We start from the raw sequence: 57671 nt of genomic DNA on the forward strand, positions 1-57671 counted from the left end.
CTGCCTGACCATGGAAAGCCCGGTCTGGCCGCAAACCCATTCCCGCGCACCGTGGCAATAAGGAGCCCGCAATGGCAGAAATTATCCGTAGTAAAAAGCCGCTGGCCGTCAGTCCGGTAAAAAGCGGCCAGCCGCTGGGCGCGATTCTGGCGAGCATGGGCTTTGAACAGAGCATTCCGCTGGTTCATGGCGCTCAGGGGTGCAGCGCCTTCGCGAAGGTTTTTTTTATCCAGCATTTTCATGATCCGATCCCGCTGCAATCGACGGCAATGGACCCAACCTCCACCATTATGGGCGCCGATGAGAACATCTTTACCGCGCTGAATGTGTTGTGCTCGCGCAACAACCCGAAAGCGATTGTTCTGCTGAGCACCGGCCTTTCTGAGGCGCAGGGTAGCGATATTTCGCGCGTGGTGCGCCAGTTCCGCGATGAATTCCCGCGCCATAAAGGGGTGGCGCTGCTGACCGTTAACACGCCGGATTTTTACGGCAGCCTGGAAAACGGCTACAGCGCGGTGCTGGAGAGCATGGTTGAACAGTGGGTGCCGGAAAAACCGCAGCCGGGCGTGCGGAATCGCCGCGTGAACCTGCTGCTCAGCCATTTGCTGACGCCGGGCGACGTCGAGCTGCTGCGCAGTTATGTCGAGGCATTTGGCCTGCAACCGGTGATTGTACCGGATCTCTCCCAGTCGCTGGACGGCCATCTCGCCAGCGGGGATTTCTCGCCGATTACCCAAGGCGGCAGCAGCCTGCGGCTGATTGAACAGATGGGACAGAGCCTCGGCACCTTCGCCATTGGCGTTTCCCTCTCCCGCGCCGCACAGTTACTGGCGCAGCGCAGCCATGCTGAGGTCGTGACGTTGCCGCACCTGATGACCATGAGCCAGTGCGATACGTTTATTCATCAACTGAAACGCCTCTCCGGGCGCGATGTTCCGGCGTGGATCGAGCGCCAGCGCGGGCAATTGCAGGATGCGATGATCGATTGCCATATGTGGTTGCAGGGCGCGCCTGTCGCGCTGGCCGCCGAGGGCGATCTGCTCGCCGCCTGGTGCGATTTCGCCCGTGATATGGGCATGGTTCCCGGCCCGGTGGTGGCGCCAGTGAGCCAGAAAGGGTTGCAGGATCTGCCGGTCGAAAAAGTGATCATCGGCGATCTGGAGGATATGCAGGATCTGCTGTGCGAAACGCCTGCATCGCTGCTGGTGTCCAATTCTCACGCCGTTGATTTGGCCAGCCAGTTCAACATTCCGCTGGTGCGCGCCGGTTTCCCCCTGTTTGACCGTCTGGGCGAATTTCGCCGCGTGCGCCAGGGTTACGCCGGGATGCGCGACACCTTGTTTGAGCTGGCGAATGCGCTGCGCGATCGCCACCATCATCTTGCCGCTTATCACTCGCCGCTGCGCCAGCGTTTTTACGAACCCGCATCTTCGGGAGGTGACTATGCAACATGTTAGCCGACAATTCAGCACCATTTGCGACAGTGAATGGTCGATGAGAGTGGCCTTTGCCAGTTCCGATTACCACCATGTCGATCAGCATTTCGGCGCCACGCCGCGGCTGGTGGTGTACGGTGTCAAAGAGGATGACGTCACCCTGCTGCGGGTGGTGGATTTCTCGGTACTGCCCGGCCATCAGCAGGAGAAACTGACCAGCCGGATTAACGCGCTGGAGGATTGCGTGACGCTCTACTGCGTGGCGATCGGCGAGGCGGTTTTTCGCCAGCTTTTACAGGTCGGCGTGCGCGCGGTGCGCGTTCCGGCAGATACAACGATTGTCGGGCTGTTGCAGGAAATCCAACACTACTGGTACGACAAAGAGCAGCGAAGAAGCGCGCGCAGCCGTAATACCGATCGCTTCGCAGGGCTGCTGCTGGAAGATGAGTGGCAGGAAGAGGATGAGCGCTGATGCCTTTTCTGTGTCAGCTCTGTGACAAAGCCAACATAAAACTGCGACATAGTTCGCGGTTTTATGTCAGGCGTCAAAATCATCTCATTGAAATATAACGACTTAATCTTCTGGTACTGCTTTTGCTTCAACGATATTACCCGCTGTTGATTGACGCGGTGTAATGCGCTCCGGCGCGTTCCGTCATACATACTGGGAGCCAAAAGCATGTGGAATTACTCCGAGAAAGTGAAAGATCATTTTTTTAATCCCCGTAACGCCCGGGTGGTGGAAAACGCCAACGCCGTGGGTGATGTGGGATCGTTAAGCTGTGGCGATGCGTTACGGCTGATGCTGCGAGTGGATCCGCAAGATGAAACCATTCTTGAGGCCGGGTTTCAGACCTTTGGCTGCGGCAGCGCAATTGCCTCTTCTTCCGCCTTAACGGAACTGATTATCGGCCGCACACTGGCGCAGGCCGAACAGGTCACCAACCAACAAATTGCCGATTATCTTGACGGTTTACCGCCGCAAAAAATGCACTGCTCGGTCATGGGCCAGGAAGCGCTGCGCGCTGCCATCGCCAACTACCGCGGCGAAACGCTGGAAGATGACCACGAAGAAGGCGCATTGATTTGTAAGTGCTTTGGCGTGGATGAAGGACAGATTCGCCGCGCGGTGCTGAGCAACGGGCTGACCACGCTGGAAGAGGTGATCAACTACACCAAAGCAGGCGGCGGCTGTACTTCGTGTCATGAAAAAATCGAACTGGCGCTGGCGGATATTCTCGCGCAGCACCCGCAGGTCGCCGCGCCGGTTGCGACAACCAAAGATCCGCACTGGCAGGAAGTGGTTGATGCCATCACTGAACTGCGCCCGCATATTCAGGCCGATGGCGGCGATATGGCGCTGCTCAGCGTGGCAAATCATAAAGTCACGGTCAGCCTCTCCGGCAGTTGTAGCGGCTGCATGATGACCGACATGACGCTCGCCTGGTTACAGCAAAAACTGATGGAACGCACCGGCTGTTATATGGAAGTCGTGGCCGCTGAAGCCGCAGCGTATTAACAGAGGGGAAAAACATGAAACAGGTTTATCTGGATAACAACGCCACCACGCGAATCGATCCAATGGTGCTGGAAGCGATGATGCCCTTTCTGACCGAGCATTATGGCAACCCCTCTTCGATTCATGATTTCGGCACGCCTTCCCGTGCGGCCCTTGAGCGCGCGCACCAGCAGGTTGCTGCCCTGCTTGGCGCCGATCATGCCAGCGAGATTATTTTCACCTCCTGCGCGACCGAAGCCACGTCAACCGCGCTGCACGCCTGCGTGGAACTGATGCCGGAGCGCCGGGAAATCATCACCACCGCGGTCGAGCACCCGGCCACGCTCGCCGTTTGCGAACACCTGGAGCGCCAGGGTTACCTGATCCACCGCATTGGTGTGAATAGCGACGGCGCGCTGGATATGGAGCAGTACCGCCAGGCGCTCAGCTCCCGGGTGGCGGTGGTCAGCGTGATGTGGGCGAACAACGAAACCGGCGTACTGTTTCCGGTGATTGAAATGGCAGCCATGGCGCAGGAACACGGCGCGCTGTTCCACTGCGATGCGGTACAGGTAGTCGGTAAAATTCCGTTGGATATTGGCCGCACGCAGATCGATATGCTCTCCTGCTCGGCGCACAAACTGCACGGACCGAAAGGTGTCGGCTGCCTCTATCTGCGGCGCGGAACGCGTTTTCGTCCGCTGTTGCGCGGAGGCCATCAGGAGCGCGGACGCCGCGCAGGGACGGAAAACATCGCCGGGATTGTCGGCATGGGCACAGCCTGCGAACTGGCGCAGATCCATCTGCCCGGTGCCGCCTCGCTGGCGCAACTGCGCGATCGACTGCAGGAAGGGCTTATCGCGCAGGTGCCTTCCGTGATGGTGATGGGCGGCAACCAGCCGCGCGTACCCGGCACCACCAATCTGGCGTTTGAGTTTATCGAAGGGGAAGCCATTTTATTGCTGCTGAACCAGGCGGGAATTGCGGCGTCGAGCGGCAGCGCCTGTACCTCCGGTTCGCTGGAGCCTTCGCATGTCATGCGAGCGATGAACATTCCTTACACCGCCGCGCACGGCAGTATTCGTTTCTCGCTGTCACGCTACACGCGTGAAAAAGAGATCGACTACGTGATCGACACCCTGCCAACGATTATTGCCCGCCTGCGGATGCTCTCGCCCTACTGGCAGGAGGGAAAACCCGGGGCGGCTGAATCGGCATTTGCGCCGTTATACGGCTAAGGCGGCGAGCATGAATGTGCTTATCAACGACACCACCCTGCGCGACGGCGAACAGAGCCCGGGCGTCGCGTTTCTCGCCAGCGAGAAAATCGCCATCGCCGAGGCGCTGTTTGCGGCGGGCATTACCGCGCTTGAAGTCGGCACGCCAGCGATGGGCGACGAGGAGCGCCAGCGCATTTTGCAGGTGCGCCGGCATTTGCCCGCGGCAACGCTGATGTCCTGGTGTCGGATGAACCGCGACGAGATCCACCAGAGCGCGGATCTCGGTATGGACTGGGTGGATATCTCCCTGCCCGCTTCGGATAAGCTGCGCCAGTACAAGCTTCGCGAACCGCTGCCGCAGTTGCTCGATAAACTGGGCTCGCTGATTGCACAAGCGCGGACGCTGGGCATGCAGGTCTGTGTCGGCTGTGAGGATGCCTCACGCGCCAGCGATCAGACGCTGAACCAGATTGCCGATATCGCCCGCGAGGCGGGCGCGAAACGGCTGCGTTTCGCTGACACTCTCGGCCTGCTCGATCCCTTTACCACCACCACCCGCATTCAGGCGCTTGGCGAATACTGGCCGGGCGAAATCGAAATGCACGCCCACAACGATCTGGGGCTGGCGACCGCCAATACGCTGGCGGCGGTACGCGCCGGAGCCACCAGCGTCAACACAACCGTGCTGGGGCTGGGCGAACGCGCAGGCAATGCCGCGCTGGAAACCGTTGCGCTGAGCCTGAGCCGCTGTCTGCAACGGGATTGCGGCGTTGATTTTACGCGCCTGCCGTCCCTGTGTCAGACCGTGGCCGACGCGACACAGCGGGCGATTGACCCGCAGCAACCGCTGGTCGGTGCGCAGGTGTTCACCCATGAATCCGGCGTTCATGTCGCCGCGCTGCTGCGCGATCGCGAAAGCTATCAGGCGATTGATCCGGCGCTAATGGGGCGCGAGTACCGGCTGGTGCTGGGCAAACACTCCGGTCGCCAGGCGGTGGATGGCGTCTTCGCCCGCATGGGGTATCACCTCGATACCCTACAAATCGATCTGCTGCTGCCGGCGATCCGCCGCTTTGCCGAGCGCTGGAAACGCACGCCGAAAGAGGATGAGCTGGTGGCAATTTACGATGCGCTGTGCGGGGAATCCGCACACTTTGCGAGGGGCTGACGATGGAGTGGTTTTATCAAATCCCCGGCGTGGATGAGCTCGATACCGCCGAGTCTTTTTTTGAATTCTTCAGCGTGCCGTATGATCCGCTGGTGCTGCGCCACTGCTGTCTGCCGGTGCTGCGGGAGTTTCACCAGCGGCTGCGGCAAAACGTACCGCTGCGCAATATGCTTGAAGAGGCGCCCCGCGCCCCGTGGCTGCTGGCGCGCCGGTTGCTGACGGAGAGCTATCAGCACTACCTTCCGGAGCGTACCCCATGAGACAAAAATTCGATTTTGGCGAAGAGGTGCGCGTTACTCGCGCCATTCGCAATGACGGCACCATGCGCGGCTTTGCGCGCGGCGACCTGCTGGTTCGTCGCGGCAGTACCGGTTTTGTCCGTGAATGGGGCACATTTTTGATGGATCAGATTATCTATCAGGTACATTTTCTCGATGATGATTTGGTGGTTGGCTGCCGCGAGCAGGAGCTACTGCCGCTTTCTGTGCCGTGGCACGCCGGGCAGTTTCAGTATGGCGATCGGGTTGCCTGCCGCCACGCGCTGTCGGTAAATGGCGAAGTGGTGGTCGCCGCCGGAGAGCATGGCCGTATTGAAGGAACAGACCAGGGCGAAGGCGGAGAGAGTTACACCGTCACGTTTTCCGGACGCTGGTTCCAGGTGCCCGCCAGCGCCATGATCCTGCTGGAGGCTGACGCATGACGCCGTGGCAACGCTTCGCCCGACGGCGGCTGGCGATAACGCGCTGGCAGTGCGAACCGGAACACATTCCTGCCGATCAACAAAGCGCGTTTGACGATGCCTTCACCCGCCAGTGTCAACTGGAACAGGCGGTGGTGGAAGTTGCCGCCAGTGCCCCCCTGCCGGATAGCGTGCTGCAGAGTGTCGCAACCTCGCTGGCAAGCTGGCTGGATGGCGGGCATTTTTCTGCTGACGAACGGCAGACGGTGGTCCGGCATCATGCCCGCATGGAGTGGCAGTTCGCCGAGATTGCCGGGCGCGCCCCGCTGCCGGACGATTTACAGGTGCTGGCCTGGTATCAGCAACATCAGGCGCAGTTTATGCGCCCGCCGCAGCGGCTGACATCTCACCTGTTGCTGACGGTCGATAACGACGATGCCGCAGTGCAGCGCCAGATCCGCCGTTTTCATCAGGACATTAGCGTCTCGCGCCAGCACTTTGCCCGGCTGGCACAGCGCCACTCCCACTGCCCCAGCGCGCTGGAAGGCGGACGTCTTGGCTGGATAAGCCAGGGGTTGCTCTATCCCGAACTCGACGCTGCGCTGTTTGCGCTGGCAGAAAATGGCCTCAGCGCGCCTATCGAAACCCGCCTCGGCTGGCATCTGTTATGGTGCGAAGCGATCCGCGACGCCGCGCCAATGCCGCAGGAGGAAGCGCTGGAAAAAGCACGAAGCTATTTGGTTCGTCAAAACCAGCAGCAGTACCAGCGCCAGTGGCTGGCAGCGTTAACCCGCAGCGTGATGGCGGATTAATTTCACCTTTAGTACAACAATGCCGGATGGCGGCTGTGCCTTATTCCGGTCAATAATTGCGCCAACAGGGTTCCAGGCCTGATAAACGTAAGTGTCATCAGGCATTTGGCCGGGTAAACACAGTGTTACCCGGCCATATCACTTACAAAAACACCGGCTTAAGCGTTTCCAGCCAGGCATCCAGGCGCTCGTCGGTCAGGTCATACTGATTGTCCTGATCGATCACTAAGCCGACAAATTTATCCGCTTCCAGCGCCGACGAGGCATTGAATTCATAGCCTTCATTCGGCCAGTGGCCGACAATCTGCGCACCGCTGTTTTTCAGCGCGTCATACAGCGGGCGCAGGCCGCTGACAAAGTTATCCGGGTAGCCCACCTGGTCGCCAAGACCAAACAGCGCGACGGTTTTGCCGCTCAGGCTGTTGCTATCAAGCTGGGCGACAAACTCTCCCCATGACGCCTCCTCACAGCCCGCATCCAGCCCTGGCAGTTGCCCGTCGCCGAGCGTCGGCGTCCCCAGCAGCAGTACCGGATAAGAAAGAAACCTGTCGAGATCGGTACGGTTGATATTCACCGGCGCATCGGCCGCCGCACCCAGTTTTTGGTGGATCATTTTGGCAATCTTGCGGGTTTTGCCCGTATCGGTACCGAAAAAAATTCCAATGTTAGCCATAGCGTGCTCCTGTGAGAAAAAGTATGAATCCGCCCTGAACAGGCGGCTATCACCGGAGATATTGCGAAGGCTGTGCCAGTTTTTTGCCGTGCAATAACTGCACCGTATTGGTCAGTTATGCACCAGGGCGGCGCTTCTTTATCCGCCCGATTATACGGCGCCGCGCACAGCCAGAGGGCAAAAGGCTAAAAATCGGCGGCAAACAGGGATCTGGATCAATCTTACGGCGAGTAATGCGGGCCAAAGGCGCACCCTTTGCATGGTTAATGAGCGTCCGTTTATGTTCGGACGAAAGTCGACAGGTGGCACAAATTGTCATAACTGCGACATTCCCATGTTGACCACAGGAGTTTGTGATGACCCTGAATATGATGATGGACGCCGCCGCGCCCGCCGAGATCGCCGGGGCGCTCTCACAACAGCATCCCGGGTTGTTTTTCACCATGGTTGAACAGGCGCCCGTCGCGATTTCACTGACCGATGCCGATGCCCACATTCTCTACGCCAACCCCGCGTTTTGCCGCCAGTCGGGGTATGAACTGGAAGAGTTGTTGCAGCAAAACCCGCGCCTGCTTGCCAGTAAGCAGACGCCGCGTGAAATCTACCAGGATATGTGGCACACCCTGCTGCAACACCGTCCGTGGCGCGGGCAGCTGATCAACCGTCGCCGCGACGGCAGCCTGTTTCTGGTGGAGATCGACATTACCCCACTGTTTAATGCGTTCGGCAAACTCGAACATTACCTGGCCATGCAGCGCGACATCAGTACCAGCTACGCGCTGGAACAACGGCTGCGCAATCATATGACGCTGACCGAAGCCGTCTTGAATAACATTCCGGCGGCGGTTGTGGTGGTGGATGAACGCGATCAGGTGGTGATGGATAACCTCGCCTACAAAACCTTTTGCGCCGATTGCGGCGGTAAAGAACTGCTCACCGAACTCAATTTTTCCGCCCATAAGGCGGAGCTGGCGCAGGGCCTGGTGCTGCCGGTAGCGCTGCGCGGCACCGTGCGCTGGTTGTCCGTTACCTGCTGGGCGCTGCCGGGCGTCAGTGAAGAAGCAGGCCGCTACTTTATTGATAGCGCCGTGCCGCGCACGCTGGTGGTGATCACCGACAATACCCAGCAGCAGCAACAACAGGAACAGGGGCGTCTTGATCGTCTGAAGCAGCAGATAACCAGCGGTAAATTGCTGGCGGCGATCCGCGAATCGCTGGACGCCGCGCTGGTGCAACTCAATTGCCCAATTAATATGCTGGCCGCCGCACGTCGCTTAAATGGCGACGATCACAGCAATCTGGCGCTGGATGCCGCCTGGCGTGAAGGTGAAGAAGCGATGGCGCGGCTGCAACGCTGCCGTCCGTCGCTGGAGCTGGAAAGCCCGGGAGTCTGGCCGCTCCAGCCGTTCCTTGACGATCTACGCGCCCTGTATCACACCCGCTATAACCAGGGCGAAAACCTGCAAATTGAGCTGGAATCCCCCGATCTGGTGGGCTTTGGCCAACGAACACAACTGCTTGCCTGCCTGAGCCTGTGGCTCGACAGAACCCTGGATATTGCCGCGGAGCTACGTGATTTCACGGTACAGACTCAGCTTTACGCCCGCGAAGAGAGCGGCTGGCTGTCGTTCTATTTAAACGACAATGTGCCGCTGATTCAGGTGCGCTATACCCATTCCCCCGATGCGCTCAATGCGCCCGGTAAAGGCATGGAGCTGCGGCTGATCCAGACGCTGGTCGCCCACCATCGCGGCGCAATAGAACTGACCTCCCGCCCTCAGGGAGGCACCTGCCTGACCCTGCGTTTCCCGTTATTTCACTCACTGACCGGAGGCTCACTATGACTCAGCGAACCGAGTCGGGTACAACCGTCTGGCGCTTTGACCTCTCCCAGCAGTTCACCGCCATGCAGCGTATCAGCGTGGTGTTAAGCCGGGCGACGGAGGTCGGGCAGACGCTACAGGAAGTGCTGTGCGTGCTGCACAACGATGCCTTTATGCAGCACGGGATGATCTGTCTGTACGACAGCCAGCAAGCGATCCTTACCATTGAAGCCTTGCAGGAGGCCGATCAGCAGTTAATTCCCGGCAGTTCGCAGATTCGCTACCGTCCAGGCGAAGGGCTGGTGGGCACGGTGCTGTCACAGGGACAATCGCTGGTGCTGCCCTGTGTCTCCGACGATCAGCGTTTTCTCGATCGCCTGGGATTGTATGATTACAGCCTGCCGTTTATCGCCGTGCCACTGATGGGGCCAAACTCGCAGCCTATCGGCGTGCTGGCCGCCCAGCCGATGGCCCGCTACGAGGAGCGGCTACCCGCCTGCACGCGTTTTCTGGAAACCGTCGCCAATCTGGTGGCGCAAACCGTTCGCCTGATGACGCCGCCCAGCGTCGCGCCCTCACCCCGTGCTGCTGCCGCGCAGATTGCCAGCCAGCGCGGATGCGCATCGTCGCGAGCGTTTGGCTTTGAAAACATGGTCGGTAAAAGCGCGGCTATGCGTCAGACGCTGGAAATTATTCGCCAGGTATCACGCTGGGACACCACGGTGCTGGTGCGTGGCGAAAGCGGAACCGGTAAGGAGCTGATAGCCAATGCTATCCACCACAATTCACCGCGCGCCGCCGCGCCGTTTGTCAAATTCAACTGCGCAGCGCTGCCCGATACGCTGCTGGAGAGTGAACTCTTCGGCCATGAAAAAGGCGCATTTACCGGCGCAGTGCGCCAGCGTAAAGGCCGCTTCGAACTGGCGGATGGCGGTACGCTGTTTCTTGATGAGATCGGCGAAAGTAGCGCCTCGTTTCAGGCGAAATTGCTGCGTATCTTGCAGGAAGGCGAAATGGAACGCGTCGGCGGAGACGAAACGCTGCTGGTGAATGTACGGATCATTGCCGCCACTAACCGTAATCTGGAAGAGGAAGTGCGGCTGGGGAATTTTCGCGAAGATCTCTACTATCGCCTCAATGTGATGCCCATCTCCCTGCCCCCGCTCCGCGAGCGCCAGGAGGATATTGCCGAGCTGGCGCATTTTCTGGTGCGCAAAATCGCGCAAAACCAGAACCGCACGCTGCGCATCAGCGATGGAGCGATCCGTTTGTTGATGAGCTATAGCTGGCCTGGAAACGTGCGTGAACTGGAAAACTGCCTTGAGCGCTCGGCAGTCATGTCGGAAAGCGGGCTAATCGATCGCGACGTGATTTTGTTTCACCACCGGGAAAATCTGCCAAAACCGCCGCAGCCCAGTGCGCCGCGCGAAGAGAGCTGGCTCGATCAGAACCTTGATGAGCGACAAAGATTGATTGCCGCGCTGGAGAAAGCCGGTTGGGTACAGGCAAAAGCCGCGCGCCTGCTGGGAATGACCCCGCGCCAGGTCGCCTATCGTATTCAGACCATGGACATTACCATGCCGAGAATGTAGCGCAGGTTTTTGTGACATTCGGCACATTGTCAGCCAAACGCCACAAACTCGACAAACAAACGACGACACGGTGAATTTAAAACATTAATTTTCAGTAAGTTACATTAACAACAAGCGGTACAGGTTTTGCAGCAGGAGGTTATGACCACACAAACAAGGTACGCCCATGACTTCCTGCTTATCCGCCGCTGGTGGTTCACGCTGTCACTCCGGGCAGCGCGAACCTTTATCTGATGTCGTTGCCGGTAAGGTGGCGTCGCACCCCTGCTACTCGCAAAACGGTCATCACCGCTATGCCCGTATGCATCTGCCGGTCGCGCCTGCCTGTAACCTGCAATGTAACTACTGCAACCGCAAATTTGATTGCAGTAATGAATCGCGCCCCGGTGTCTCGTCATCCCTGCTGACGCCGGAACAGGCGGTAGCCAAAGTACGCCATGTAGCCGCCGCGATCCCTCAATTGTCCGTGGTTGGTATCGCCGGGCCTGGCGACCCGCTGGCCAACATTCAACGCACATTCACCACTCTGGAAATGGTGCGCGAACAGCTCCCCGACCTGAAACTTTGCCTCTCAACCAACGGGCTGATGCTACCGGATGCGGTAGAGAGACTGGTAAATGTTGGCGTTGACCATGTCACGGTGACGATCAATACGCTGGATGCCGATATCGCGGCGCAAATCTACGCCTGGCTGTGGCTGGACGGTGAACGTTACAGCGGGCGTGAAGCCGGTGAGATCCTGATTGCCCGCCAGCTTGAAGGCGTGCGTCGCCTGACGGCGAAAGGCGTGCTGGTGAAGATCAACTCGGTATTGATCCCTGGCATCAACGATGGCGTCCTGAGCGATGTCAGCCGCGAACTGCGCGCCAGCGGAGCCTTTATTCATAATATTATGCCGCTGATTGCCCGCCCGGAGCACGGTACGGTGTTCGGCCTGAACGGGCAGCCGGAACCAGATGCGCAGATGATAGCCCAGGTGCGCGAGCGTTGCGGCGAGCTGATGCCGCAGATGACGCACTGCCAGCAGTGCCGCGCTGATGCGATTGGCATGCTCGGTGAAGATCGCAGCCAGCAGTTTGCCCTGACGCCGGTTGAAGAGTCTCCGCAGCCGTGGTTGCCAACGCTTTACCGCCGGGCGCAGTTGCATGCCAGCATTGCCACGCGCGGTGAATCGGAAGAGCCGGATGCCTGCCTGGTGGCGGTCGCCTCCACGCGTGGCGATGCGATTGATTGCCACTTTGGTCATGCCGATCGCTTTCGCATTTACAGCCTGTCGGCAGCGGGCGCGGTGCTGGTCAATGAGCGCTTTACGCCGAAATTTTGTCAGGGAAGCGACAACTGCGAACCGCAGGACAGCGACGCGCGGATGGCCGCAGTTCTCGATCTGCTGGCCGATGTGAAAGCAGTATTTTGCGCCCGTATCGGCTACGCACCGTGGCAAAAACTGGAAGCGCGCGGCATTCAACCCTGCGTCGATCACGCCTGGCAACCGGTTAACGAGGCGCTGACCGGCTGGTGGCAGCAGTGGCGGAAAAATGCGCAGTCCGATCCTGCGTCACGGGGGGTGGCATGATGCCTGTTCACGATTGGCTGCGGCGTTTGCTGTGGCTCTATGCACACGGAGAAGGCTGTTATCCGCTGATGATGGGCTTGCGGGCGACCGAATGGGATGCCCTGCAGGCGCAGTTCGATCCTCCCACGCAGCCGATGCCTGCCGATTGTTTGCTGCGGCAAAAGCTGATGAGCGAGCTGAATGCCACCCGCAGCGACGAACAGCAACAACTGGCGCAGTGGCTGGCGGGCTATATGGCGCCAGGCGCGGCGCCGATGCACAACATTATCGCCAGTGTTTCGCTGGCGTTTAACCACCTGTGGCAGGATCTGGGGCTAAGCTCGCGTCAGGAATTGCGCGAATTAATGAGTGACTGTTTTCCTCTGCTGGTAGAAATGAACAGCGAAAATATGCGCTGGAAAAAGTTTTTTTATCGTCAGCGCTGCCTGCATTCTGCTGGCGAGCTTATTTGTCGTTCCCCAAGTTGCGACGCCTGCTGCGAACGCGCATTCTGTTTTGCCCCTTCCTGAAAATATTTCACGCGGCCCGCTAACCTTAAGTGAAACGGGCCACTGCTGCCGTGCATTTCTTATTTGTTGCCCTATATTTTTTAACATTGAAGGTGAAATATCCCGCAACAATCACAGGGATCATGTAGCCGTGATGTTACTGTTACTTATATAGTGCATAACGAAGATAAGAAGTACGCAGGCGCGCGAGGTGGCAAATGTACTCTTTTGTAGCCAGACAGGCGATTTTTGATAACCAATTGAATACTGTTGGTTACGAACTGCTCTTCAGGGACAGTATGGATAACCGATTCCCGGATGTTTCCGCCGAGCAGGCCACTACCCAGTTGATTGAAGAGCAATTTCTTAGCGCTCCGGTGGGGCGTAAAAACGACAACAGCACCGTATATGTCAATTTCCCCTATCAGTTACTGGTTCAGGGGCTGGCGGAAACCCTGCCAAAGAACCGCGTGGTGATTGAAATACTCGAAGATGCCGACCCGGATCGCTCATTGCTGGAAGTGGTAAAACGTATGCACACCCTGGGCTTTCGCATCGCGCTGGATGACTTCATTCCCGGTAACGAATGGGATGCCTTTATTCCGTATATCGACGTGATTAAATTTGATATAAGGAGAAGCCCGCGCGAGGAAATCGGTCACTATATTCGCACTAACCGCGAATCGTTGCGTCATGCCGTATTACTGGCAGAGAAAGTTGAAACCTATGATGAGTTTGAATCCTATAAAAAATTGGGCTTTCATCTTTTTCAGGGTTATTTTTTCAGCAAGCCGGTGGTCACCAAACGGAATAAACTGGTACAGAACCAGGCATTTGCCCTGAAATTAATGCAGGAAGTGAACGTTGAATCGCCAAATCTTAATAAAATTGAAGAGCTGTTAAAACGCGATGTCACGTTGTCGTTTAAAATTATGCGCTATGCGCAAAATATCCTTTATAACACCCGTGGCGTGAGCGGTTTTCGTAGTCAGTCGCTGCGCGATATTGTTGTTTATCTTGGCATTAATGAAATGCGCCGCTTTGTATTGATGGCCTGTCTGACCTCCTTCGACAACGTGACCAATACGGAGATTTATTATCTGAGTCTGATTCGCGCTAAATTCTGCGAACTGGTTGCAGAACGGACTTCCGCCGCCAGTCTCAGCAATGATGCCTTTATGGTCGGTCTGTTTTCATTGCTGGATGTGATCCTCGGCCTGCCGCTCGAAGAGTTAATGGGGCAAATCGCCGTGTCACCGGAGGTTGCAACCGCGCTGGAAAATGAGAGCGGTAGGCTCTATCCGTTTGTGCAGCTCGCGCGTCTTTTCGAGCTGAGAAGATGGGAAGAAGCCAGCGATATCAGCCACGAAATCGGCCTGCCCAATTCCGCCGTCGCAGAGTTAATGAACCAGGCGACAAAATGGGCAGATGAACTGCCATTAAGCCTGTCACATTAATTTTTACCCCCCATTTTTCAGTGTGCGGAAAATAATCTCTTTCTGCACGATTAGCGCATGTAAAACATTATTTCAATCCTCACAAATACAAATCATTTACATTATTAACAGCCAAAATGGTTTTATCCTAAATTACGCGTTGCGATGTGGGCTTTTGCACAATTACCTCAGTAAATTGTGATATTGATCAGATAAATAAATCAATAAAATCTTAAAAGCTGCCGTTATTAATACTATCTTCCTTTACACAGCGTTGAATTATGAAAAAATTATCACAAGCCACCGTATTGACTAAATTGCTTATCGGTTTCTCCATCCTCATTGTCATGATGTTACTGTTGGGCATTGTGTCCATTTATCAGCTCAATATGAGCAAAGATCACATTGATCAGTTCCGCAAAAATCGCATGCCGGGCGTGCGCTATACCCTTGAAATGCGCGGCGTCTTAGCCGAAATGCGCTTACAGCAGGTGCAGTACATCGCTTCGACAACACCGGAATCGCTGGAGCAGCACCGCGGCGAATTACTGCAAAACCAGGAGACGTTCCTGCGCGCGCAGCAGGCGTACGCCAATATCTCCGCGCACGATCCACAAGAGATGCGCGCCCTCTTCGCCACGGTGGTCGATAACTTCAAAAACTTTATCGATGTGAACGCCAAAGTTATCGAAGAGATGAAAAACGGCAACGCCGCAGAAGCCGCCAAAATCAGCGGCGCGGTGTCATCGAAATACCGCACACAGTTAATGAAAGACCTGGCTACGCTGGTGGATATGGAAGTCGCGCTGGGCAATGATGCCGGTGAAGCCTCGCAGGCGGCCTATAAACAGGCGATCTATATGCTGAGCGGTTTGCTGCTGCTGGCGCTGATTGCAACCGGCGTGATTGCCCTGTTTATCTCGCGTAACCTGGCGCGCCAGCTTGGCGGCGAACCGGCTTATGCAGTGTCAATCATGAAAGAAATTGCCGCAGGAAATCTGGGTACGCAGGTCAAACTGCGCGACAACGATACCCAGAGCCTGCTGGCGACCATCAACTTTATGAATGCCCGACTGGCCGGGATCATTAACGGCATAATCGACGGCAGTGAATCCATTTCCCACGCCGCCAGCGAAATCTCCGAAGGCAACAACGATCTGTCGCAGCGTACCGAAGAACAAGCCGCTTCGCTGGTACAAACGTCGTCGAATATGCAGCAAATCACGGAGAACGTGAAGAGTAACGCGGAAAACGCCCGTAAAGCGAGCGACCTGGCGCGTCAGACCTCGCAGACCGCCGTCAAAGGCGGTAAAGAAGTGGATGACATGCTGAAACGCATGCATGAAATTTCGGCCAGTTCGCAGAAAATTGTCGACATTATTTCCGTGATTGAAGGGATCGCCTTCCAGACTAACATTCTGGCGCTGAACGCCGCCGTTGAAGCCGCCCGCGCCGGAGAACAGGGTAAAGGCTTTGCCGTGGTTGCCGGTGAAGTACGCAACCTGGCGCAGAAAAGCGCCGAGTCCGCAAAAGAGATCAAGCAACTGATCGAAGGAACGGTGGAGAAAATCACCGACGGTTCGCGCTACGCCGACACAGCCAGCCGGGCGATGGAAGAGATTGTCACCTCGGTGAACAAGGTGACGGATATCGTTGCGGAGATTTCAGCCGCTTCAACCGAACAGCATCAGGGTATTAAAGAGATCAGCGTCGCCATCGACCAGATGGATCAGGTAACTCAGCAGAACGCCACGCTGGTGGAACAGGCAGCCGTTGCCGCGCAGTCGATGACCGAGCAGAGCGAAGGCCTGCGCGATTCAGTGCGTTATTTCCAGTTGGCACGCTAAAACCGCTTGCAGGCCCGCCCGCCGGGCCTGCTATTCGCTGATGATCGCTTTAGGTTCCATAAACGCCGACAGCCCCCACACTCCCATCTCCCGCCCGATTCCTGAGTGTTTAAAGCCGCCAAACGGCGCGCGCGGCTCATGCGCCAGCGTATTGACCTGCACACGGCCCGCATGGATTTGCGCTGCCACGCGCTGCGCCCGTTCGCGGTCTTCACCCAGTACCAGCGCGCTTAAACCGTATTCCGTATCATTAGCGATAGCCACGGCATCAGCCTCATCCTGGTAGCTCATCACCGTCAGCACCGGCCCGAAAATCTCTTCCCGCGCAATGCGCATTTCGTTTCGCACATCGGCAAACAGCGTTGGCCGGACAAACCACCCTTGCCCGCAGTTTTCCGGCCGCCCTTCACCACCCGCCAGCAACCGTGCGCCCTCCTGCAATCCAAGACGAATATAAGATTGCACGCGCTGCCACTGCTTTTCACTGACCATCGGCCCGACGGTGGTCGCCGGATCGCGCGGATCGCCAACGTTCACCGCCGCCATTGCCTTCGCCAGCGCGGCTTCGCACTCGGCTTTGCGTGATTGCGGAACCAGAATTCGCGTTCCGGCGATACAGGCCTGGCCACTGTTCATCAACCCGGCCTGGATCGCCAGCGGCACGGCGGTCGCTAAGTTGGCGTCATCAAGAATAATCGTCGGCGATTTACCGCCCAACTCCAGCGTTACGCGCTTAAAACTCTCCGCAGCGTTGCGCAGAATCGCTTTTCCTGTCGCGGTAGAGCCAGTAAATGAGATTTTCGCCACATCTGGATGACGGCTAATCACCTCGCCGACCACGTCGCCCCGCCCGGTGACAATATTAAATACGCCCGGCGGCAGTGCGGCCTGATGCAACGCATTGATCACTACCTGCGTTTGCAACGCGCTCATCTCACTGGGTTTGATAACCGCCGTACAGCCCGCAGCCAGCGCGGCGGCCAGTTTGCCACAGATAAATCCGGCGTTGCTGTTCCACGGCGTGATAAGCCCGGCCACACCCAGCGGCGTCATCGCCACCTGCGCCAGGCCAATCTGCGAGCGAAACGTAAAGGCTTTTAACGCAGAAATCGCCTCATCAACCACCGCGACCGGGTAGCGGGCCATCCAGACGGCGCGGGTTTCCGGCGCGCCATATTCCATGACGATCGCCTGCAACAACGCCTGTTTGCTGCCAGCCAGCGCATCGCGCATTCGCGTCAGTGCCGCCACGCGTTCGGCCACGGTAGTCGCAGACCAGCCAGCAAACGCCGCTTTTGCCGCCGCTATCGCCCGCTGCGTATCCTCTTCATTGGCCAGACGCACCTGACCAATCACTTCGCCCGTCGCCGGGTTAAAAAGGTCGAATCGCTCGGTACCCTGCGGCGTGACCCATTCACCGTTAATCGAAATCTGTTCTACCTGGTGCATTTGAACCTCCTTCAGGACAGTTGGCTCAGTGTGGCACAGCTTTATCTCGCAGATAATCCACGCTATCCTGCATGGGTTGTTTCGAAATTCGGGATAATCTATGCATCGTTCAGGATTGATTGAGCTGGAGGTGGTGATGGCGGTGATGCGCCTCGGCAGTTTTCGCGCGGCGGCACAGGCGCTGAGTATGTCGCCAACGGCGGTAAGTAACGCTATTGCTGGTCTGGAAAGCCGCCTTAATGTGCGGCTGTTTCATCGCACCACCCGCAGTGTGGCGTTGACCGAAGCCGGAGAGCGCTTTGTGGCACGGGTTGGCCCGGCGCTGCGTGAAATTCAGCAGGCAACCGATGAGATCCACAGCCTTCCGGCGGAACCCTCCGGCACGCTACGCATTAATATACCGCAGGCCGTTGGTCAGCTGTTTCTCGATGATATTGTGGTGCGTTTTCTGGCCCGCTATCCGCTAATGCGCCTCGAAATCACCAGCGAAGCACGGATGATTGATATTGTGGCGGAGGGTTACGATGCCGGCATTCGCCTTGGCGAATCCATCCCGCAGGATATGATTGCCGTTCCGCTAACGCCAGATATCCGCATGCAGATAGTGGCTACGCCCGAGTGGTTCGCCACGCACGGTACGCCGCAGACGCCGGATGATCTTTATCAACATCAGGGCATTTGCATGCGCATGGCGAACGGCGGGATTTATCGTTGGGAGCTGTCACGCCACGGGCAGCACTACGCCCTCGCGATCCCGCCCAGGCTTGCCACTTCCGATTTTTTTACTTCGCTTACGGCCGTACGCGCCGGGCTGGGCGTCGGCTTTCTGCCGGGGTTTTACATTGAAGAGGATTTACGTACCGGACGGCTGGTGAGCGTGCTGGATGAATGGACACAGCCGTTTCAGGGGCTGTGTCTTTACTATCCCGGACATCGCCATATCCCGGAGGGATTGCGGGCGTTTATCGACTTTGTCCGGGCGGGTTGATCACTCCAGATGCGCACGATCCAGACCATAGGCCTTATCCAGCGCGCCCGGCAGCGTGCGTGACGCAATCATCAGGCGATTCCAGGCATTAATAATGGCAATGGCAAATGTCAGTTCAGACAACTCCACTTCGCTGAAATGCTCGCGCGCTTCGCGGTACAGCGCATCCGGTACGCCATCGACACCAGGCTGGGTTAGCGCTTCGCTCAGCGCCAGCGCCGCTTTCTCTTTTGCGGTGAACAGCGGCGACTCGCGCCAGATAGCCACATGGTAAAGACGCAGTTCACGCTCACCGTGCAGTTTGGCCTGCTTCACATGCATATCCAGACAAAACGCGCAGCCGTTGAGCTGCGATGCCCGAATATCGACCAGATTTTTGAGAGTAATATCCAGGCTGCTGCTATGCGACGCCTGGCTGGCATCGGACAGGGTTTTGATCAACGCCGGAACGGTCTGGAAAAGATTGATGCGGGTGCTCATGTTTTTTGCCTCGTAGAGTTGTTCGACCGGGGTTATATTACTGCCTTATGCCGTAGTAAAAAGATGCAAAAACTGAAAATAAAGGTAGGACATGAAGCCGGGCTATAAGAGCATTTATGAGCAGTATCGCCATAGCATTGTCAGCGGGTTATTGAAGCCTGGTGACAAAGTTCCCTCCGTGCGCGTGCTGGCCAGCGAGTTAGGCGTGGCGCGTAAAACCGTCGAAACTGCATGGGCGATTCTGGTCGGCGAAGGTTACCTTATCAGCCACGGCGCGCGCGGTACGCGGGTGAACCCGGATCTGATTCTGCCAGCACGGAAACCGGCTTCGAAACAACCCGTTGCCGAAGAAAAACCACCCGCCATGATGGACGTGTTGCGCGACCAGCAAGGCTTTTTGCGCCTCGGTATTCCGTCTCTGGATGCCTTTCCCTACAAGAAATGGCTACTGCTGTGCGGCAAAGCGGTGCGCTCCATGCAGCCACTGGAGATGACCAATCCCCCGCTGGCGGGCTATGCGCCGCTGCGTGAGGCCATCGCCCATTATGTGAATGTCTCGCGCGGGTTATCCTGCACCGCAGATCAGGTGTTTATTACCAGCGGTTACAGCAATAACCTGCGCTTGATCCTCAATACGCTGGCGACAGACCGCGACAAAGTGCTGTTTGAAGATCCCGGTTACTTTTTTGGTCAGCAGGCACTGAAACGCGCCGCCGCAAACCTGCACTTTGTGCCGGTCGATGATCAAGGCATGAATGTCGATTATTTGCTGCGTTATCACCCTGATGCCCGTCTGTTATTTGTGACACCGTCACATCAAAGCCCGCTTGCGGTCACGATGTCGCTGCCGCGCAAACACCAGTTGTTGAAGTGGGCCAGCCAGAATGAGAGTTGGATCGTCGAAGATGATTATGACGGTGAGTTTCACTACACCCGGAAAGTCCTTCCGGCGATGAAGAGTCTTGATAGTGATGATCGGGTCATCTATATGGGGACATTCAGCAAGACGGTGATGCCCGCCCTGCGCATCAGTTACCTTGTGTTACCCCGCGCCGCGCTCGCCCGTTTCCATGAAACCGCTGCGCTGACCGAAAGTGGCCAGCCGGTACTGACACAAAAAATTCTCGCCGCCTTTCTTGGCGAAGGCCACTTTTATCAGCATCTGAAAAAAATGCGCACGCTCTACTCGCTGCGCAGAAAGAACGTGCTGGCCGCGCTGGAGAACATTTATCCGCACTTGTTCAGCGTGGAAGTCAGCGATGGCGGCATGCATATTATCGCGTTTTTACGCACCAGCACGCAGGATGTGGCGCTGGCGGAGATCTGGCAGCGCCACGAATTGCAGGTCAGCGCGCTGTCGCGCTGGTATAACCAGACCAGCAAGCGCTACGGCCTGATTATTGGCTATACCAATGTGCGTTCGTATGCGGAAGCAGAAGCGTTATTACAGCGCCCGGCTATAGAAACACGGGCGCTGCTTGGCGGGCAGTAGAAGTTCAGGGCAAGCTACTAACGAAGGAGAGATCCCACGCCGTAGCGAGAAGAGATAAGCTGACAACCAACATTACGGCCAGCGATATCGTTCTGTCTGAGTTTTCCATCGCGCGTCCCTCTTTATGCTGAGTAATGTCATTAAAGCGAAAAATGCGTAATGTGTCTTACTCTCACGTCCTAAAGTTTAGGTTAGCTGATAGTTTTTGTCTGCGGTCATTTTGTGCGGTAACGTTTTTTCGCCCTGCATCTGCAGCAGATCGATCTCGATAGCATTGCAAATCGCATCCAGCGGCAGATCGTTATCCTCGACGCCAAACGGCTCTTCCAGCTCTTCCGCCAGCGTATCCAGCGAGATAAACGTGTAAGAGATCAGCACGGAAACAAACGGCGTCATGTAGTGCAAATCCACCACCAGCGCAAACGGCAACATAATGCAGAACAGATAGACCGTGCGATGCAGAATCAGTGAATAAGCAAAAGGCAGCGGCGTGGTAAAAATGCGCTCGCAGCCGGAAAGCACCACGGACATATCATGCAGCCGCTGTGTAATGCTCTGGAATAAGATGTCGGAAAGCGCCCCCTGCGCACGACGCTCACCCAGCCACTCCGCCATGATCAGCAGGATGCGGTTCGCGGGCGAATGCGTCTCCAGCACCATTTGCAACTCTTGAGCCGTTAAATATTTCGCCAGCGTTTCCGCCTGCGGTTTACGCCGAAGCGTCATGCGCAGGCTGTGGGCAAAGGCCACCTGGAGACGAATAAAGTGCGTGATATCGGCTTCATTCGGTAGCGTGGTTTTCACTTCCCGCAGCAATGATCGCGAGGCAATCATCAATTGTCCCCACAGTAAACGCGCTTCGCTGTAACGCGCATAACAGGCGTTATTACGAAAGCCGAGGAAGATGGCGATAGCCACGCCGAGAATGCTGAATGGCGCAACGGTCAGTTTGATGCCCAGCGAGGTATACCAGGGAAGCATCAACACCACGACGATGGAGAGCAGGAAGTTCATGAACAGGCGTGAACTGATTTTCGGCAGAACCGAACCGTGCCAGACGAAAAGACGGGGAAGCCAGTGTTGTTGTGGGCGAACGATCATTGTTTAGTTGCAGGCAAAAGGGATAGCCTTGCTATTAAACGTGATCGCAATCACAGTTGCAAGTTTGCTAAGAAATTGTGACGGAAAATCAATCTGGTCGACGATAACCGGCACAGAAGTTACTGAAACCTGTTATACAACTCTCAATAAGTATGTTGTAACTAAAATGAACACAAAATATTCGCCATAAAAAACCCCGGCCGCAGCCGGGTTTTCCTGTTCATCATTTGCCGCTTAGCACAGCGGTTTTACCGCTTCACGCATGCCACGCAGCAGTATCGCATCCAGATCTAACGACACCTGTTCCACCAGACCAGTGATTTTGCTCAGATCCTGTTCCCAGTGTTCGCTGACGGACAATACGGCTTTCACCAGTTCGCTGGTACTGATCTGGCGATCGCCGTGCTGGCTCCACAACTGCTGGTAGCGTTCGATCCAGTGCGCATCATCCTGAACCGGATACTGCTGGCCGTTACGCTCACCGCGGTAGAAGGCAATCAGCGCGGCAAGGGCAAAAGTCAGACGCGCAGGCAGTTTGCCGGTCGCTTTCTGCCCTGCCAGCAACTGCGGCAGAATACGGGTGCGGAATTTGGTCATACCGTTCAGCGCGATCGACAGCAACTGATGCTTGATGTACGGGTTGCGGAAACGCCCGGTCACGGCGCTGGCGAATGATTCCAGCTCATCACGCGGCAGATCAAGCACCGGAATGATCTCTTCATAAATCGCTTTTTCAACAAACGCGCAGATTTCGCTGTCGTTCATCGCTTCGCCAACGGTATCCAGACCAGCCTGGAATGCCACCGGTACCAGCGCGGTATGCGCGCCGTTGAGGATCGCCACTTTACGCTCTTTGTACGGCTTAATGTCGTCAACAATCAGGACGTTAAGCGGCAGTTTGTCGAGACGCAGTTCGGAGGCCAGTGATTTAGGCCCCTGGATCACGAACAGATAGAAGTGCTCTGCGGTGTCGAGGAAGCTGTCGCGGTAGCCCAGTTCAGCTTCCAGTTTCGCCACTTCGTCACGCGGATAACCGGTTACGATGCGGTCAACCAGCGTGGAGCAGAAATCGTTCGCCGCATCCAGCCACTGGATAAACTCTGCGCCCAGCGCCCACTCCTGCGCATAACGCAGCACCAGTTCACGCAGCGCATCACCGTTGTAATCAATCAGTTCACACGGAATGATCACCCAGCCTTTATCGGCCGCGCCAGAGAAATGACTGAAACGTTCGAACAGCAGACGGGTCAGTTTTGCCGGATAGCTGACGGCTGGCGCATCATCGAATTTATCGCCCGCGTGGTAGCTGATACCGGCTTCCGTGGTGTTGGAAAACACAAAACGGATATTCGGGTTGTGTGCCAGTTTCAGGAACTCATCGTACTGACCATAGACACTGATTTCGCGGTTAACAGAGCGGATAAGACGCGCATCGCTCACCGCTTCGCCCTGCTCGTTCAGGCCGCGAATAATCGTGGTATAGAGGCCATCCTGCGTACTCAGAGACGGCGGGAAATCACTCTGGATCGGGCGAACGACCACCACACCGGCGTCAAGGTCGGTGTGCTCGTTCAGCAGATCGATTTGCCAGTCAACAAAAGCGCGCAAGAAATTCCCTTCGCCGAACTGAATAATGCGTTCAGGGTATTCAGCGCCGGGAAAGTTGCGACGGTTTAACGTGTTCACAGTGGGTTCCTTTTTGATTAGTCATACAACCTTGGGAGATTGGTGTAATAACTTACCAGACTTTTAGACCATGAAACCCTGTTTTGATCAAAATGGGCCGTCTTATTAGACCAAATTAGATAAGCTTGTAAAAAATTGTCGTACCCGTCACATTTCCGTCCGGCATCAGCGCATAGCGCAGGATTTCGCCGGCGCGTTGCCAGTCAGATTGTTGATAAAAATGTTCCACGCCGCTGCCGGTGGCGGTGTCCGGCACTTCACAGAGGGAATAAATACGGGAAGTGAGCGTCTCGCTCGTGATGGCGTGAATAAGTGGTCATTTTACTTCCTTATAAAACAACCACTTTCTTGTTTACCTGTCTGCAACACACATGCCGCAGCACCAGGTGTTTATGATGGCTTAACGGGTGCGGTTGTTACGTGTTTTCATAGCGTACATTTTTTGATCCGCGTCTTTAATCCACGGGTGCAGCCCACCATTACCGTTGTGATCAAACTCGCTCACGCCCCAGGAAAAGAGCAGCTTCCACGCTTTTCCGGAAGTCTGATTCCACGCCTCAACCTGTTCGACCAGATGCTGCATAGCGATCCACGCCCCCTGCTCGTCGGTATCGGAAAAGACAATGGCGAATTCGTCACCGCCATAACGTACCCGCAGATCGGCTTCACGCAGGCTGGCAGTCATCACCGAAGACATCGCTTTCAGCGCTTCATCGCCTTCGGCATGTCCCCAGGTATCATTAATCTCTTTGAAGTTATCCAGATCGATCCACGCCAGCGTTAACGGCTCCGCCCGGCGGCGAGCGCCGTAAATGGCAAACTTCGCCAGGCTGTCGAAACCGCGGCGGTTAAACAACCCGGTGAGCTCATCGGTGGTAGCCGCGCTCATCACCGCGAACTCATCCTCGACGATGGTGGCGAAATCTTTCAGGCTATCCAGATCAGCAGTGCTTAATTCGCGCGGTTCAATGTCGATCAGACAAAACGCTCCCACGACCGCACCATCCGGCAGACGCAGCGGATGCCCGGCATAAAAACGGATCGGTTTGTCACTGGTAACCAGCGGATTATCGGCAAAGCGTTCATCACGAGCACTATCCGGGATGATCAACGGTTCCGGGTGCAAAATGGCGTGCCCGCAAAAGGAGATTTTCCGGGGTACTGTTTCTGCACGGGTGTAACCATCACAGGATTTAAAATACAGGGTATCTTCGTCCAACAGCGTAATCAGCGCTGCCTGCACGTTAAACATGCGTTTAGCCAGCCGGGTCAGGCGATCAAGCCGCTCAGTGACGCCGCCTTCAAGCAGTCCGGAATCGTGTAGTGAAGCAAGACGTTGCTCTTCATCCACGGGAGTAGCAGGTATTTGCATAGGATGCCGATCTCTTCATTTTTTCGGGCCGTTTCCGCAAACAGAAAAACTGTCGATCAATTCGCGGTATACAGCGTAAAGCTTAGCCTATTCAGCACGTTTGTCAGTGGGAGTAGATCTGGTTTTTACCCAGTCTTTTTGCCTGGTACAGCGCGTCATCTGCCGCTTTTAACCAGTCAGTTACGTCATTCATGCCCGGAAGCGCGCTGGCAATGCCGATACTTAAGGTGCATTTAAAGGCATATTCCTGCACGACTGTCATCACGGCCGCCGCATCCATAATGCGCGTTGCGACGGCATGAGCCTCCTCCTGCGGCGTGTCCGGCAAGAGGATCACAAACTCATCGCCGCCCAGGCGCGCGGGCGTATCTGTTTTGCGGGTGGCGATATGCAAAATCTTCGACACCGCCACCAGCAGGGCATCGCCGACCTTGTGACCAAACCGGTCATTCACCTCTTTGAAGTTATCAATATCGATAAACATCAGCGATGAGTGGCCCGGCGTGGTGCGCAATTTGTCCAGTTCATACTGGATACGCTTTTCCAGCAGGCGGCGGTTAGCAATATCGAGCAGCGGATCCATCATCGCGATGCGCTCCAGTTCGCGGCTTTTCATCCGCAATTTCACCGCCATGCTGTCGGTCAGTACGCTGAGCGCCAGCATATAAATGCCAATCAGCGGCAGTGTGGCGAACATCGTACGCTGGGTGACGATCACATCGAACGGTGTACCAAGTGCAATCCAGGCCAGCATAAATACCGCCAGCAACGCCAGCGCTGCTTTGCGCATCAGAACAAAACCGCCCGCGGATAAACGATCGGTAAGCAGAATGGTGGCAATCACCACTGACGGCAGCGGATTCACCGCCATAAGCGCGATCCACAACCCGCCCGCACCCGCATCGATCACCAGGTTCTGGTGCTCAATTTGCAGCGGCAGCTGCGCTTTGCGCGCGCGCAGGAAAGCAAGAGTTGGCCAGAGAAAGGCATTTGCAGCGAGGAGGAGAATACACCACAGCGGGCGCTGTAATTCGAGCAGAACGGAAAGAATAGGGAAAAAGCACAACAGCGTTCCCAGAATACGCATCAGATACATTCGCCTGACAAAACGTCTGCCAGCAACACGCTCATTTTTATTCAAATTGTCAGACCCGATCATGTCGCGTTACATTCCGCTACGCACAGGAGTCAATAGTATTAACCTTAAAAATGAGTAGCAAGCAATTTAATAAGTTAAGGATATTAATTGCTTCTGGCATCAATCGTCCGGACTCAGCACGCGGAGTTAATTATCAAGCAACACCGGCGCGGTCGCGGAAGGTTTCGCCGCAACATCGTTCTGGGTGGTGCGATTTCTTCCCTGTTTTTTTGACCGGTAGAGATTTTCATCAGCGGCCGCCAGCAGCACATTAAACATCTCCGTTAACTGCCAGGCATCGGTTTTGCCGCTGCTGATACCGATACTGACCGTTAAATGCAGTGTCTGCTGCCGCCACTGGAAGGGATGGTTCGCCACCGAAAGACGCAGGGTTTCAGCCAGTTGCACACCTTCCTGCGGATCAAGGGTGGTCGCCACCACCACAAACTCTTCACCGCCCATGCGCGCCACCACCCCGCGATCGCCCAGCACCCGCTGGATCTGCTGCGCAAAAGAGGCCAGTACCTGGTCTCCGCACTCATGGCCGTAGCTGTCATTCACGCTTTTAAAATAGTCGATATCCAGCAGCATCACCGACAAATGTTTATCGGCAAAACGTTTATCATCGTGGTTCAGCGCTTCATACAGCCCCGAACGTGAATAAACGCGGGTGAGAAAATCGAAATCCGCGCGCAGAGAGACCTGGCGCATCAGGCGATTAATCGCCTCGACGCTGACGGAGACAATCACCGGGCAGATCGCCATAGTGGCAATCCCCAGGCGTGCAGAGAGCATATGCGGGATCTCCATCGGCGAACCGATCGAGATATCAATCACGCTGCTGGAGACGAGGATAATCTCCACGCCGCCGGTCAACAGCGTAATCAGCGAGGTAAACGGCAGGGAAAAGCGTACCGCGCACCAGATCAGCGCCGGTAATGGAAACGCCAGGCTGCCTGCCCCGCCGATCGCCACTGACGCAATCACCGAGACGACAACGGCGACAACCGGCATGCCCCGTTGCAGGGAGAATTGCAGCGGCTTGCGCGGCCAGCTCATGGTCAGCACCCCCGGCAGGATCAGCACACCCGTGGAAAACTGTTCGCCAAACCAGTCGGCCAGCAACGACCAGAACCCATGACCGTTAATGCCAACCGATCCTATCGCGCCGACGAAACCGCACAGCAGCGCGGCCAGCAGGCAATAACCAAACAACTTCAGGGCACTGGCCGGTTCCGGCGTCTTCAGCATCTGGCGTCGTTTTGCGCCAATAAGCTGCGCCATGGTGATAATAAACACCATGTTTGAGAAGTTGATGATCAGCGACGCCATGCCCCAGTTGGTGGTGATCGCATCGTAAACCAGCATCGCGGCGTAGCTAATAAGATAGTAGTGCCAGCGGTGGAGAAAGGCGTAGCGGGCAAACACCCCGGCCATTACGGCATTGAGCGGCCAGAACAGTGACAGTTCTTCGACAAGGCGCATCATTGCGCCAAGAAAATAGAACAGTGTGGTCAGGATAAAAATAACCACCGCATTAGTGAGCGGAGCCTCCTCCCGCAACGGGCGGAAAGGGGTTGAAAAAAATGCACGCATCAAATCTCAATCCATATCACTGGCAGGAGCCACGTTCGGTAAATCATTTACCATCTGCGGGAGGCGCTCTGGCGCGATCGCACTTAGCGCGGCGAATTCATCTGGATTACCAGCCACTGGTAAATGACATCAACAATATACTGTTGTTGTGTTTCTGTTAATGGGTAACCGCGCGCGATATGGTGCCACTTCTCCAGACAGCCGCGACAGCAGGTGGCCGTTGCGTGCTGGGCAATAAACACCGGATGGCCGCGCATGGGGGTCTGCTTGCCATCATTTTGCGGCTCGGCAGGTGACAGCCGCTGCGCGACGAAATCTGCCGCGTGGCGGACAATCACCTCTGCACCTTTATCCACACAATATTGTCGCTCTTTCACACCAAGGCGGAACCGGGAGCGAAAAGTGGAACGCCCCAGACGCGCAAACAGCGGTGTTAAGTCAGCCATCAGTACACGGATCTCCCCAGTTGTTGCGTTAACGCCTCCAGCACCGCGACGCCAGCCAGCGAGTTTCCCGCTGCGTCCAGCTCCGGGCTCCAGACGGCAATCACCATCTCTTGTGGTACAACCGCCACAATCCCGCCGCCCACGCCTGACTTTGCCGGTAAACCGACGCGCCAGGCGAATTCCCCGGCATTCTGATACATGCCGCTGGTCGCCATCAGCGCGTTCACCTGACGCGCCTGCCGCGCGGAAACCACCGGGGACTCAATATGCGCGGCATGGCCGCCGTTGGCGAGAAACAGGAAGGTTTGTGCCAGTTCCGCACAGCTCATTTTGAGTGCGCAGTAGTGAAAATAGTTCTGTAAAACTGTCGGGACATCGTTGTGGAAATTGCCGAAGGATTTCATCAGCCAGGCGATGGCGTTATTGCGCGCCGAGTGTTCCAGTTCGGAGCGGGCCACCGCGCTGTCGTAGGCGATATCCGGCACGCCGGAGAGCTTGCGCACCACTTCCAGCATCCGCTGGCGCGGCGCGCTGAGACGGCTTTGCAGCATGTCACAAACCACCAGCGCCCCGGCATTGATAAACGGGTTGCGCGGTTTGCCCTGCTCCATCTCCAGTTGTACCAGCGAATTAAACGGCTGGCCGGAGGGATCTTTACCCACCCGCTGCCAGATCTCCTCTTCCGCGTAGTGGTTCATCGCCACCACCAGACTCAACACTTTAGAGATCGACTGAATGGAGAAACGCTCGTCGGCGTCTCCCGCGCGGAAATGTTCGCCATTAACGGTACTGACCGCCACGCCCAGCTTGTTGCCGCTGATCGAGGCCAGCGCCGGAATATAATCGGCGACCTTGCCTTGTCCCAGCAGCGGACGAACCTGCGCAAGCACCGCTTCCAGAACCTCATTTCCCATCACCGTTGCCACGTTAACCCCTTGCCCACAGGCCAAAAATGGCCTGCGAGTATAGCAGAGCTACCCGGCGGCGTCAGGCCGGAAGACGAAAACGCGCAACCGCTTGCAGTAGCTGGTGAGAATCATAATGCAACTGCTCAGACGCCTGGGTGGCGGTCGAAACCAGTTCATCGGTGCGGCGGGAGACGCTGTTCAGTGAGTGCAGGCGGCGCGTCATCTTGTGAATACTTTCCCCCTGGCTCAGCGTGGCGGCCGAGATTTCGCTCAGCACCGCGCTTAAATGCGCCACCAGCCCGGTCACCTTTTGCAGGTTATCTTCCAGACGGCTGACGGCAGCGGTACCGTCGTGAATGCCCTGCAATGAGTGATTAATCAGTTGCTGAATGGTTTGTGTGGAGTGGCTGCTTTTGCGCGCCAGCAGCCCGACTTCTTTCGCCACCACGGCAAAACCGCGGCCGTGATTACCGGCATGTGCCGCTTCGATCGCGGCATTCAGCGCCAGAATATTGGTCTGGAAAGCGACGCCATCGATCATCGACACAATATTGCGCATCTCTGCCGAGCGTTCGACGATTTCGCGCATCGACTGCGTCACCGTATCCATCATCCGGTCGCCGCCCTCCGCCACTTTGCGCGCTTCATCCGCCTGTTGACGGGCCTGCTCGGCGAACCCGCTGTTGCCCTCGACATGCGACTCCAGCGTGGCGATATGTTCCGTCACATCGATCAGCTCCTGCGCCTGTTTCGCCGACTGTTGATACAGCGACTGGTTGCCCTCCGCCAGGCTGCCAATGGTTTCAACCATTGAAGAGGTGGCATCACTGACCTGCATCACCAGTTGTTGCAGCCCCTGCTGCATTGTGCCGATGCTCATGCCCAGTTGATCGATTTCGCGGTTAAACCGCTGTACCGATGGCAACGACGTCCCCAAGTCTCCGGCGGCAAGCACATTGATATGTGCAATCAGTCTGCGCAGCGGCGTAATGACCCAGCGCGACATGGCAAACCACACCAGCACGGCAATCACCAACAGCAATGCCGGAACCAGCATGAAGACATGCTGCAACTGCGCAAGCGTCGACATCAGCGCCTGTCTTCCCTGCTCCGCGCGCGTTTCGCTGGCCTGCTGGAAGCGGGCGTAATTGTCGTTAAAATCGGCCTGAAACGCCTGCGCCGGTACGGCGAAAAACGCGTCGATCGACTGGGTTTTTACCAGCCCGTCCGCCTGCTCTTTCAGCGCGCCATAAAACATCTGGTAGCTGTTAATCAGCCCCTCGTCTTTCGGCGGATTGAGCGCCAGCCAGGCCTGCCAGGCTTTTTGTGAATCGTCGAGTGCTTTTTTGGTTTCATCCATCAGGCTGTGCCAGCTGCCATCCGAGCCGGTCTCTTTATCCTGCATAAAATAGACGCCCGCACGGTTCAGCAGATCGCTGGCGGTCAGCAACGCAATGCGGGCTTCATCGACCCGTACCTGTTGCCGATGCGCCTGCTGGTTTCGTTGTTCGCTGGTTTGTGCGTCGCGTAACGACGCGGAAAGGACGATAGATGACGTGATTTGTAGCGCGGAAAAGAGACCGATAACGCAAAAAATCCCGGCCAACAAACCAAACTGTCGTGGAGCAATACGCCGAAAAATACGGCGAAAAATTTGCATTAAGTTCATGATATTCTTCTATAACCACAAAGTTGCTGTGAGTCTACAAAAGGATCATGACACTCCCATGACAGCCAGAGGTGACGCGCCCCGCCGGGGCGCGTTTAGCTTACAGCCGGTCTTTCCACACGGTCTGGATGTTGCAAAATTCATGCAGACCGAAGTGCGACAGTTCACGGCCAAAACCGCTCTTCTTCACCCCGCCAAAGGCGACGCGGGCATCGCTGGCGCTGAAGCCATTGATAAACACGCCGCCGCACTCCAGACGTTCAGCAAACTGCTGCGCCCGCGCAGAATCAGCGGTAAATACCGTGGCCGACAAACCGAAATCACTGTCATTCGCCAGTTGCAGCGCGTGCTCCGCATCGCGGGCGATACTGATGGCGGCGACCGGGCCAAACATCTCCTGGCGGAAGGCCGTCATCGCTGGCGTGACCTGCGTCAGTACCGTGGCCGGGTAGTAGTTGCCGCTGCCCGGCACTTTTTCCCCACCGAGCACCAGCTTCGCGCCCTCTTTTATACTGGCCTGTACCTGCGCATGCAGCTCATCGCGCAGATCAAAACGCGCCATCGGGCCAAGGTAGTTCTCTTCGACGTCCGGCGCGCCCTGTTTCAGCGCCGCAGCCGCGGCAACGAATTTGTCGGTGAACGCCTGCGCAATGCCCTCTTCAATGATAAAGCGTTTCGCCGCCGCACAAACCTGCCCGGTATTCTGATAACGCCCGGCCACCGCCGCTTTCACCGCCAGTTCCACATCGGCATCGTTAAGCACAATAAAGGGATCGGAGCCGCCGAGTTCCAGCACGCATTTTTTCAGCGCCGCACCGGCCTGGGCACCAATTGCCGCTCCGGCGCGAACGCTGCCGGTCACGGTGACGGCGGCGATGCGCGGATCGTTAATCGCCTGGCTGACGCCCTCATTGGTGGCATTCACCCAGCCGAACACCCCTTGCGGGATCCCGGCCTGCACGAAAATCTCCGCCATCAATTGCGCGCATCCCAGCACGTTCGGCGCATGCTTCAGCAGGTAGCTGTTGCCTGCCAGCAAAATCGGCACCGCACCGCGCAACACCTGCCACAGCGGGAAGTTCCACGGCATTACCGCCAGAATCGGCCCCAGCGGGCGATACTCAATCGTGGCGCGATGCTCTTCCACCAGCGTCGCTTCGCTGCCGAGCATCGCCGGGCCATGATCGGCATACCAGTCGCACAGCGCGGCGGATTTATTTACTTCGCCGCGTGCCTGCAAAATGGGTTTGCCCATCTCCTGGCTAATCATCTGCGCCATCTCTTCACCACGCGCTCTGAGCGCCGCGCCGAGATCGCGCAGTTTTTGCGCACGCTCAGCAATGGCGACCTGCCGCCACTGGCGATAACCGCTGGCGGCCAGTTCAAGCACGGCATCCACCGCTTCGCGGCTCGCCCACGGCGTCGCGCGCAGGGTTTCCCCGGTGGCCGGATTGACTGAAATCGCATGTGTTGTCGCGGAAATTGACATAACGTCTCCCATAAATGTGTTCAGGACTTGCGCAATAGTGGCCGAGTTTGTTATTTCTGAAAACTGAATAATATTAACTCCAGTATTCACAATGAGAGAATGGCATGGACTTAACACAGCTTGAGATGTTTAACGCAGTGGCGCAGACCGGCAGCATTACCCAGGCGGCGCAAAAGGTGCATCGCGTGCCGTCAAATCTCACCACGCGCATTCGCCAGCTGGAGTCCGACCTGGGCGTCGATCTGTTCATCCGCGAGAACCAGCGCCTGCGGCTTTCACCCGCCGGACACAGCTTTTTGCGTTACAGCCAGCAAATTCTGGCGCTGGTCGATGAAGCGCGCATGGTGGTGGCAGGCGACGAACCGCAAGGGCTGTTCTCACTCGGCGCGCTGGAAAGCACCGCCGCCGTGCGGATCCCGGCGACGCTGGCGCAGTATAACCAGCGCTACCCGCGCATTCAGTTTGATCTTGCCACCGGCCCTTCCGGCACGATGATCGACGGCGTGCTGGAGGGGCAACTCAGCGCCGCGTTTGTTGACGGGCCGATTATGCATCCGGGGCTGGAAGGTATTCCGGTCTATCGGGAAGAGATGATGATCGTCGCCCCGGTCGGCCATGAAACGATTACCCGCGCCTCGCAGGTTAACGGCGCCAGCATTTACGCCTTTCGCGCCAACTGCTCCTATCGCCGCCATTTTGAGAGCTGGTTCCAGGCCGATCGCGCAACACCCGGCAAAATCCATGAGATGGAGTCTTACCACGGCATGCTGGCCTGCGTGATTGCCGGCGCCGGGCTGGCGTTGATCCCGCGTAGCATGCTGGAAAGCATGCCCGGCCATCACCAAGTGGAAGCCTGGCCGCTGTCAGAAAACTGGCGTTGGCTCACCACCTGGCTGGTGTGGCGGCGCGGTGCGAAAACCCGCCATCTCGACGCGTTTATTGAATTGCTTAATACCGATTCACAGGATCGATAAGGCTCGCGCCACAACAGATTTATCCTGAGCCATCAGGGGAGCGCTGTGTCAGGCGGATGTTGGCTATCGCAACATCATTCAACCTGCCCCAAACGAAACTCCCCCTTCTCACTGCGGCTTCGGTCAGTTGCGCCGATACTCCGAACAGGGCCGCACATTGTACCTTATCTTCATCGGTTACCGAATTACACGGCAGTTAAAAGGTCTGCACAAAAGTTCTTCATTCTATGCTTTAAAATCCCTCGAAATAAAGACTGATGTAGATTTGGCTCCCGACAATAAATTTTCTGGCTTATCATATGGGTATGCGTGGTCAGAACAACGGCGACGGCGTGGATTTTTATCCTGTCACTCCAGACAAACATGATTTATCCCTCTGCCCGGAAAGACTGGGGTAACGATCATTCACCCTCAGGCTGTATACACAGAGAATGGCCTGCGCCCCGTGAATTAATACATCCCGGTGTTTGTTAAAGTTTTAAAGTGATAAGAATAAATATGAACTTCCGCTTCTCGCACATAGCGCGAACATTACCAACACCGTGGGGCCAGGATAAGCGGGTCAATACCTTATTTGTGCCCCACTTCAGACTCTCCTTATTCTGTGGTTGTCGCCCCCAAAACCCGCATGTTTCGCGCATCACTATAAAAAATAATACTTGATGCGGTGATAAATTATTAAAACCCACTGCACGTTATATTCTCAGTTATTACCCTTGACGATCCCGGTCTGAACCTGAAGGCGATACTGTCTTGGCGTTCGCTGATAATGTTCCCGGAACGCCCGGCAGAATGTCGACTGCTGCTGGTAACCGAGATGCAGGGCAATTTCAGTAATTGAGCGATTGGTTTCGGTAAGTAACTCGCGGGCGATAACCATTTTTCGATACCGTATATACATTCCTGGCGACATACCGGCTATTTTTTTAAAACCTCGCTGAAAATGCCACGCAGAATATCCTGATTTTTGCGCTAACACGCCCAGCGGTAACGGCTCTGCAATATTGCACTCAATCCACTGGAGAATATCCTGGATGGTTAAACTCATCAGGTATAATGAGCTCTCTTTTCCCATTTCCACACCTTTTTTATTGGCAGAGTCAGGGATATCACTGTTACATAATAGATATCCCTGACTAAAAATGATTGTGATGGTAAATCTCAGCCTGTCCTGTTAATTGCCTTAACAATCCTCAACTAGCAAATAGACCGCATTCAATGGCCCATGAACGCCCACCACTTTAATAAGCTCAATATCCGCCGTTGAACTTGGCCCGGCGATAAGATTAATACAGGAAGGGAGAGCTTCACCTGACTGCACCCGCTGATGCAGAACCTGGGCCAGCTGTGTGACGCCAGGCAGTAAGCGGCTTTTATAGAGAATAAATAACGTGGTTGGCGGAAGCAGACTGATGGCGCGTCCTTGCAAAGGAGAAGAAAACAGGACTACGCCGCCGGTTTCACAAAGGCCGTATTCGGCAAAGACCACGCCGATATTGGCGGCGGCAGCGTTGCGCAGGTTTTCTTCACTCTCTGGCGAGGTCCAGCACGTTGTCGGGAAAGCGTTCTGCAAATGCGCCGTAATGCCCGCGTTTGCCAGCCTGGCATCGCCGCTCATCAGTACCGGGCCACCGCCGTAATGTTTACAGAGCCGTTCGGCAACCAGGGGAAGAGTGGCCAACGGAGCCAGTTCACAGTGAGCCTGCATCACCTGTGTCGCATATTCCATAAAGCTCTCGCAAGGCTGCTGCTGAATCTGTCCGGCATAGCGGCTTTTTAGCGGCGCAGAGTGCGTCACAGGCAGAGGTTGCGGGATTTGACGCGGCTCGCGACCGAGACGTTGGGCAAGCTTTTGCATGAAGGCATCGCGGTTTTCCATTATGCTTCCTCCCCGTTTTTACGCTGCTTTTGATGCGTTTTAAACCAGCTGCGGAAACTTTCGCCATCCGCTTCAGGCAGATCGCGGGCTTCCGTCCATTTGCGGATAGCCGCGATGCTAAAAGGCATCTTCCCGTTGTGAATCATCAGTTGTGCCGCGCGTGCGCCCGCGACCATACCGACCTTCCACAGCGAGTGATGGCGGTTAGCGTAATTGAACAGATGTACGGTATGTCTCTCCATCGCGGGCGTCATTCCGCTTTCCGCCAGCGTGCGGCGGTGCTGAAGGATCAGTGAGGACAAGGGAATACGCACCGGGCAGACGTCATCGCAGGCAGTGCATAACGAACAGGCGTAAGGCAGGTTTTTGAAATCGTCATAACCGCCGAGCAACGGCGAAAGCACTGCGCCAACAGGGCCAGGATAAATCGAACCGTAGCCGTGCCCGCCGATATGACGATAGGCCGGGCAGGTATTCATGCAGGCACCGCAGCGTATACAGCGCAGGATATCCTGAAAAGGAGAACCCAGCACCTGCGAGCGTCCATTGTCGACAATCACCAGATGGAACTCTTCAGGCCCGTCGCTTTCCGCGCTTTTTTTCGGCCCGGTAAGCCAGGTGTTGTAACCCGTCAGCCGGGCGCCTACCGCGCTGCGGGCCAGCATGGTCAGGATGATGTCCAGCTCAGCGAAAGTGGGAACCACGCGCTCCATACCCATCACGGCAATATGCGTCCGTGGCACGGTGGTACAAAGCCGGGCATTGCCCTCGTTGCTCACCAGGCTGAGCGTCCCGGTTTCCGCTACCGCAAAGTTGCATCCGGTGATGCCGATATCGGCGTTGAGGAAATCAGCGCGGATCTTCTGGCGAATAAAGCGCGTCATCGCTTCCGGGGTTTCGGGGCCCTCGTAGCCCAGTTTCTCTCGCAAAATGCGCTGAATTTGCTGGCGGTCTTTATGGATGGCAGGAACAACGACATGCGAAGGTGCATCTTTGGCCAGTTGCAGAATATACTCGCCCAGATCGGTTTCCACGACCTCCATACCTGCCCCTTCCAGCGCGGCATTCATCCCGATCTCTTCGGTCACCATCGACTTTGATTTGACGATTTTGCGGGCCTGCTTCTGCTGCGCAATCTGCAAAATATAACGGGTGGCATCTTCACGGGTGTCGGCAAAAAAGACGTGACCGCCATTCGCGCTGACCTTTTCACTCAATTGATAGAGATAAGCATCCAGATTCTCGAGAACATGGGCGCGAATATCTGCGGCGCGTGAACGCCAGTCAGGCCAGTTTTCAAGTTCATCGATCATTTTCTGGCGATTGGTGCCAATGCGATCCTGCGCGTTGGCAACGGCATGGCGCATCACCGGATCGTCAATTTGCTGCTGAACCCGATCATAAAAAGGGAGGTTACTGGTTTTGAGAAACATGTTGCTTCCTTAACGGCTCATCAGCACGTCAGCAATGTGGAGCACACGAACGTTGTGGCCTTCGCGCTGCAAGCGTCCGCCAATATTGATAAGGCAACTGGCATCCGCGCCGATCACATAATCCGGTTTCGCCTCCATAAGATGCGCAACCTTTTCTTTCACCATCTCACCGGAGATCTCGGCCATTTTGACCGAAAAAGTGCCGCCAAAACCGCAACAGGTTTCCTGGGCGCCAAAGGGGATGATTTCCAGCTCACGCACTTCACGTAACAGCGCCAGCGGTTCATCGTGTACACCTAGCTTGCGAAACAGACTGCATGATGGATGGTAAACAGCGCGTCCCGGCAGGCGCGCGCCGACATCCGTCACACCAAGCTGGTTAACGATAAAGGAGGTCAGATCGACCATCCGGCTGGCAATCTTCGCCGCGCGCGCTGCCCATTCAGGTTCATCGCTCAGCCAGTCCTGATAGTGGCGAATCGCGTTCATACAGGATCCGGCGGGAGAAATAATGGGATCGTCGTTGATTTCAAGCGCAGCAATCTGCGCTTTCATCCCCGGCAACGCATCGGTAATGTAGCCGCTATTAATGGCCGGTTGACCACAACACCCCTGCTTTTCCGGAAACTGGACATGACAACCCAACTGTTCGAGCAGTAATACACTGTTGCGGGCCATGCGCGATTTAAGCGCATCGCCAATGCAGGTAACAAAGAAATTAACGTTCATATTATTTAGCTTCCAGTGAATATAACGGCAGAGCCTCTTTTTTACGGTGATAGCGTTTTGTCTCGCCTTATAAATATTGTATTTAGCGCGCCACGCGCAGCCCGCCGGTGACGCCACGGCTTAGTACCAGTTGCCAAAGCTGAATATTTCTGGCGCGGAATGCCCCCGCACAGGCAGTGAGATAGTAGTTGAACATCCGGTGAAATTTCGTTGAGTAATTGCCTGATAATTCCGGCCAGGCCTGATTAAAGCGGCGATGCCATGCCATCAGGGTTTTATCGTAATCAGCGCCAAAATTATGTAAATCCTCAATGACAAAATAAGGCTCGCTGGCCTCAGCGATTTGTTTTACCGAGGGCAGACAACCGTTAGGAAATATATATTTGTTAATCCAGGCATCAACGTTATGTTGCGTTTTATTTGATCCAATGGAGTGCAGCAAAAAAAGGCCTTCCGGTTTCAGGCAGCGATCCGCAACCTTAAAATAGGTGGCGTAGTTTTTCGGACCGACATGCTCAAACATGCCGACCGAGACAATACGATCATATTTTTTGTCCAGATCGCGGTAATCCTGCAGCAGGATGCGAATATCCAGCCCGGCACTGCGGTTTTCGACATAGGCTTTTTGTTCTGCCGAAATCGTAATACCTTCAACGCGCACACCATAATGACGTGCCGCATATTCAGCCAGACCGCCCCAGCCGCAGCCAATATCCAGCAGCGTCATGCCGGGCTTGAGCTGCAGTTTTTCACAGATCAGCGCCAGTTTATTCTCCTGGGCCGTATACAGTTCATCGGCATCTTTCCAGTAGCCGCAGGAATATTGCATATGGGGATCGAGCATGCGGCTAAACAGATCATTGCCCAGATCGTAGTGTGCTTCGCCAACTTGCCAGGCGCGTCTGCGCGACTGCGGATTCGTGAGCCGCGCGTACGCGATTCGAAGAAGATCGGCAAAACTGGCGGGGCGCTGTTCGTCCAGCCGGGCGCGGAGCAGCTTGTCAAAAAAAGCGTCGAGCTGTTTGCAATCCCACCAGCCCTCCATGTAACTTTCGCCCAGGCCGAGAGACCCCTGCTGTAACACGCGTTTGAAAAAGCGCGTGTCATGCACCCGGATATCCCAGGGTTCAGGTCCATTAATCACAATGCCTGCCTGCGATAGCAGTTCCTGCACGATCCGCTGCCAGTGGTCTGGTTTGTCGATAGCATCGACGGTACATTCGTTAGCCATCATCTTTCCTTCAACGTAGCTTGCTGCCAGTCGCAAATATCCCCGTCACTCCAGTCATTACGTGCGAAAAGGCTTATCGCTCAGGCAGATGGCTGGTAAATTATTCATGACGGGCGAAACAGTTTTATGACCCCGTCATTATTCAGTAAACCCGCCCTGCCTGCGCTGTGCTATCAAGACAAACTTCATCGAATAGAGGTCAGGTTGTTATGTGCTCCAAGCTAGTGTTACCACCGCCTCAGCCCATTTGCGGCCAGCCCGCGCCGGTACTGTTGACCTTGCCTCGCCCGGTTTACTTTCGCAGCTACCCTTTGACGGGCGATACGGGAGTGGACAGACATGAGCACCCGTTCGCCGAATTTCTCTATGCGCGGAAAGGAAATATGCGTGTGGAAATTGAAGGTAAGACGCTGGTGGTTCCGGTTCTTTATGGCGTCTGGATACCGGCCCATGTGCCGCACCGTATTCTTGCCGGTAGCGACGTATTGCTGGAAAGCCTTTATGTGGAAGCCGGTTTCGCAACCATCGCCTTCAGCGGCAGCAAAGTGGTGGTGGTCAGCGATTTCGTGCGTGAGTTTATCCACTACGCGACGCAGAATGTACCGGAACTGTATGATTATGAAGGCAAAGATGCGCAGCTTGTGCAGGTACTGATTTCATTACTTCGGCAATTGCCGGATGCCGGTCTGTCGATATCATGGCCAGGATCGCCGTTGCTGATAAAGGTATGCAGCCAGATCCAAAAAACGCCGGGTGAAGCGCACAGCATTGAGCAGTGGGCCTCCTGTAGCGGGATGTCGGTGCGCACGTTTTCGCGCCGTTTCAAAAAGGAGACCGGCGTGGCGTTCAGCGAATGGAAAAAACGCGTGCGCTTGCTGGAATCCGTGGTGATGTTAAAAAACAACCGTAGCGTCACGCAGGTCGCGCTTGATCTTGGCTATTCAAGCCCGGCCGCATTTACCTTTGCTTTTCGCGCCATGTTCGGCGTGCCGCCCACTCGCTATTAGATGTGGCGTTAATAACGGCAACGCCACAAACCGGGCTTACGGACGCCTGTACGCGTGCGCGGCAATGCGTTCAGCCCAGCGCTTTCTCCATAAAAATGCTCAGCGGATCCGGCTGATACGGCGCAAATGCATCGCGGATCTGGTAGCCACAGCGCTGATACAGTTTTATCGCCGCATGCTGCTCGATGCCGGTTTCCAGCCGCAACGTATGGCAGGCGCGCCCTGCTGCTGCCTGTTCCAGCGCGGCAATCAGTTTCTCCCCCAGTTGCTGCCCGCGGTGTGTGGGATCGATAAATACCCGCTTCATCTCGCCGCTACCGTCGTGGTTCAGCACCACCGCGCCGCAGCCAACGGCCTGCTCCAGATGGAGGATCTTGCGCAGAATCAGCGTCTCGTCAGGCAGTGAGGCCAGATCGAGCAGATGGTTACTTTCCGCCGGATAGAGCGCCGCCTGGTAGCGATCAAGCTCAGCAATCAGTGCTATGACATCGGGTTGTGAAGCGCTCGCTTCGACAATACTGTACATCGTGTGCTCCTTGTTGTTATCACCTTGTAAAAAATAACCGCGCAAAGCACGGACGCTGTCATAGGAATAATTTATATCTCCGGCGCAGCGTTGCATCACAGGGATAAGTAACGGTAATTTACGCCCATATCTAACTCTGCTAGTGGAATTTGCATGAATACCAAAGCCCGTAAGGTGATGATTATCGGCACAGGAAATGTGGGCGCGTCCGCCGCGTATGCCCTGCTGAACCAGAACATTTGCGAGGAGTTGATCCTCGTCGATCTCAATCAGCAGCGCGTGGAAGGCCACGTTCAGGATCTGGCGGATGCCGCCGCGTATATGCCCGGCATGATGACCATCTCCACGCGCCCGGTGGAAGAGTGCGCCGATATCGACATTGCGGTCATTACCGTCTCGGGCGGCCCATTACAGCCGGGCCAGACGCGGCTGGATGAACTGACCAACACGGCGCGGATCGTCAAAAACATTGTTCCGGCAATGATGGCCAACGGTTTTAACGGTATTTTCCTCGTCGCCACCAACCCGTGCGACATCATTACCTGGCAAGTATGGCAACTCTCCGGCCTGCCGCGCAGCCAGGTGATCGGCACCGGTGTCTGGCTGGATACCACACGCCTGCGTCGCACGCTGGCGCAGGCGCTGGATATTGGCGCACAGAGTATTGATGCGTTTATTCTCGGCGAACATGGCGATACGCAATTTCCGGTGTGGTCACACTCCTCGGTGTACGGTTCGCCGATTGCCGATGTCTACCTGCGCAAAACCGGGCAATCCCTGGATTTCGACGCGCTGGCAGACAAAGTGCGCCGCCACGGCTTTGAGATCTATAACCGTAAAGGCTGTACCGAGTACGGTATTGCCGGAACTATCGCCGAGATCTGCCGCAATATCTTTACCGGCAGCCACCGCGCGCTGGCAATCTCCTGCGTTCTCGACGGTGAATACGGCGTAAAAGATGTAGCGATTGGCGTGCCTGCCGTGCTGACGCAAAGCGGCGTCCAGCAGATTATTGAGTTACAACTGGAAGGTGACGAAGTGGCGAAATTCAATCACTCCGTCGCGGTCATTAAAGCCAATATCGCCCGCCTCCCCTGAAGCCCGTGCGGTTAACCGGCGATGGTTAGCCGCCCTGGCAACACTTCAAGCTGCTGGCGGATCTCCGGGCTGAGCTGTGCGTCAGTAATGATATCCGTCAGCGAATCGAGTTTCGCCACGTTAAACAGCGACCACGCGCCATATTTGCTGCTGTCGGCCAGCAATACCCGCCGCTTCGCATTGACGATCAGATCGTGCTTCAGCGCGGCTTTTTCCTCCGTTGGCGCGGTAATGCCACGTTCAAAATCCCAGCCGTTACAGCTGACAAACGCCCAGTCCGGCCAGATATTTTGCAGCAGTTTGCGTCCGTGCTCGCCAATGCATGACTGGCTGGAATCATCAATGCGTCCGCCGATAATCGTCACTTCAATCTGCTTAAATTCCGAGAGAAACAGCGCGATATGCAAGTCGCTGGTGATCACCCGCAGCGGCAGATGGGTTAACTGGCGCGCCAGTTCAATCATCGTCGTTCCGGCATCAAGCACAATGGCGTCGCCCGCTTTCACCAGCGCCGCCGCCACGCAAGCAATGGCGTGTTTCTCCGCCAGGTTACGCTGCATTTTCTCGCTGGTGGTGGGCTGCGAGGGGATAAACCGGTTCAGCGTCACACCGCCGTGGGTGCGGCTGATTACGCCTTCCTGATCGAGTTTAATCAAATCGCGGCGAATGGTGGCTGGCGAAGCATCGGTTGCCGCAACCAGTTGATCCACCGTCACCAGATTATGCCCTTTCAGGTAATCCATTATCTGCTCTAACCGGTTATATCCCTTCATATTATTCCCGTGTAATTTGCATAGCTAACTGGATGGATACCGCCATACTCTCTGCTTTCGCTTTGCCGCGCCAGGCGATATCAAATGCGGTGCCGTGATCCGCCGAGGTACGGATAAAAGGCAGACCCGCGGTGATATTAACGCCATCGTAAAATCCCAGCAATTTTAACGGAATATGACCCTGATCGTGGTACATCGCCACTACCATGTCATACATCCCTTCGTGGCACTGCATAAACACCGTATCCGGCGGGCACGGACCGGTAACATTCAGCCCTTCTGCTTTCATGGCATTCACCGCCGGGCCGACAATGTTGATCTCTTCATCGCCAAACAGACCGTTTTCGCCGGCGTGCGGGTTAACCCCGGCCACGGCAATGCGCGGGTTATCGTAACCGACGCGTTTGAGGAACGTATCGGCTACGCGAATCACGGTTTTTACGCGATCCTGATTGAGGGTATCGAGGAACTTCCGCAGCGCAATATGCGTGGTGATGTGGATCACTTTCAGCTTATCGGTGTAAAGCACCATCGCGTAATCTTTGCTGTCAGTCAGATACGCCAGCAGTTCGGTATGCCCCGGATAGTGGTGCCCGGCAAGGTGCAGCGCCTCTTTATTCAGCGGCGCGGTCGCTATCGCTTTTACCTCACCGTTCATTGCCAGCGAGGTCGCACGTTTGATGCAGCGATACGCCAAATCGCCCGCCTGCGCTTGCACCACGCCCGGTTGCAGCGCATCAGCATCCTCCAGCGGCTCATCAATGACGTTGATCACGCCCGGCGCAAAACGCGCGTCGGCAATCCGATCAATGACCTTCAGTTCCGCACGCGGGGTAATATTCATCGCCAGAATGCGCTGGAAGGTGCGCGCACATCCCACCACCACCACCGGCGCACCGGATAACTCGCCTTCGACCAGCGATTTAATAATAATCTCCGGGCCAATACCCGCCGGGTCGCCCATCGTTACAGCAATGATATTAGTCACTCGATTTCTCCTCGATAAAATGCAGAACCTTAAGCAAGGTCGTTTTGTCGCCAAAGCCACCCGCCCTGGTCATCACCGGTCGTTGCCACTCGCAACCTGTAAAATAGCCCCAGGGCACGCAACCTGCGGCTCGCCCCTGAATATGAAAACCACGCGCACCCAGCGCCTGCGCCACCGCCACAGCAACATCGCCGCCGGAGAGATAGAGCGCCGCAGGCGTCACCTCACTCAGCACCTCGCGCGTTAATTGCGCCAGAAATGCGCAAATTTGCTCACCCAGTTCACTGCGGTTCAGGCCGCGACGAGCGCACAGCGCCGCAATTTGATGACGCGCCTGCACATCCGGACAGGTGTGTACCAGGCAGTGCTCGCCAGCGCGCAGCGCGGTAATAATCGCCTGCCGGTATGCGGCGCTATCAGCGTCCAGTGCCGCATCAACATCAATCAGCAGGCGCGTCACGCGCGGGTGCGTTGCGGTCTGCTCCAGTTGCTGTTGAGCGATTTCGCTCATAGAGCCAATTATTGCCAGTAGCGCGACCGGTTTTTGCGGTGCCAGATGGCGTGCCAGCGCATCGCACAGCCCGGCGGAACCCACCAGCAGCGGCGGCGTGGCGGCGCGTGTCGTTTGGGCAATAATCAAATCGAGATCGGCATCGGTCTGCGCATCCACCACCAGCAACGGCGGTGCATCTGCGGTCGCCTGCGCCAGTGCTTCCGCCAGTTGCGCCGGTTGCAGATAGCGACATTCCGCCGTGCTGTGCGCCGCCAGCAGGCTGCCGATATCCGCGCTTTGCACCGGTGTTTTCGGGTCGCTGGCAAATTCGGTTTCCGTCAGCAGCACGCCCTGCACATAACACTGCCCGTTGCGGGTGATGCGCCCGGCCTGGGGAAATGCCGGGGCGATAACGGCCGCCGTTGCCTGCAGCACTTGCATCATAGCGGCGACTTCCGCGCCGATATTGCCGCGCAGGGTGGAGTCGATTTTTTTCACTAACCAGCGCGGTGCGTAATGGGTGCCGATCTCCGCAGTCAGCGCGTGAATGCGCGCGGCGGCTTCCTGAGCCGTCAACGCCCGACTGTCGCTGTTGTAGATCAGCGCCTGTGCCTGGCTTACATAACCTGCCGTCAGCGCCACTTCAACGTGCATACCCGCCTGCGCCAGGCTGACACCGGCGTCGTTTGCGCCGGTGAAATCATCCGCGAGGATCACGACCTCTTTCACCACCAGTTGTTCGTTCATCCCTTCTCCGGGTCATTATGTTCTGGTTATGATTATATTCAATCATGATTGATTATATGTGAGCAAGATCAACTTAATCAGTTTGTGAATAAATTATAAATTTAGGCCATGTAGTGACGGTGATTGCTATCTGATGATTGAGATTAATCACCATAACAGAGACAGGAGAAGGTCGTGGTAACCATTAACAGCACACTGATTAGCGGCGCGGGGGCGATTCCGGCCATTGCTCCGCTGCTGGCCGGTAAAAAGAACGTCCTGCTGGTCAGCGACGGCAACATTATTAAGCTCGCAGCGACACAACAGATTCGCGCCCTGCTGGAGAGCGATGGCAGACACGTTCAATTGATTGACAATGTACCGCCGGAACCAAGCCAGCACGACGTCGCGAAAATTGTCGGTGCATTACATATCACCGCATTTGATCTGGTGGTTGGCATTGGCGGCGGTAGCGTGCTGGATGTGGCGAAGCTTCTCTCCGTGCTGTGTCACCCGGTGTCACCGGGTCTTGATGCGCTGTTGAAAGGCGAGAAGCCGACGGCGCGCATCGGCTCGCTGCTGATCCCGGCCACTGCCGGTACCGGCTCGGAAGCCACGCCGAATGCGATTCTGGCCATTCCTGAACAGGACACCAAAATCGGCATCATTTCACCGGTAATGCTGCCGGATTATGTGGCGCTGATCCCGGAGTTGACCACCAGCATGCCCGCGCACATTGCCTCTTCGACCGGCATCGACGCGCTGTGTCATCTGATTGAGTGCTTTACTGCCACCATCGCCAATCCGGTCAGCGATAACGTCGCGCTGATCGGCCTCTACAAGCTGCTGCGCAATATCGAAACCGCAGTTAATGAACCGCACAATCTCAATGCGCGGCTGGAGATGTTGTGGGCCTCTTATTACGGCGGTGCGGCGATTACCCATGCCGGAACCCATCTGGTGCATGCGCTCTCTTATCCGCTGGGCGGCAAATATCACCTGCCGCACGGCGTGGCGAACGCCATTCTGCTCGCGCCCTGCATGAAAGTGGTGCGCCCGCACGCCGTGGAGAAATTCGCCCAGGTGTGGGATCTGCTGCCAGATGCGGACACCTCGCTGAGTGCAGAGGAGAAATCCCATGCGCTGGTGACGTGGTTTGCTGCACTAGTGAAGCGCCTGAATCTGCCGGACAACCTCGAAGCGCTCGGCGTACCGCGTGCCGATATTCCGGCGCTGAGCGACGCGGCCCTCAATGTTAAGCGGTTGATGAATAACGCGCCCTGCACCGTCAGCCATGAGGATGTACAGGCGATTTATCAGACATTGTTTTAATGCATGACGTGATTATCGGATGGCGCAGCCGCCATCCGGCACAAACAGAGGAATTGTGATGAACAAACCTATAAAAGGCGTACTGACCGCCATTGTCACGCCTTTTGACACCGGGGGCGCTTTCAACCCACAGGCGCTGAAACAGCAGATCAATCGCCAGCTCGACGCCGGAAACGGCATCTTTTGCGGCGGCACCAATGGCGAATTCTTCGTGCTGAACGCGCAAGAAAAAGTGGCCGTCGCCGCCACCTGCGTCGATGAAGTGGCCGGTCGCGCGCCGGTCGTGGCGCATATTGGCGAGATCTCGACGCGGGAAACCGTTCGTCTGGGCAAAGAGATTGAAAAGCTCGGCGTCGATGCCGTTTCAGTGATCACCCCCTGGTTCGTGCCGTTGAAACAGGATGAACTTATTGCCCATTACACCGCCGTGGCGGACGCGTTAAGCGTGCCGGTTTTTCTCTATAACATCCCGGCGCGTACCGGCAACACTATCGAACCGCAAACCGCGCGCACGCTGGCAGCGCACCCCAATATCATCGGCATCAAAGACAGCGCGGGCAGCTATGAGAGCCTGAACGGTTTTTTGCATGCTGTCAGCGATATTAGCAGTTTCGACGTGTTAAACGGCCCGGACTCCCTGATCCATCAGGGATTCGTCGACGGCTGTTCAGCCTGTATTTCCGGTCTGGCAAACGTTGCGCCGCAGGCGATCAATGCCATCTGGTCATGTTTTACCACCGGAGATATTGCCGGTTCCCACGCGGCGCAGGAGAGCGTCACCAGGCTGCGCACCGACCTGTATAACGTGGCGTTTTCCCCGGCCGCGGTCAAAAAAGCATTACAAATCATGGGATATGACGTTGGCGACAGCCGTTACGCCGTCACGTTTAGCGAGCAACAATTACAACAGATCCGCCAGATAGTGACGCAATACCTTCACTGATTGCGGAGTCATTCGTCATAAGAAAACCGGGCGCTGCAGGCGCCCCGGATTCACTCGCCCTGAAGAGAGGCAAAGATGAACACCTTTACATCTCAAGATACCCTCATCATCGTCGGCATTGTGGTGGCCTACATTCTGTTCACCACCTGGCTGACATTCCGTTTACGCAGTAAGAACACCGGCGATTTTATGGAAGGCTCGCGTGCGATGCCCGCCTTTATTGTCGGCATTCTGTTGATGTCTGAATACATCGGCGCAAAATCCACCGTCGGCACCGCCCAGGCGGCGTTTGAGGATGGTTTTGCCGCCTCCTGGTCGGTGATCGGCGCGGCGATTGGCTTCCCGCTGTTTGGCTTTCTGCTGGTAAAACGCATCTATAACACCGGCAAGATCACCATCTCCGGCGCGATTGCCGAGAAGTACGGCAACAGTACGAAAAATATCATCTCCATCATCATGATCTACGCTCTGCTGCTGGTGAACGTCGGCAACTACGTCAGCGGCGCGGCGGCGATTTCGACGGTATTGAAAGTGAATCTGCCGGTGGCGGCATTTATCACTGCCATTGTCAGTACCTTCTACTTCGCGTTCGGCGGCATGAAAGGTGTGGCGTGGGTGACGCTACTGCACAGCGCGCTGAAATATTTCGGTATTCTGGCGATCATGGGCTTTGCTCTGTCGAAAACCGGCGGTTTCACGCCGATGATCGAGAACATGCCGAAATACTACTGGACCTGGGATGGTAACTTCGGTGCCAGCACCATTTTTGCCTGGCTGATTGGCACCATCGGTTCCATCTTCTGCACGCAGTTCGTGATTCAGGCAATTTGCTCGACCAAAGATGTGAAATCGGCGAAGCGTTCCACCTGGGTGGCGTTTTTCTTCTGCCTGCCGATTGCGCTGGCGATTGCGGTGATTGGCGTGGCGGCGAAATACCTGCACCCGGAAATCAACAGCCTGTATGCGATGCCGATTTTCCTGCAGGATATGAATCCGTGGGTTGCCGGTTTGGTGACAACGTCACTTGTTGCTTCCATCTTTGTCAGCGTCAGTACCGTTGCGCTGGCTATCGCCTCGCTGGTGGTAAAAGATTTTTACGTCCCCTACCGCAACCCGACGCCAGAACAGGAATTTAAAGCCACGCGCTGGCTGTCGCTGCTGATTGGTTTCCTGCCGCTGATTTTCGTGCTGTTTGTCCCGGAAGTGCTGAAGCTCTCTTTCTTTACCCGCGCTATTCGCCTGTCTATTTCCGTGGTCGCGGTCATTGCTTTCTATGCGCCGTTCTTTAAGAGCGCACGGGGCGCGAACGCCGGGCTGATTGGTGCCTGCGTGGTGACCTCGGTCTGGTATCTGCTCGGCGATCCGTTTGGCATCAATAATATGTATATCGCGCTGATAACCCCGGCGGTGATCATGGTGCTGGACCGCCTGATCCCCAACAAAGCACAGCAAAAAGCCGGTTCTCATGCGTCGCAACCTGTTCAACATAATGGAGTCTGATATGTCCGCTACCAATCGTGATGGTGTTTTACGCCCGCAACCGCATGACGCGCGCGTTATCACAGCGATGCTGCCGTCACCCTGCCCGCAAAACCATGCAGCGAATATTCTGCCGCTGCCGGACGGCACGTTACTCTGCGTCTGGTTCGGCGGCTCGCAGGAAGGCGTCGCGGATATTTCCGTCTACGGTTCGCGCCTTGCGCCGGGCGCGCAGCGCTGGAGCGACGCGGTGAAACTCTCGGACGATCCGACGCGCTCCGAGCAGAACCCGGTACTGTTCCTCGCGCCGGATAACACGCTGTGGCTGCTGTGGACGGCTCAGATCTCCGGCAACCAGGACACTGCCATTGTGCGCTACCGCCAGTCGGCTGACTTTGGCGCAAGCTGGGGGGAAATCGGCACGCTGCTGGACAAACCCGGCACCTTTATTCGCCAGCCGATTACCGTGCTGGAGAATGGCAACTGGCTGCTGCCAGTGTTCTATTGCCGCACGCAGTCGGGTGAAAAATGGGTCGGCAATGACGATATCAGCGCGGTAAAAATCTCCGCCGATCGGGGGAAAAGCTGGCGCGATGTCGACGTACCGCAGAGCCTTGGCTGCGTGCATATGAATATCACCGCCCTGCCCGGCGGTACGCTGGTGGCACTGTTCCGCAGCCGCTGGGCAGACAATATTTATTACAGCCACTCCACCGATGGCGGCGAAAGCTGGTCGGTGCCGGAACCGACCGTGCTGCCGAATAACAACTCATCGATTCAGGTAACCACGCTGACCGATGGCACGCTGGCGCTGGTGTTTAACCACATGAGCGCCGCCGGGGCCACAGAACGCCGCGCCTCACTTTATGATGAGATTGACGATGGCGACGGGCGCAAAGAACCGACGGTCACCAGCGGGCGCAGCGCCTTCTGGGGCGCACCGCGCGCGCCGATGACGGTGGCTATCTCGCCGGATGGCGGTAAAAGCTGGCCGTGGCAGCGCAATCTGGATGAAGGCGATGGCTACTGCATGACCAACAACTCGCAGGAAAAGCTCAACCGCGAGTTCTCTTATCCCAGCATCAAACAGGGCGCTGACGGCGATCTGCACATTGCTTATACCTGGTTCCGTCAGGCCATCAAATATGTGCGTGTTTCTCCAGCGTGGGTGAAGGAGTAACAGATGATTTTAGGGAATCTGAACGCCCTGCCGCAGGCCGGGCTTCCCGCCGCGCTGCGCGACATCCTTGCGCTGCCGCAGTGCTCGCTGGCCGCGCTGCAGGCGTACGAAGACGGGCGTTTGCAGCCAGAACAGGCTGCGTGGTTTTGCAATATTGGCCCGGCAAAAACCCAACCGCAGGCGCAGCGCCACACCGAATATCACCGGTTATGGGCAGATATTCAGGTGGTGCTTGCCGGTGAGGAGATGATTAATGCCGGAACACAATACCTGGCGCAGGAGAGCGATGAACAGCGTAAGCCGGATTTGTATATCACCACCGCCGCTGCATTGCCGGTGAGCGTGACGCTGCGCGCCGGGGATTTCGCCGTGTTTCTTCCTGGCGAGCCGCATCAGGCGCTGTGCGCGGTGAATGAACCGATGACCGTGCGTAAAGCGGTGTTCAAAGTGCCGTGCGAACTGCTGGAGGGTTAACACCATGCCGCATGCTGTGGTTACTGGCGCCAGTTCCGGGATTGGCGAAGCCATTGTCGATAATTTGCTGGCGCAGGGCTGGCAGGTCACCGGGCTTGCACGCTCGCGGGTTGAACGGGCGCATCCTGCGTTTCGCAGCCTGCAAGTGGATTTAAGCGATGAGCTGGCGTTGCGCCAGGTGTTCGCAGAGGTGGAAACACCGCAGGCAGTGATTCACGCCGCCGGAATGATGGCTGCCGCGCCACTTGGCGAGCTGGATGCGACAACCAGCCAGCGCCTGTGGCGGCTGCATGTGCAGGCAGCCGAAATGCTGGTTAACCACTTCGCGCCGCAGCTACAGCCAGGCGGACGGATTGTGGTGATTGGCAGCCGTACCTCACGCGGTGCCGCAGGGCGTTCGCAGTATGTCGCCACCAAAGCGGCGCTGCTCGGGATGGTCAGAAGCTGGGCGGCAGAGCTGGCTCCGCGCGGGATCACCGCCAATGTGGTCGCTCCAGGAGCCACGCAAACGCCGATGCTCAGCGCGCCAGGACGGGAAAGCTCGCCGCCGAATGTACCACCGATCGGTCGGCTGATCGCACCAAGGGAAGTCGCAGCACTGGTGGGGTTTGTGCTCTCGCCGGATGCCGCAGCCATCACCGGCCAGGAGCTGGTGATCTGCGGCGGCGCATCATTAACATAACCATGAAATACCGGATGGCGCTGTGCTTATCAGATCTGGGCAAGCGCCGTGCTTACCGGAACAGGGAGCGAAATGAGTATTTTTGCTTCAACCAGGGCACAATCGCCCTGGCCGGATAAGACGAAGCCACTGCGGCGATGGAATTAGCGCAGATAGACTTTTCCCAGCAGATAGAGCGTCGCCTGGCCACCGATGAGCACGCGGTCCCCGCGCCATTCGCAGCGTAAATCGCCGCCGCGTGCAGAGACCTGCCGCGCCTGCATCACCGTTTTATTCAGCTTCTCGCCCCAGTACGGGATCAACATGCTGTGCGCCGAGCCGGTCACCGGATCTTCCGCCACCGATTCGCCCGGGCAGAAAAAGCGGCTGACAAAATCGTACTCATCCCCCGGCGCGGTCACGCAGACCATTTTTCCCAGCGGCTTCATGGCGGCGATATCCGGTCGTAACGCTTCCACCTGCGCCTGGTTCTCCAGCACTACCAGATAATCCCGCGCCACGCGCACCTCTTTCGCCGTACTGATGCCCAGCGTTTGCAACAGCAGTTCCGGCGGCATGCTCACCTCTTGTGTTGCCCAGGCCGGGAAATCGAGCGTCAGCCAGTCACCTTTACGGGTGACCGTCAACGGGCCGACAAAACGGGTGGCGAAGAGAATTTCCGTCGACGGGTAATCCAGATACTCAAAAATCACGTGCGCGGCGGCAAGTGTGGCATGCCCGCAGAGGTTAATTTCCGCCTGCGTGGTAAACCAGCGCAGCTCAAAACCGGTGTCATTGCGGACAAAAAACGCGGTCTCGGATTGATTATGCTGCTGCGCCATTTTCAGCAACAGATCGTCAGGCAGCCATTCGGTAAGCGGGCACACGGCAGCGGCATTGCCGCCAAAAGTTTGGTCGCTAAACGCGTCCACCATATAAAAGTCAATTGTTTGCATAGCCGTTTCCTCTTTATCGTTCTCTGTTTCTGAACGCTATTGTCAACCGATGCAATCGGTATTTATTTGCTGAATGAAAAGTGAGATCTACATCACAAAATGTTTGTATTTTCGCCAACAAAAGCTTTAAGATCACTTCCTCTTCTTTTTTTAACCAAGCAAGAACACCTTATGACTGCGAATACCGTTTCACGAAAAGTCGCGTGGCTTCGGGTCGTAACGCTTGCCGTTGCTGCTTTTATTTTTAATACCACCGAGTTCGTGCCTGTGGGGTTGCTGTCGGATATCGCTCAGAGTTTCGACATGGAGACCGCGCAGGTGGGGATTATGCTGACCATCTACGCCTGGGTTGTGGCGCTGATGTCGCTGCCCTTTATGCTGCTGACCAGCCAGATCGAGCGTCGTAAGCTGTTGATTGGTTTGTTTGTGTTGTTTATTGCCAGCCATGTACTGTCGTTTCTGGCATGGAACTTTAAGGTGCTGGTGATAAGCCGCATCGGTATAGCTTTCGCCCATGCGATTTTTTGGTCGATCACCGCCTCGCTGGCAATCCGCCTGGCGCCCGCCGGTAAACGCGCGCAGGCGCTGAGCCTGATCGCCACCGGTACCGCGCTGGCGATGGTGCTGGGCCTGCCGATTGGCCGCATTGTCGGGCAATATTTTGGCTGGCGCACCACCTTCTTTGCCATCGGTCTTGGCGCCCTCATCACACTGGTTTCTCTGATAAAACTGCTGCCGCCCCTGCCAAGCGAACACTCCGGATCGCTGAAAAGCCTGCCGCTGCTGTTCCGTCGTCCGGCGCTGATGAGCATCTACCTGCTGACGGTAGTCGTGGTGACCGCCCATTACACCGCTTACAGCTATATTGAGCCGTTTGTGCAGAATGTAGCTGGCTTTAGCGCCGGTTTCGCCACCGTACTGCTGCTGATCCTCGGCGGCGCGGGGATTATCGGCAGTATCTTGTTCGGCAAGCTGGGCAATCAGCACGCGTCCGGTCTGGTGTGTAGCGCGATTGGCCTGCTGGTGTTGTCGCTGGTGTTCATGCTGCCCGCTTCCGGCAGCGAGACGCATCTGGCGGTGCTGAGCGTTTTCTGGGGCATGGCGATCATGATTATCGGCCTCGGCATGCAGGTGAAAGTGCTGGCGCTGGCGCCCGATGCCACTGACGTAGCAATGGCGCTGTTTTCCGGCATTTTTAATATTGGCATTGGCGCCGGTGCGCTGGTTGGCAACCAGATCAGCCTGCATTGGTCGATGGATATCATCGGCTATGCGGGTGCGATCCCGGCGATTGCCGCGCTGGTATGGGCGGTGGTGATTTTCCGCCGCTGGCCGGTAAAACTGGAAGAACAGGTAAGCCACAGCCATATGTAAGCGGCTCGTGGCTCAAAGTGTTTCGGACACCATTTTATCCATCACTGCGGTTTGCCAGTCAAACCACGGGTTCCAGGTCAGGCGGGCATGAATTTTACCCGCTTCGACCAGCCCCCAATCGGAATACCACACCTCTTCCCCCTTCAGACAGCGCTGCGCCGCATCGTCAGGCTGACCGTTGGCGCAGAGCAGTACGCTGCCTTTGCGGCCATACAGCGGGTTTTGCGGCGAAAACAGCACCGACATATGCGAAAACTGACTGATGCGATCCTGCGGCAGAAAATCCGTTTTCACCAGAATGCGGGAGACGTTCGCCACTTCCGGACGCGGCGCGCCGTACCAGATCACCCGGCTGGCGGGATGGGGAAAGCTGCGGTCAAAATGGTCGAGGATCCAACGGGTATTGAGCACGGAATCATGCTCGCTGAGCACAATCAGCGCTGGCTTGTCCCAGCTTTTACGCGCCAGCCACTGCTGCGCGCTGGCGCTGGTGCGCCAGAACTGGGCAAACCCATTCGTCGGTACGCGTAAATAACGGGTGGCGATCTGCTGCGGGAATACCGTGCTCGGCGGGCGCAACCAGTCGCGAAATAGCGCCACCGTCGGGGCGAGAAAATCGTAGGCGGTGTTGGATTTAAACGCCGGAGAGAATAACAGCAAGCCCTGCACCCTATCGTGATGCGTCATGGCATACTCCAGCGCCAGATTACCGCCGGTGGAGAAGCCGCCGAGCCACAGCGTATCCACCTCTTTTGCCAGGATATCGGCCTGTTCACGCACCACCTGCCGCCACTGTTCGACGCTGACGTTCAGCAGGTCAGAGGGCCGGGTGCCGTGCCCCGGCAAAAGGACAGTGCGCACCAAAAAACCCTGTTTCGCCAGCGCTGGCGCAATATCGACAAACGAACCAGGCCCATCGCCAAGGCCGTGGATCAGTAAAATGCCTTTACGGGCAGGCTGCGACGGGCGCCACTCCTGCGGCGTGTTGAGCGTCAGCTCCGCCGTTTTATCCAGCGTTTGAAAGGCCCGATGCGCACGTACATAGTCGCGGGTTTGTAACTGATAATCGGCAAAGCTTGCCTGCCCCAGCGGCGGTTGCGCGGTTTGTTGATGCTGACAGCCTGTCAGCATCAACATCATGATCGCCAGCACAACCCCTCTGCCCATCAGGCGGCTCCGTGGAAAGTGGTAATAATCTCCAGCACGCCGTTGATGATAAATTGCACGCCCATGCAGACCAGCAAAAAGCCCATTAACCGGGAGATCGCTTCTATTCCGCCCTTGCCGACCAGCCGCATGATCGCGCCGGAACTGCGCAGACTGCCCCATAAGATCACCGATACAGCGGCAAAGACGAGCGGCGGCGCAAGGAAAATCACCCAGTCGGGAAATGTCGAGCTGTGGCGGATGGTCGATGCCGAACTGATGATCATGGCGATAGTTCCCGGCCCGGCGGTGCTGGGCATCGCCAGCGGTACGAAGGCGATATTGGTACCGGGCTCATCCTCCAGCTCTTCAGATTTGGTTTTTGCTTCTGGCGATTCGTGCGGTTTTTGCTGCGGGAACAGCATGCGAAAACCAATAAAGGCGACAATCAACCCACCGGCAATCCGCAAACCCGGGATCGAGATGCCGAACGTGTTCATCACCAACTGCCCGGCATAATACGCCACCATCATAATGATGAAGACATACACCGACGCCATCAGCGCTTGTTGATTACGCTGGGCGTTATTCATATTGCCCGCCAGCCCTAAAAACAGCGCTACGGTGGTTAACGGGTTCGCCAGCGGCAGTATCACCACCAGCCCCAGACCGATAGCTTTAAACAATTCAAGCATGATGCGCGACGCTCCTTGTGTGGTCAAAGCCCGGGCAGTATAGCGTTAACACAGCGGCAATGGGATGTTTGTAGACTGGCAACAGCACCTTAACGCAAACCGATTCAGTTGTTTACGTCGTGTAAAATTTTACCGTTATGAAACGTTTTAGCAAATAGTGGCATCCGGGAATCCATTCTGTTGACTTATATTTGCCTGAGCAATAATATCTGCCGTGATTAATCTACTTGCCGGGGCAACCATTGTGAAAAGCACGAATGATCTGTTTAACGATATCATTCCTTTAGGCCGCTTAATCCATATGGTTAACCAGAAAAAAGATCGTTTACTCAACGACTATTTATCGCCGCTGGATATCACTGCCACTCAGTTTAAGGTGCTGTGTTCTATCCGCTGCCAAACCTGTATCACCCCGGTAGAACTAAAAAAAATTCTTTCCGTCGATCTCGGCGCCCTGACCCGCATGCTGGACAGACTGGTATGCAAAGGCTGGATCGTGCGTAACCCGAATCCGAATGACAAACGCGGCGTGTTGGTGCAATTAACGCCCGACGGCGCGGCGCTTTGTGAGCAATGTCATCAATTGGTAGGGAAAGATCTGCACCAGGAATTGACAAAAAACTTAACGGCAGAAGAAGTGGCAACCCTTGAGTCTTTGCTCAGGAAAATATTGCCGTAAAAAACAAAGAGGTATGACGATGTCCAGACGCAATACTGACGCTATCACCATTCATAGCATTTTGGACTGGATCGAGGATAACCTGGAATCGCCGCTGTCACTGGAAAAAGTGTCAGAACGTTCAGGTTACTCCAAGTGGCACCTGCAACGGATGTTTAAAAAAGAGACCGGTCATTCGCTGGGCCAATACATTCGCAGCCGCAAGCTGACGGAAATTGCGCAAAAGCTCAAGGAGAGCAACGAACCGATCCTGTATCTGGCGGAACGTTATGGGTTTGAATCGCAACAAACCCTGACCCGCACGTTCAAAAACTATTTTGACGTGCCGCCGCATAAATTCCGCGTGACAGATATGCCTGCTGAATCAAGGTATCTCTACCCGCTAAACCATGCTTGTTAATTATCGCCTGTTTTAAAGACGTATCGAGGAATGTATGAAACGTATTGCCTGTGCCGCCATCACGCTGATGGTTCTGTTTTCCGGCCAGAGTTATGCGGAACAATTCAATCATCCGGCACCGCAGGATTCCCGCGACGCGATGATTTTACCCGCCCCCCAACAAACATCGCCGTATGACTTTAACCATATGGGTGTGGGCAGTGACAAATCCGACGTATTAGGCGTGCCCTATTACAATCAGCACGGCTAATCGTTTTGCCCCGCATAAGCGGGGCTTTTTTTTATTCCCTGCCTGATTAGCCCTTTCCCGACAAACCGCAGTGTATTAGGCCTGTACCGCACGGCGCAGACGAAAACCAAAAACGTTGATATACAGACCGCCCATCACCAGCACTGCGCCTGCCAGCTGCAGGGCCGATAAGGTTTCGCCCAACAGAATTGCCGCGCTCGCCATGCCGACGACCGGCACCAGCAGCGACAGCGGCGCGACGCGCCAGGTTTCATAGCGCCCCAGCAGTGAACCCCAGATGCCGTAGCCGATGATGGTCGCGACAAACGCCAGATAGACCAGCGACAGCAGCGTGGTGGTATCAATACTCACCAGGCTTCGCAGCATCAACGCCGGACCGTCGAACACCAGAGAAGCAATCATAAACGGCACAATCGGAATTAAGGCGCTCCATACCACCAGCGACATCACCGCTGGTCGTGAGCTGTGCTGCATGATTTTTTTGTTGAAGATATTGCCACAGGCCCAACTGAACGCCGCCGCCAGTGTCAGCACAAAGCCCACCAGCGGAATGTGCTGACCATTAAGACTCGATTCGATCAACACCAGCACCCCCAGTACCGCCAGCGAAATGCCGACCAGCTGTTTTGATTGCAGCCGCTCGCCAAAGACACCCGCGCCGAGAATAATGGTGAAAAAGGCCTGCGCCTGTAATACCAGCGATGCCAGCCCGGCAGGCATGCCAAATTTGATGGCGCAAAACAGAAAGGCGAACTGACCGAAACTGATCGTCAGCCCGTAACCCAGCAACAAACGCAGCGGAATGTTGGGCCGCGCGACGAACAAAATTGCCGGGAACGCCACTAACACAAAGCGTAAACCTGCCAACATCAACGGCGGCATACTGTGCAGGCCAACTTTGATCACCACAAAATTCAGCCCCCACGCCACGACCACCAGCATTGCCAGTAGTACATCTTTACGCGTCATTCTTCGCCCCTGTAGTTTCAACTTTTGTAAAAAAGTTACGTTAACGTAAAAAATAGTACAGCGACAGATCATTAAATTCGGTAGGTCAGTTTAGGCATTTGTCGCTAAATCAGCCGTTGTACATAGCGGTTTATGCATGTTATTGCTGTATACATCACAAAAAACTATAACAACCAGCATGTCGGGCAAAACATGACCACACCACAAACACGATCCACCGTCGCACTACTGGCGTCCTCTCTGTTATTAACCATTGGTCGCGGCGCAACGCTGCCGTTTATGACCATCTATCTTAATCGCCAGTACGGCATGGCCGTCGATCAGGTCGGTTATGCCATGTCCGTCGCGCTGACTATCGGCGTTGTCTTCAGCCTTGGTTTCGGCATGCTGGCGGATAAGTTCGATAAAAAACGCTATATGTTGCTGGCGATCGTCGCCTTTATCACCGGTTTTGCTGCCATCCCGCTGACGCATCACGCCGGGCTGGTTGTGCTCTTTTTCGCCCTGATCAACTGCGCTTATTCGGTCTTCTCCACGGTGCTGAAAGCCTATTTTGCCGATACGCTCACGCCGACGGCGAAAGCGAAGGTCTTTTCGCTTAACTACACCTTTCTCAACATCGGCTGGACCGTCGGCCCGCCGCTGGGCACGCTGCTGGTGATGCAAAGTATTAATCTGCCATTCTGGCTGGCGGCTGTCTGCGCAGCATTCCCACTGGTCTTTATCCAGTTTTTTGTCCGCCGCGTGGCCGTGGGCAGCGGCATGGAGCCTGCGGTTCCCTGGTCGCCATCGGTGCTGCTGAAAGACAAAGCGCTCGGCTGGTTTACCCTCTCGAACCTGCTTGCTTCCTTCGTGTGCGGCTCTTTCGCCTCCTGCCTTTCCCAGTACGTGATGGCCGTAGCGGACAGCGATTTTGCGGAAAAAGTGGTGGCCGTCGTGCTGCCGGTCAACGCCGCTATCGTGGTTTCGCTGCAATACGCTGTCGGGCGCAAACTGACCGCGACCAACCTGCGTCCGCTCATGGCGTTCGGCACACTTTGCTTCGTGGTGGGGCTGGTGGGATTTATGCTCTCCGGCAACAACTTATGGTTGTGGGGGCTCTCCGCCGCGGTATTTACGCTGGGCGAAGTGATTTATGCGCCAGGTGAATATTTGCTGATCGATAACATCGCGCCGCCGGGGATGAAAGCCACCTATTTTTCCGCCCAGGCGCTGGG

At 56.2% G+C, this 57671-nt stretch carries 56 protein-coding genes and 1 pseudogene (2 of these 57 only partly in view); 31 read left to right on the forward strand and 26 right to left on the reverse strand.

Annotation, left to right across the window (positions count from 1 at the left end):
- From nifE to nifM, 9 genes are all read left to right on the forward strand, one after another.
- Positions 1–61 carry the 3' portion of a nitrogenase iron-molybdenum cofactor biosynthesis protein NifE gene (nifE, locus tag DK872_RS20315; protein ID WP_007374969.1) on the forward strand. Its footprint begins 1313 nt before the window's first position, so 61 of the gene's 1374 nt are visible here — the last part of the coding sequence; its start codon lies off the left edge, out of view; it ends in the stop codon at positions 59–61.
- A 10-nt stretch (positions 62–71) separates the two neighbouring features.
- Positions 72–1457, forward strand: coding sequence for a nitrogenase iron-molybdenum cofactor biosynthesis protein NifN (gene nifN, locus DK872_RS20320; RefSeq protein WP_007374968.1), 1386 nt, complete (start codon positions 72–74; stop codon positions 1455–1457).
- Entirely contained in the window at positions 1444–1908 is a 465-nt protein-coding gene (locus DK872_RS20325; RefSeq protein WP_007374967.1) for a NifB/NifX family molybdenum-iron cluster-binding protein, read from the forward strand. The genes nifN and DK872_RS20325 overlap by 14 nt, the downstream gene beginning before the upstream one ends.
- A 207-nt stretch (positions 1909–2115) precedes the next feature.
- Positions 2116–2955, forward strand: a complete 840-nt coding sequence (gene nifU, locus DK872_RS20330; protein ID WP_007374966.1) for a Fe-S cluster assembly protein NifU — start codon at positions 2116–2118, stop codon at positions 2953–2955.
- 14 nt (positions 2956–2969) lie between these two features.
- Positions 2970–4172 carry a cysteine desulfurase NifS gene (nifS, locus tag DK872_RS20335; protein WP_007374965.1) on the forward strand — a complete coding sequence of 401 codons (1203 nt, stop codon included), beginning with the start codon at positions 2970–2972 and terminating at the stop codon, positions 4170–4172.
- 10 nt (positions 4173–4182) lie between these two features.
- Positions 4183–5322, forward strand: coding sequence for a homocitrate synthase (gene nifV / locus DK872_RS20340; protein WP_035943433.1), 1140 nt, complete (start codon positions 4183–4185; stop codon positions 5320–5322).
- Between the two features lie 2 nt (positions 5323–5324).
- Positions 5325–5582, forward strand: a complete 258-nt coding sequence (locus DK872_RS20345) for a nitrogenase-stabilizing/protective protein NifW (protein WP_007374963.1) — start codon at positions 5325–5327, stop codon at positions 5580–5582.
- On the forward strand, positions 5579–6022 hold the full coding sequence (locus DK872_RS20350; protein ID WP_007374962.1) for a nitrogen fixation protein NifZ: 444 nt from the start codon (positions 5579–5581) through the stop codon (positions 6020–6022). The genes DK872_RS20345 and DK872_RS20350 overlap by 4 nt, the downstream gene beginning before the upstream one ends.
- On the forward strand, positions 6019–6813 hold the full coding sequence (nifM, locus tag DK872_RS20355; protein WP_161518762.1) for a nitrogen fixation protein NifM: 795 nt from the start codon (positions 6019–6021) through the stop codon (positions 6811–6813). The genes DK872_RS20350 and nifM overlap by 4 nt, the downstream gene beginning before the upstream one ends.
- 142 nt (positions 6814–6955) lie before the next feature.
- On the opposite strand, the gene DK872_RS20360 is transcribed toward nifM, so the two are convergent.
- Positions 6956–7486 (reverse strand): flavodoxin, encoded by a 531-nt coding sequence (locus DK872_RS20360; protein WP_035885760.1) that lies wholly within the window; start codon positions 7484–7486, stop codon positions 6956–6958.
- A 356-nt stretch (positions 7487–7842) separates the two neighbouring features.
- On the opposite strand from DK872_RS20360, the gene nifL reads away from it, so the two are divergent.
- From nifL to DK872_RS20390, 6 genes are all read left to right on the forward strand, one after another.
- Positions 7843–9330, forward strand: coding sequence for a nitrogen fixation negative regulator NifL (gene nifL / locus DK872_RS20365; protein ID WP_007374959.1), 1488 nt, complete (start codon positions 7843–7845; stop codon positions 9328–9330).
- Complete coding sequence (nifA, locus tag DK872_RS20370; protein ID WP_007374958.1) at positions 9327–10901, forward strand: nif-specific transcriptional activator NifA; 1575 nt, start codon at positions 9327–9329, stop codon at positions 10899–10901. The genes nifL and nifA overlap by 4 nt, the downstream gene beginning before the upstream one ends.
- A gap of 166 nt (positions 10902–11067) precedes the next feature.
- On the forward strand, positions 11068–12474 hold the full coding sequence (nifB, locus tag DK872_RS20375) for a nitrogenase cofactor biosynthesis protein NifB (protein ID WP_007374957.1): 1407 nt from the start codon (positions 11068–11070) through the stop codon (positions 12472–12474).
- A complete protein-coding gene (locus DK872_RS20380) occupies positions 12471–12983 on the forward strand; it encodes a nitrogen fixation protein NifQ (protein ID WP_172825171.1) in 513 nt (170 codons plus the stop codon). The genes nifB and DK872_RS20380 overlap by 4 nt, the downstream gene beginning before the upstream one ends.
- A gap of 197 nt (positions 12984–13180) precedes the next feature.
- Entirely contained in the window at positions 13181–14419 is a 1239-nt protein-coding gene (locus DK872_RS20385) for an EAL and HDOD domain-containing protein (RefSeq protein WP_035885761.1), read from the forward strand.
- A 260-nt stretch (positions 14420–14679) separates the two neighbouring features.
- Complete coding sequence (locus DK872_RS20390) at positions 14680–16245, forward strand: methyl-accepting chemotaxis protein (RefSeq protein ID WP_035885762.1); 1566 nt, start codon at positions 14680–14682, stop codon at positions 16243–16245.
- Positions 16246–16275: 30 nt separating this feature from the next.
- Here DK872_RS20390 and DK872_RS20395 read toward each other — a convergent pair whose 3' ends face one another.
- Positions 16276–17694, reverse strand: coding sequence for an aldehyde dehydrogenase family protein (locus DK872_RS20395; RefSeq protein WP_161518763.1), 1419 nt, complete (start codon positions 17692–17694; stop codon positions 16276–16278).
- 100 nt (positions 17695–17794) lie between these two features.
- Between DK872_RS20395 and DK872_RS20400 the strand changes: the two genes are divergently transcribed.
- Positions 17795–18682 carry a LysR family transcriptional regulator gene (locus DK872_RS20400; protein ID WP_007374952.1) on the forward strand — a complete coding sequence of 296 codons (888 nt, stop codon included), beginning with the start codon at positions 17795–17797 and terminating at the stop codon, positions 18680–18682.
- Here the strand turns inward: DK872_RS20400 and DK872_RS20405 are convergent, their stop codons facing one another.
- Positions 18683–19162 carry a carboxymuconolactone decarboxylase family protein gene (locus tag DK872_RS20405; protein WP_007374951.1) on the reverse strand — a complete coding sequence of 160 codons (480 nt, stop codon included), beginning with the start codon at positions 19160–19162 and terminating at the stop codon, positions 18683–18685. It abuts the gene before it with no gap.
- Positions 19163–19253: 91 nt separating this feature from the next.
- On the opposite strand from DK872_RS20405, the gene DK872_RS20410 reads away from it, so the two are divergent.
- Positions 19254–20654 (forward strand): PLP-dependent aminotransferase family protein, encoded by a 1401-nt coding sequence (locus tag DK872_RS20410; RefSeq protein ID WP_071920763.1) that lies wholly within the window; start codon positions 19254–19256, stop codon positions 20652–20654.
- A 186-nt stretch (positions 20655–20840) separates the two neighbouring features.
- On the opposite strand, the gene DK872_RS20415 is transcribed toward DK872_RS20410, so the two are convergent.
- From DK872_RS20415 to sad, 10 genes and pseudogenes are all read right to left on the reverse strand, one after another.
- The gene (locus DK872_RS20415; protein WP_007374949.1) at positions 20841–21755 is read right to left on the reverse strand and encodes a bestrophin family protein; all 915 of its coding nucleotides are present in this window, start codon (positions 21753–21755) and stop codon (positions 20841–20843) included.
- 234 nt (positions 21756–21989) lie between these two features.
- The gene (locus tag DK872_RS20420) at positions 21990–23441 is read right to left on the reverse strand and encodes a tagaturonate reductase (RefSeq protein ID WP_161518764.1); all 1452 of its coding nucleotides are present in this window, start codon (positions 23439–23441) and stop codon (positions 21990–21992) included.
- Positions 23442–23556: 115 nt separating this feature from the next.
- A pseudogene (locus DK872_RS27635) lies at positions 23557–23697 on the reverse strand (GNAT family N-acetyltransferase); the annotation flags it as partial.
- A 144-nt stretch (positions 23698–23841) separates the two neighbouring features.
- Complete coding sequence (locus DK872_RS20425) at positions 23842–24813, reverse strand: diguanylate cyclase (RefSeq protein ID WP_161518765.1); 972 nt, start codon at positions 24811–24813, stop codon at positions 23842–23844.
- Between the two features lie 103 nt (positions 24814–24916).
- Positions 24917–25909 carry a sensor domain-containing diguanylate cyclase gene (locus DK872_RS20430; protein WP_035885767.1) on the reverse strand — a complete coding sequence of 331 codons (993 nt, stop codon included), beginning with the start codon at positions 25907–25909 and terminating at the stop codon, positions 24917–24919.
- A gap of 189 nt (positions 25910–26098) precedes the next feature.
- Positions 26099–27547: a GGDEF domain-containing protein gene (locus DK872_RS20435; protein WP_071920761.1), complete on the reverse strand. Its 1449-nt coding sequence runs from the start codon at positions 27545–27547 to the stop codon at positions 26099–26101.
- An 83-nt stretch (positions 27548–27630) separates the two neighbouring features.
- Positions 27631–27993 (reverse strand): DUF4186 domain-containing protein, encoded by a 363-nt coding sequence (locus tag DK872_RS20440; protein ID WP_035885769.1) that lies wholly within the window; start codon positions 27991–27993, stop codon positions 27631–27633.
- A complete protein-coding gene (gene glsB, locus DK872_RS20445) occupies positions 27993–28907 on the reverse strand; it encodes a glutaminase B (protein WP_202626117.1) in 915 nt (304 codons plus the stop codon). Before glsB ends, DK872_RS20440 begins: the two co-directional genes overlap by 1 nt.
- A 73-nt stretch (positions 28908–28980) precedes the next feature.
- Positions 28981–30570: a methyl-accepting chemotaxis protein gene (locus DK872_RS20450; protein ID WP_161518766.1), complete on the reverse strand. Its 1590-nt coding sequence runs from the start codon at positions 30568–30570 to the stop codon at positions 28981–28983.
- A 100-nt stretch (positions 30571–30670) separates the two neighbouring features.
- Positions 30671–32059: a succinate-semialdehyde dehydrogenase gene (gene sad, locus DK872_RS20455; protein WP_090396941.1), complete on the reverse strand. Its 1389-nt coding sequence runs from the start codon at positions 32057–32059 to the stop codon at positions 30671–30673.
- Positions 32060–32163: 104 nt separating this feature from the next.
- On the opposite strand from sad, the gene DK872_RS20460 reads away from it, so the two are divergent.
- On the forward strand, positions 32164–33033 hold the full coding sequence (locus DK872_RS20460; protein WP_035885773.1) for a LysR family transcriptional regulator: 870 nt from the start codon (positions 32164–32166) through the stop codon (positions 33031–33033).
- A gap of 703 nt (positions 33034–33736) precedes the next feature.
- Here the strand turns inward: DK872_RS20460 and DK872_RS20465 are convergent.
- From DK872_RS20465 to cfa, 5 genes are all read right to left on the reverse strand, one after another.
- Entirely contained in the window at positions 33737–34108 is a 372-nt protein-coding gene (locus DK872_RS20465; protein WP_007374937.1) for a helix-turn-helix transcriptional regulator, read from the reverse strand.
- 108 nt (positions 34109–34216) lie between these two features.
- Positions 34217–34912, reverse strand: a complete 696-nt coding sequence (locus tag DK872_RS20470; RefSeq protein ID WP_161518767.1) for a lactate utilization protein C — start codon at positions 34910–34912, stop codon at positions 34217–34219.
- The gene (locus DK872_RS20475) at positions 34912–36345 is read right to left on the reverse strand and encodes a LutB/LldF family L-lactate oxidation iron-sulfur protein (protein ID WP_007374935.1); all 1434 of its coding nucleotides are present in this window, start codon (positions 36343–36345) and stop codon (positions 34912–34914) included. Before DK872_RS20475 ends, DK872_RS20470 begins: the two co-directional genes overlap by 1 nt.
- Positions 36346–36354: 9 nt before the next feature.
- Positions 36355–37074: a (Fe-S)-binding protein gene (locus DK872_RS20480; RefSeq protein ID WP_007374934.1), complete on the reverse strand. Its 720-nt coding sequence runs from the start codon at positions 37072–37074 to the stop codon at positions 36355–36357.
- A gap of 82 nt (positions 37075–37156) precedes the next feature.
- Complete coding sequence (gene cfa / locus DK872_RS20485) at positions 37157–38305, reverse strand: cyclopropane fatty acyl phospholipid synthase (protein WP_161518783.1); 1149 nt, start codon at positions 38303–38305, stop codon at positions 37157–37159.
- A gap of 209 nt (positions 38306–38514) precedes the next feature.
- On the opposite strand from cfa, the gene DK872_RS20490 reads away from it, so the two are divergent.
- Positions 38515–39312, forward strand: a complete 798-nt coding sequence (locus DK872_RS20490) for an AraC family transcriptional regulator (RefSeq protein ID WP_161518768.1) — start codon at positions 38515–38517, stop codon at positions 39310–39312.
- 70 nt (positions 39313–39382) lie between these two features.
- Here the strand turns inward: DK872_RS20490 and DK872_RS20495 are convergent, their stop codons facing one another.
- Positions 39383–39838: a GNAT family N-acetyltransferase gene (locus DK872_RS20495; RefSeq protein ID WP_090396950.1), complete on the reverse strand. Its 456-nt coding sequence runs from the start codon at positions 39836–39838 to the stop codon at positions 39383–39385.
- A gap of 153 nt (positions 39839–39991) precedes the next feature.
- On the opposite strand from DK872_RS20495, the gene DK872_RS20500 reads away from it, so the two are divergent.
- Positions 39992–40936 (forward strand): L-lactate dehydrogenase, encoded by a 945-nt coding sequence (locus DK872_RS20500; RefSeq protein WP_007374930.1) that lies wholly within the window; start codon positions 39992–39994, stop codon positions 40934–40936.
- A gap of 11 nt (positions 40937–40947) precedes the next feature.
- Here the strand turns inward: DK872_RS20500 and DK872_RS20505 are convergent, their stop codons facing one another.
- The 3 genes from DK872_RS20505 to DK872_RS20515 are packed head-to-tail and all read right to left on the reverse strand — an operon-like array spanning position 40948 to position 43937.
- Entirely contained in the window at positions 40948–41709 is a 762-nt protein-coding gene (locus DK872_RS20505; protein WP_161518769.1) for a DeoR/GlpR family DNA-binding transcription regulator, read from the reverse strand.
- A gap of 1 nt (position 41710) precedes the next feature.
- Positions 41711–42697, reverse strand: coding sequence for a D-threonate 4-phosphate dehydrogenase (locus tag DK872_RS20510; protein ID WP_144135442.1), 987 nt, complete (start codon positions 42695–42697; stop codon positions 41711–41713).
- Complete coding sequence (locus DK872_RS20515; protein WP_161518770.1) at positions 42690–43937, reverse strand: four-carbon acid sugar kinase family protein; 1248 nt, start codon at positions 43935–43937, stop codon at positions 42690–42692. The genes DK872_RS20510 and DK872_RS20515 overlap by 8 nt, the downstream gene beginning before the upstream one ends.
- A gap of 174 nt (positions 43938–44111) precedes the next feature.
- Between DK872_RS20515 and DK872_RS20520 the strand changes: the two genes are divergently transcribed.
- From DK872_RS20520 to DK872_RS20545, 6 genes are all read left to right on the forward strand, one after another.
- Positions 44112–45248, forward strand: a complete 1137-nt coding sequence (locus tag DK872_RS20520) for an iron-containing alcohol dehydrogenase (protein ID WP_161518771.1) — start codon at positions 44112–44114, stop codon at positions 45246–45248.
- Between the two features lie 58 nt (positions 45249–45306).
- Complete coding sequence (locus tag DK872_RS20525; protein ID WP_071921850.1) at positions 45307–46191, forward strand: dihydrodipicolinate synthase family protein; 885 nt, start codon at positions 45307–45309, stop codon at positions 46189–46191.
- Between the two features lie 75 nt (positions 46192–46266).
- A complete protein-coding gene (locus DK872_RS20530) occupies positions 46267–47691 on the forward strand; it encodes a sodium:solute symporter family protein (protein WP_007374924.1) in 1425 nt (474 codons plus the stop codon).
- Between the two features lies 1 nt (position 47692).
- Positions 47693–48850: an exo-alpha-sialidase gene (locus tag DK872_RS20535; protein WP_161518772.1), complete on the forward strand. Its 1158-nt coding sequence runs from the start codon at positions 47693–47695 to the stop codon at positions 48848–48850.
- Positions 48851–48853: 3 nt separating this feature from the next.
- Positions 48854–49324, forward strand: coding sequence for a YhcH/YjgK/YiaL family protein (locus tag DK872_RS20540; RefSeq protein WP_161518773.1), 471 nt, complete (start codon positions 48854–48856; stop codon positions 49322–49324).
- A gap of 4 nt (positions 49325–49328) precedes the next feature.
- Entirely contained in the window at positions 49329–50006 is a 678-nt protein-coding gene (locus DK872_RS20545; RefSeq protein ID WP_161518774.1) for an SDR family NAD(P)-dependent oxidoreductase, read from the forward strand.
- 143 nt (positions 50007–50149) lie between these two features.
- On the opposite strand, the gene DK872_RS20550 is transcribed toward DK872_RS20545, so the two are convergent.
- Complete coding sequence (locus DK872_RS20550; protein WP_107146158.1) at positions 50150–50941, reverse strand: PhzF family phenazine biosynthesis protein; 792 nt, start codon at positions 50939–50941, stop codon at positions 50150–50152.
- A gap of 171 nt (positions 50942–51112) precedes the next feature.
- Here DK872_RS20550 and DK872_RS20555 point away from each other — a divergent pair, with 171 nt between their 5' ends.
- On the forward strand, positions 51113–52315 hold the full coding sequence (locus DK872_RS20555) for a sugar transporter (RefSeq protein WP_161518775.1): 1203 nt from the start codon (positions 51113–51115) through the stop codon (positions 52313–52315).
- Between the two features lie 12 nt (positions 52316–52327).
- Here the strand turns inward: DK872_RS20555 and DK872_RS20560 are convergent, their stop codons facing one another.
- Both DK872_RS20560 and DK872_RS20565 read right to left on the reverse strand, forming a co-directional pair.
- Positions 52328–53482 (reverse strand): carboxylesterase, encoded by a 1155-nt coding sequence (locus DK872_RS20560; protein ID WP_007374917.1) that lies wholly within the window; start codon positions 53480–53482, stop codon positions 52328–52330.
- Positions 53482–54156: a MarC family NAAT transporter gene (locus tag DK872_RS20565; protein ID WP_007374916.1), complete on the reverse strand. Its 675-nt coding sequence runs from the start codon at positions 54154–54156 to the stop codon at positions 53482–53484. The genes DK872_RS20560 and DK872_RS20565 overlap by 1 nt, the downstream gene beginning before the upstream one ends.
- A 244-nt stretch (positions 54157–54400) precedes the next feature.
- Between DK872_RS20565 and marR the strand changes: the two genes are divergently transcribed.
- Genes marR through marB form a run of 3 tightly spaced genes read left to right on the forward strand, consistent with a single transcriptional unit; the run spans position 54401 to position 55485 of the window.
- Positions 54401–54835: a multiple antibiotic resistance transcriptional regulator MarR gene (marR, locus tag DK872_RS20570; protein ID WP_007374915.1), complete on the forward strand. Its 435-nt coding sequence runs from the start codon at positions 54401–54403 to the stop codon at positions 54833–54835.
- A 19-nt stretch (positions 54836–54854) separates the two neighbouring features.
- On the forward strand, positions 54855–55235 hold the full coding sequence (gene marA, locus DK872_RS20575) for an MDR efflux pump AcrAB transcriptional activator MarA (protein WP_007374914.1): 381 nt from the start codon (positions 54855–54857) through the stop codon (positions 55233–55235).
- A gap of 34 nt (positions 55236–55269) precedes the next feature.
- The gene (gene marB, locus DK872_RS20580; protein ID WP_071920746.1) at positions 55270–55485 is read left to right on the forward strand and encodes a multiple antibiotic resistance protein MarB; all 216 of its coding nucleotides are present in this window, start codon (positions 55270–55272) and stop codon (positions 55483–55485) included.
- A gap of 75 nt (positions 55486–55560) precedes the next feature.
- Here the strand turns inward: marB and eamA are convergent, their stop codons facing one another.
- Positions 55561–56454 (reverse strand): O-acetylserine/cysteine exporter, encoded by an 894-nt coding sequence (gene eamA, locus DK872_RS20585; RefSeq protein ID WP_007374912.1) that lies wholly within the window; start codon positions 56452–56454, stop codon positions 55561–55563.
- 192 nt (positions 56455–56646) lie between these two features.
- On the opposite strand from eamA, the gene ydeE reads away from it, so the two are divergent.
- Positions 56647–57671 carry the 5' portion of an efflux MFS transporter YdeE gene (gene ydeE, locus DK872_RS20590; protein ID WP_071921849.1) on the forward strand. It continues 163 nt past the right edge of the window, so the window shows 1025 of its 1188 coding nt (coding positions 1–1025); its start codon is at positions 56647–56649; its stop codon lies off the right edge, out of view.

The sequence above is a fragment of the Kosakonia sp. MH5 genome (assembly GCF_009935945.1).
Taxonomy (GTDB): domain Bacteria; phylum Pseudomonadota; class Gammaproteobacteria; order Enterobacterales; family Enterobacteriaceae; genus Kosakonia; species Kosakonia radicincitans.

Bases quoted from the DNA above. Each gene is read 5' to 3' on its own strand.
- nifN (WP_007374968.1), top strand. From the start codon at position 72: ATGGCAGAAATTATCCGTAGTAAAAAGCCGCTGGCCGTCAGTCCGGTA.
- DK872_RS20325 (WP_007374967.1), top strand. From the start codon at position 1,444: ATGCAACATGTTAGCCGACAATTCAGCACCATTTGCGACAGTGAATGG.
- nifU (WP_007374966.1), top strand. From the start codon at position 2,116: ATGTGGAATTACTCCGAGAAAGTGAAAGATCATTTTTTTAATCCCCGT.
- nifS (WP_007374965.1), top strand. From the start codon at position 2,970: ATGAAACAGGTTTATCTGGATAACAACGCCACCACGCGAATCGATCCA.
- nifV (WP_035943433.1), top strand. From the start codon at position 4,183: ATGAATGTGCTTATCAACGACACCACCCTGCGCGACGGCGAACAGAGC.
- DK872_RS20345 (WP_007374963.1), top strand. From the start codon at position 5,325: ATGGAGTGGTTTTATCAAATCCCCGGCGTGGATGAGCTCGATACCGCC.
- DK872_RS20350 (WP_007374962.1), top strand. From the start codon at position 5,579: ATGAGACAAAAATTCGATTTTGGCGAAGAGGTGCGCGTTACTCGCGCC.
- nifM (WP_161518762.1), top strand. From the start codon at position 6,019: ATGACGCCGTGGCAACGCTTCGCCCGACGGCGGCTGGCGATAACGCGC.
- DK872_RS20360 (WP_035885760.1), bottom strand. From the start codon at position 7,486: ATGGCTAACATTGGAATTTTTTTCGGTACCGATACGGGCAAAACCCGC.
- nifL (WP_007374959.1), top strand. From the start codon at position 7,843: ATGACCCTGAATATGATGATGGACGCCGCCGCGCCCGCCGAGATCGCC.
- nifA (WP_007374958.1), top strand. From the start codon at position 9,327: ATGACTCAGCGAACCGAGTCGGGTACAACCGTCTGGCGCTTTGACCTC.
- nifB (WP_007374957.1), top strand. From the start codon at position 11,068: ATGACTTCCTGCTTATCCGCCGCTGGTGGTTCACGCTGTCACTCCGGG.
- DK872_RS20380 (WP_172825171.1), top strand. From the start codon at position 12,471: ATGATGCCTGTTCACGATTGGCTGCGGCGTTTGCTGTGGCTCTATGCA.
- DK872_RS20385 (WP_035885761.1), top strand. From the start codon at position 13,181: ATGTACTCTTTTGTAGCCAGACAGGCGATTTTTGATAACCAATTGAAT.
- DK872_RS20390 (WP_035885762.1), top strand. From the start codon at position 14,680: ATGAAAAAATTATCACAAGCCACCGTATTGACTAAATTGCTTATCGGT.
- DK872_RS20395 (WP_161518763.1), bottom strand. From the start codon at position 17,694: ATGCACCAGGTAGAACAGATTTCGATTAACGGTGAATGGGTCACGCCG.
- DK872_RS20400 (WP_007374952.1), top strand. From the start codon at position 17,795: ATGCATCGTTCAGGATTGATTGAGCTGGAGGTGGTGATGGCGGTGATG.
- DK872_RS20405 (WP_007374951.1), bottom strand. From the start codon at position 19,162: ATGAGCACCCGCATCAATCTTTTCCAGACCGTTCCGGCGTTGATCAAA.
- DK872_RS20410 (WP_071920763.1), top strand. From the start codon at position 19,254: ATGAAGCCGGGCTATAAGAGCATTTATGAGCAGTATCGCCATAGCATT.
- DK872_RS20415 (WP_007374949.1), bottom strand. From the start codon at position 21,755: ATGATCGTTCGCCCACAACAACACTGGCTTCCCCGTCTTTTCGTCTGG.
- DK872_RS20425 (WP_161518765.1), bottom strand. From the start codon at position 24,813: ATGCAAATACCTGCTACTCCCGTGGATGAAGAGCAACGTCTTGCTTCA.
- DK872_RS20430 (WP_035885767.1), bottom strand. From the start codon at position 25,909: ATGTATCTGATGCGTATTCTGGGAACGCTGTTGTGCTTTTTCCCTATT.
- DK872_RS20435 (WP_071920761.1), bottom strand. From the start codon at position 27,547: ATGCGTGCATTTTTTTCAACCCCTTTCCGCCCGTTGCGGGAGGAGGCT.
- DK872_RS20440 (WP_035885769.1), bottom strand. From the start codon at position 27,993: ATGGCTGACTTAACACCGCTGTTTGCGCGTCTGGGGCGTTCCACTTTT.
- glsB (WP_202626117.1), bottom strand. From the start codon at position 28,907: ATGGGAAATGAGGTTCTGGAAGCGGTGCTTGCGCAGGTTCGTCCGCTG.
- DK872_RS20450 (WP_161518766.1), bottom strand. From the start codon at position 30,570: ATGAACTTAATGCAAATTTTTCGCCGTATTTTTCGGCGTATTGCTCCA.
- sad (WP_090396941.1), bottom strand. From the start codon at position 32,059: ATGTCAATTTCCGCGACAACACATGCGATTTCAGTCAATCCGGCCACC.
- DK872_RS20460 (WP_035885773.1), top strand. From the start codon at position 32,164: ATGGACTTAACACAGCTTGAGATGTTTAACGCAGTGGCGCAGACCGGC.
- DK872_RS20465 (WP_007374937.1), bottom strand. From the start codon at position 34,108: ATGGGAAAAGAGAGCTCATTATACCTGATGAGTTTAACCATCCAGGAT.
- DK872_RS20470 (WP_161518767.1), bottom strand. From the start codon at position 34,912: ATGGAAAACCGCGATGCCTTCATGCAAAAGCTTGCCCAACGTCTCGGT.
- DK872_RS20475 (WP_007374935.1), bottom strand. From the start codon at position 36,345: ATGTTTCTCAAAACCAGTAACCTCCCTTTTTATGATCGGGTTCAGCAG.
- DK872_RS20480 (WP_007374934.1), bottom strand. From the start codon at position 37,074: ATGAACGTTAATTTCTTTGTTACCTGCATTGGCGATGCGCTTAAATCG.
- cfa (WP_161518783.1), bottom strand. From the start codon at position 38,305: ATGGCTAACGAATGTACCGTCGATGCTATCGACAAACCAGACCACTGG.
- DK872_RS20490 (WP_161518768.1), top strand. From the start codon at position 38,515: ATGTGCTCCAAGCTAGTGTTACCACCGCCTCAGCCCATTTGCGGCCAG.
- DK872_RS20495 (WP_090396950.1), bottom strand. From the start codon at position 39,838: ATGTACAGTATTGTCGAAGCGAGCGCTTCACAACCCGATGTCATAGCA.
- DK872_RS20500 (WP_007374930.1), top strand. From the start codon at position 39,992: ATGAATACCAAAGCCCGTAAGGTGATGATTATCGGCACAGGAAATGTG.
- DK872_RS20505 (WP_161518769.1), bottom strand. From the start codon at position 41,709: ATGAAGGGATATAACCGGTTAGAGCAGATAATGGATTACCTGAAAGGG.
- DK872_RS20515 (WP_161518770.1), bottom strand. From the start codon at position 43,937: ATGAACGAACAACTGGTGGTGAAAGAGGTCGTGATCCTCGCGGATGAT.
- DK872_RS20525 (WP_071921850.1), top strand. From the start codon at position 45,307: ATGAACAAACCTATAAAAGGCGTACTGACCGCCATTGTCACGCCTTTT.
- DK872_RS20530 (WP_007374924.1), top strand. From the start codon at position 46,267: ATGAACACCTTTACATCTCAAGATACCCTCATCATCGTCGGCATTGTG.
- DK872_RS20535 (WP_161518772.1), top strand. From the start codon at position 47,693: ATGTCCGCTACCAATCGTGATGGTGTTTTACGCCCGCAACCGCATGAC.
- DK872_RS20540 (WP_161518773.1), top strand. From the start codon at position 48,854: ATGATTTTAGGGAATCTGAACGCCCTGCCGCAGGCCGGGCTTCCCGCC.
- DK872_RS20545 (WP_161518774.1), top strand. From the start codon at position 49,329: ATGCCGCATGCTGTGGTTACTGGCGCCAGTTCCGGGATTGGCGAAGCC.
- DK872_RS20550 (WP_107146158.1), bottom strand. From the start codon at position 50,941: ATGCAAACAATTGACTTTTATATGGTGGACGCGTTTAGCGACCAAACT.
- DK872_RS20555 (WP_161518775.1), top strand. From the start codon at position 51,113: ATGACTGCGAATACCGTTTCACGAAAAGTCGCGTGGCTTCGGGTCGTA.
- DK872_RS20560 (WP_007374917.1), bottom strand. From the start codon at position 53,482: ATGGGCAGAGGGGTTGTGCTGGCGATCATGATGTTGATGCTGACAGGC.
- DK872_RS20565 (WP_007374916.1), bottom strand. From the start codon at position 54,156: ATGCTTGAATTGTTTAAAGCTATCGGTCTGGGGCTGGTGGTGATACTG.
- marA (WP_007374914.1), top strand. From the start codon at position 54,855: ATGTCCAGACGCAATACTGACGCTATCACCATTCATAGCATTTTGGAC.
- marB (WP_071920746.1), top strand. From the start codon at position 55,270: ATGAAACGTATTGCCTGTGCCGCCATCACGCTGATGGTTCTGTTTTCC.
- eamA (WP_007374912.1), bottom strand. From the start codon at position 56,454: ATGACGCGTAAAGATGTACTACTGGCAATGCTGGTGGTCGTGGCGTGG.